The following is a 48,226-nucleotide window of genomic DNA, read 5'->3' on the forward strand; positions in this document are numbered from 1 at the left end:
TATGTGGAGCCCTTTGTCGAGGCCCTGCGGCGTGTCGGCCGCGACTTGACCCGCGAAAAAGTGATCGCGGAAATGGAAAAACTCGAAAACTTCCAGGGCATCATGGGACACGTCACCTACAAGCCGTTCAAGGCCGACGACCCGCTGACACGCATCGGGCAGCAGGAAATCTTTCTGAATCAATGCATGCCGGATGGAACCGCCAAGATCCTGACCAACTGGATCAAGACGACGTACATTCCCATGCAGCACTGATCGTTTGAAGCTCGAAGGGGTGAAGGGATCGATCCTTCACCCCTTTCACTCTTGCGAACCGCGAATCTCCCCAAAGGTAACACGCATGGCATTATTCGAAATCAAAGACCTGGCGATCCAGTTCGGCGGGCTCAAGGCTCTGGACGGCATATCGTTTGCCGTCGAAAAGGGCGAGGTGTACGCGATCATCGGTCCCAACGGCGCCGGCAAAACCACCCTCTTCAACTGCATCAACGGCATTTACCAGCCCAGCGCCGGCAGCATCACCTTCAAGGGGAAAAACATCCGGGGCAAGAAACCGGACCAGGTGGCCAAGGCCGGTATCGCGCGCACCTTTCAGAACATCGAGCTGTTCAACAACATGAACACCATGGAAAACATCATGCTGGGCAGGCACCTCTATATGAAGACCGGCCTGTTCCACGGCGCCTTTTTGTGGGGCAAAAACTCCTTTGCCGGCAAGGAGGAAGTGGTCCACCGCAGGAAGGTGGAGGAGATTATCGACTTTCTGGATCTGCAGGCGGCCCGGGACAAGCTCGTGGGCGGGCTGCCCTACGGCACGCAGAAGCAGATCGAACTCGCCCGGGCGCTGGCACTGGAGCCGGAGCTGTTGCTTCTGGACGAACCCTGCGCCGGCATGAACTCGGAAGAAAAGCAGGACATGATCTTCTGGGTCAAGGACATCCAGGACGAGCTGGGCATCACTATCCTGCTGATCGAGCACGACATGAACATGGTCATGGACATCTCCGACCGCATCCTGGCCCTGAACTTCGGGCGCCCCATCACCGAAGGCAAGCCTGAAGATGTCCAGAAACACCCGGAAGTACTAAAAGCCTACTTAGGAGAAGACGAAGGTGAGTGCGCTGCTTGAGATAAAAAACATCGAAACCTATTACGACCTGATTTATGCCATCCGGGGGGCGTCCCTCACCGTCGAAGAAGGCAGCATCACCGCCATTCTGGGTAACAACGGCGCCGGCAAATCCACGATCCTGAAAACGGTCATGGGCCTCATCGAAGACCAGCCCGACAAAGGCACCATCGAGTTCGACGGCAGGCGCATCGACGGCCTGGACACCGACAAAATCGTACGGATGGGCATCACGCTGGTCCCGGAGGGACGCGAGGTGTTCGAAGAGCTCACTGTCAGGGAAAACCTGATGATGGGGGCCTACATCCGCAACGACAAACAGGGCGTCGATGCCGATTTCGACCGTGTTTTCAACTATTTTCCCATTTTGAAACAGCGCATCAACCAGTGGGCCGGGACCCTGTCCGGCGGCGAGCAGCAGATGCTGGCCATCGGCCGGGCCCTGATGAGCCGTCCCAAATTGCTGTTTCTGGACGAGCCTTCCCTGGGGCTGTCGCCGATTTTGGTAAAAGAGATATTCGAAATTATCAAGACCATCAACGGCGAGGGGGTCACCATCCTGCTGGTGGAGCAGAACGCCAGGATGGCTCTGGGAGTCTCCCAGACCGGCCTGATCCTGGAAAACGGACGCTTCGTCATGAAGGGAAAATCGTGCGATCTGATGGAGGACAAGGACGTCAAGGAGTTCTACATGGGCGTCAAGTCGGAAGCCTCCGCCAAGGGCTACCAGCGCTGGAAGCGGAAGAAGGCCTGGCGCTAAAAGCGCGTGCCACGCTTTTAGTGACCGTGGCTGCGCCACTATATTAATGATTGGATATTGGAAATTCAGTTTTAGGGCAAAATAATATGACTGACAGTGACAATTACTCGGTTCCGGCCAAGTTCAAGGAAGCGGTTGCCCGCTGGGGCGATCGGGTGGCCATGCGCAAAAAGGAATTCGGCCTGTGGCACGACATCACCTGGAACGATTACGACCACCGGGTGTCCTGCGTGGCCTACGGCTTGATGGCCCTGGGTCTTGCGAAAGGCGACTGTGCCTCGATTATCGGCGACAACTGTCCGGAATGGGTCTACGCCGACCTGGGGATCCAGTGCTGCGGCGCGGCCACGGTGGGCGTGTATGCCACCAATGCCTGGCAGCAGGTGGCGTATGTGGTCTCCAATTCCAATTCCAGGGTGCTTTTCGTGGAAAACGAGGAACAACTGGACAAGTGGCTGCATTTCAAGGACGAGGCGACAACCCTTGAAAAGGTCGTTGTCTGGGACACCGAAGGGCTGCGGGGATTTGAAGACCCCAAGGTCATGACCTTCGACGATCTGCTGGAATTGGGCGAAAAGGAGATGCAGGCCCACCCGGGACGGCTGGACAAACGCATCCGGGAAATCGGGCCGGAAGACCTTTCCGTGCTCATCTACACCTCGGGCACCACCGGCCCCCCCAAAGGCGCCATGCTCACCCATAAAAACTGCGTCTGGATGGGAACGGCCATCACGTCCAACAACCCCATGTTCGACAACGATGAAATCATGTCCTTTTTGCCGCTCTGCCACATCTTCGAACAGCTCTTCACCGTGCTGGCGCACATGGACGTGGGGCACATCGTCAACTTCATCGAAAGCCTGGAAACGGTGACCGACAACATGGTGGAAATTTCCCCCACGGTCGGTCATGCCGTGCCGCGCATCTGGGAAAAGTACTATTCCGCTATCATGATCCGCATGGCGGACGCCACCTGGTTCAAACGCCAGGTATTCAATTACGCCCTGAACGTAGGAAAAAAACGCGCCAGCCTGATCATGGACTTCAAACCCGTGCCGGCCATGCTGGCGCTGCAGTACAAACTGGCCCACTTTGTCGTCTTCCGCAAGCTCAAGGAACGCCTGGGCTTCGATCGCTTCCGCGTGGCCTATTCCGGCGCCGCCCCCATCGCACCGGAAATCCTGCACTTCTTTCACTCCATCGGCGTCAATCTGGTCGAGGGGTACGGTCAGACCGAGGGCACAGGCGTCACCACCACCTCTAAAATCGGCGAAGTCAAGTTCGGCACCGTGGGCACCCCCTTGGAAGGGGTCCAGATAAAGATCGCCGAAGACGGCGAGATTCTGGTCAAGTCGCCGGGTGTCTTCAAGGGGTACTACAACAACCCCGAGGCGACCGCCGAAACCATCGTGGACGGGTGGCTGCACTCGGGCGACGTGGGCAGCATCGACGAAAACGGCTACCTGACCATCACCGACCGCAAGAAAGACATCATCGTCACCGCCGGCGGCAAGAACATCACCCCGCAGTACATCGAAAACAAGATGAAGGCCAGCCTCTACATCAACGACGCCGTGGTCATCGGCGACAAGCGCAAGTTTCTGAGCTGTCTGATCATCATCGACGAAGACAACGTGGTCAAGTTCGCCCAGGACAACAAGGTCCAGTTTTCCACCTACGGGGATCTGACGGCAAGCGAGGAGGTCCGGAACCTCATCGAAGGGGAGATCAAGGCGGTCAATGCGTCCCTGTCCCGTGTTGAGCAGATCAAGAAGTTTACCATTCTGCCCAAGAAGCTCTACGAGGAAGACGGGGAGGTGACCCCCACCATGAAGGTGAAACGCAAGTTCATCAACGAGGCCTTCGGCGACCTGATCGAGGCCATGTACTGACAACAAATCGGCCGGACCTGCGAATGGCCCGGCTGATTTGTTGTCGATATTAGGCGGACGCCCTTTATATCTTCATATTCGAGACAAACCCATACAAATATAAACATATAAAGAGCGTCGACAAATTATCCACTTCGCGGTAATTTCTTAATACCCCAAAGCGCATCCATCCTTGCGGGGGTCCGACCCGCCTATCAGAACGCCCCTTTCCCAGTCGATCCAGATGGCCTGTCCGCCGCCGATGGGTTCTTCGGGTCTGACCAGACGATGCCCCCGTCCTGTCAAGTCGCTTCTCACAGCGTCGGGGACGCCGTCCTCCACCTCCACATCACCTTCGAAAAGGGGAAACACGCGAGCCAGGTCGATGGCCGCCTGGACGTCCAGGCCGTAGTCGATCATGTTGCTCAACACGTGCACCTGCCCGGCGGGTTGGTACTGCCCGCCCATGACGCCGAAAGGCATGACGACACGGTCCTCTTTTTTCAGCATGCCCGGAATGATCGTGTGCATGGGGCGCTTTCCCGGCGCGATGCAGTTGGCGTGCGACGGGTCGAGGCAGAACGAAACGCCGCGGTTTTGCAGCAGCACGCCCGACTCGGGACCTGTCAGGCCGCTGCCGAAAGATTGAAAAATGGAATTGATCATGCTGACGGCGTTGTGGTGCCTGTCTACTACGCAGAGATACACCGTGTCGCCGTGGGACGGGAGACCGGACTCGGGAAGGTCGACAGCGGGCAGGCGCTGCATGGCTTTCTCCCGGTTGTAAAACCCACCCAGATGCCGGGCGTGTTCCCTCGAAAGCAGGGCGGACACGGGCACCGTCTCCTTGGCCGGGTCCGTCACATAGCGGTTTCTCTCCTGGTAGGCCAGCCTGGCGACCTCGATCTCCAGGTGCAATCGCTCCGCCGAAAGCGGATCACCGCTTTGTGCCCGTCCGAGTTGTGACAACAGGTTGAGCATGATCAGCGCCGTGATCCCCTGGCCATTGGGCGGGCACTCGAAGAGTTCATACCCGCCGTAACGCGTGGAAATCGGCACCACATACTCACCGGCGGCCTTTTCAAAATCCTCCAGAGTGTGCAGCCCGCCCATGCGCCTCAGGTAGGTCACCAGGTCCCTGGCCACCGATCCCCTGTAAAACCCGTCTTTCCCCTCGGCGGCGATTTTTTCCAGGGTTCGGGCCAGCAGCGGCTGGCGGTGCGTGTCGCCGGGTCTGGGGGAAGCGCCGCCTTTTAAATAAACGGCTGCCGTGGTCCTGTCGTGGGACAGCGTGTCCACCGCCTGCCCCCAGTCAAAGGCCACCCGTGGATGGACCGGGTAGCCATCCCTTGCAAACCGGATGGCCGGTTGCAGGAGTCGGTCCAGTCCCATGGTTCCGTGGTCCGCTGCAAGGCGCACCCAGGCGTCCACGGCCCCCGGAATCGTTACGGCATGGGGAGAGTGTTCCCCGATGCTTTCGATGCCCTGTTCCCGAAAGCATGCCACGCTCGCCGCCAAGGGGGCCCGGCCCGACCCGTTGTACGCGACGACAGGCCCCTTGCCGCCGGGGGCATAGAGGACAAAACAGTCTCCACCGATGCCTGTGGACTGCGGCTCCACCACGCCCTGCACGGCGCAGGCCGCCAGGCCGGCGTCCATGGCGTTGCCGCCTTTCATCAATATCTGCAGCGCCGTCATCGTGGCCAAGGGGTGGGAGGTTGCCGCCATGCCGTTGGCCGCATACACCGGTGATCGTCCGGGCAGCTGAAAATTTCTCACGTTCTCACCTTCTTACCTTCTGTTTCTGAATACGGACAACCGAATACCGAGTGGTGCCCTTTTGCACCTACTCGCTATCAGTCCTTTCTGCAAGCACACGCGACTCTTTGAGCATGGATGAAAGAACGATGTTCAGTACCCACAACCCGATCATGACCAGTAGAAACGGCGTTATGGGTACCTCCTTTATCTGAACGGAGCAGCTTCGATACTCCGTTTTCTCTCACGAATTGCTATCGGATGAAAGCAAAAACTGTCGATTTTATGCAAAATCGTCGCCGGAGCATCCATATCAATTAAATGTGGCATCCCGTGAAAAAAAGGTTTATAATCGCACCTCGCCGTTAACGCATCAAAGGAGGTCTCCCATGACAGTTGCCTACACCAGCTACTTCAAGATTAAAAAACACGCAGGGGCCCATCGCACGGCACTCCTGAAGGGTTTCGACGAACCGATCCATTTCGGAATTCATGGCGGAATCAAAGATTTCTACCAGGACAAATACGGCCGGAAGCTGGAGGGGCCGGATTATCCGGCAACGCTCGATTACATTGTTGCCGGCGTTGCCGGCTGACTGACCGGAACCCTCGCCGGCGCGCTGGATGCGCGCGGTATAAAAGCGGCTGAAAATCTGACGGCCGATGTGGAAGGTGATGTGGAAGCCGTGAACGGTGTACTCAAAATAACGAGGATTCGCCTAAAATATTCCTTCGAAGCACCCGAATCCCTGATCGAAAAAGCGAGGCGTGTCCTGGATGTCTATGCGGACCTCTGCCCGGCTTATCAGACGGTTAAGGACTGCGTGGACTGTACGTGGGAGGCGGATATAGAGAAGATCTAACGGCAGCCCCGATCGAAAAGATCACCACCCGTGGCGCTCTTCTTGTCACCGTTTGTTCTTCACGGCAATCAGCGATCTGCGTTAGAACCGAACCTATGAGAAAGGCCCCTCGAAGGGGCCTGGACTGCCTCCGCCGATTTGTTTCAATTCTCACCGGTTGAGTCGGCGGCTTATGAAGGAAGTTACAGGAAACAGCCTGGCCCGGCCGTTCCCCGTGGGGTGCCGGCCGTCACGTGGCTTTGCCCATGCTATGACTTGCATGGCGGTGGTTGTCTCCCCTGCCTCAGGCGGCGGAATACCTGTGAACGGAAAAGGCGCCCACGGGAGAAAAGCCCGTTCAGGCCGATGCAGGCATCATTTCAGACGGGTTGGGCCAAAGGGCTGGATCAGTTGATTCTGTCACGCAGCTTGCCCGAGCATTTGAACGTGACTACCCGCCTGGGCGCCAGCATCAGGTCCTCCCCGGTCGCGGGATTTCGACCGCGCCTTTCTCCCTTCTCCATGACGCAGAACTTTCCGAAACCACTGATGAGAACGTCTTCGCCGTTTTCCAATTTGCTTTTGATCAGTTCGATCAGCCCTTCGATTATCTCGGTGCTCTGGTGTTTGGTGAAGCCCGCATCCGTCTGGACCGCATTGATGATGTCCGCCTTTGTTAGTGCCATAGTGCGATAATCTCCTATAATTTATGTTCAGGTATTTATTTTTCTATTACAAATGGCAGTTTTAAATAATTATGTCAAGGGATTATATCGTTACTCGGTGATATTTTCCTGTCGTCCCCCTATGGGTGGGCTTCCTCTGGAAATCTTCACCAACATTTTGACAAAAACGGCGAATCATGTTCAACTATAGCGTTTGATGAAATTATATTCCGATCAGGAGGGCATACCATGGGACGGGAACGCCGCCGGGAAAACCGGCATGCCTGTGTCAAGCAGGTCGGATATGCTATTCAGGGATTGAACTACATCGATTATATTCAGGACATCAATTCCTGGGGCGTTTTTATCCAGTCGGACCGGAAAGTGCCTGTGGGTGAAAGCATTCTCGTGTCCATACCGCTTTTCGGAGATGAAACCACCATCAAGATTGTGGGAGAGGTTGTCTGGTCCGGCCCCGAAGGCATGGGCATCCGCTTCAGCATGGGCATCGGAGAAAGCACCCTGCAGTCGATTCTCGGCGATGAAGGCGCCTAGAACGTAAAACCGAGTTCGAACGCCAACACCCCGCCACCGAAATCGTACGTTTTATCGCGGTTTTCATCGATATCGAGGTTCCACCGATTCGAAAAAAACTTGACACTCATCCCGCTGAAAAACCGATCGGTAACAAAAACGCGCACGCCGGCTTTCAAGACGCCCCCGAAACCGGCGCCGGATTCTTCGACGTCGTCATGATCGGTGTCGTCTTCATATGCGATGAAATTGAAGTAAAGGGCAGGGCCGAGGCCGATATAGGGCTGTATCCGCCAGTGATTCGGCTGTGCAAAAAGCATCATCTCAATGCCCATAGCGCTAAAGTCGCCGTCGCCGATGTCGGCCGTCTTTTTCTTGCTCTGCGATACGTAAGTGTGCGTGCCGCATCCGAATCCGAACCAGTCGTGGAATGCACGCATGTAGGTGGCTGCAAAATTCCCGCCCGATTTGTAACCCTCGCCTTCCAGGTCCGCATGGGGCCAGTATCCCCCGATGGAAAAGGTAAAGGAGTTGAACTTGCCGCCGTAAGGTTCGGCGGCCTGAACCGCCGAAGACAGGCATAAAGCCACGATGATGCATGTCAGTGCGTATTTCATGATTTCCGCCCCCCTTTAATGCCCCACACAGGGAATGAGAGTGTTCAAGTGATACAGTGTCAGGTGTTAAGTGATTGCGTGTTAAGAGGCATTTAGCGCCCTATGTCCTTTGCCCTGAACCGTAAATCGTGAAACGTAAGATGCGGTTCAATCGCCCTTGACCTCCGACCTCTGACCCCTGACCTCGGATTTACCACGACCGGTGCAAAAGCTCAACCATCTCCGTGCAACGACTCCTTATCAACCAACGCCACTGCTGCAACGTTGAGGTTGACATGCCTGCTGCCAGGATCTATAGCGGGACTAAGCATCTCGACCCTGCAAAGGAGATACCCGGACCCGTAGGCCCCGGCTCTGGTTTCACCCTGTCAGGGTGTTGGACACTTGATTATCGGTTATTTAAAAAGAAAAAACGAATGTCCAATATCCACGTTGATGCCATGCTGTTGGGTTTTCGTGCTTGGAATTTTGCTGTCGATATTGCCGGCATATCCAGATATCTCCATATGGCCCAGAGGACCGGGTCTTCTATGCTGGAATAAAGGAGGTTGTCAATTGTCTGAAAAGAATCGTGCCACCCCCGGAAAAAAATACATGCTGGCGGCTATCCTGCGCAAGTACCTGGACCGCATCCCCACCACCCTTCTCGTCGGTCCCTACTGCGCCAAAATGGCGGGATATTCGATACGGGAGATTCTCATGAACGCCGGAAAAAGCGCCCGTTCCCATCTCGCCTTCTACAACCGGTTCCATCCGGACAGTCTCATCGTCTACAACGATATTTATCTGGAACTAGAAGCCCTGGGGTGTGAACTGGAATTCCCGGACGACGCCATTTCACATCCCAAAGGGCCCCTCCTGCATGAAAAAAAAGCGCTTGCCGGTCTCCGCGTTCCGAACCCGCGCAGGGATGCGCGCCTGCCCTATTTTCTGGAGCTTTGCGAAAGGATTGCCGGGGAAGTCAGGCATGAAGCTTCCGTCGGCCTTGGGCACTCCGGACCCTGGAATCTGGCCATGCATTTGAGGGGCGCGGAACAGTTCCTCATCGACAGTATCGAAGACCCCCCTTTCGTACACGATCTGATGTCTTTCACCACCGAAGTGGTAAAGCAGTTGGGGGACACACTGATCGACATGGGCTTCATGCCGTCCCTGGGAGAGGCTTCCGCCTCCTGCAGCCTGATCTCCCCCAAGATGTACAAAGACTTCATTTTCCCTTATCACGCGGACCTGTGTCGCCACTTCCGCTCTCGCAAGGCCATGATGAGCCTGCACATCTGCGGATTTATCGACCCCATCGTGGAGGAGGTGCTGGAATCCGGCATCGGCTTCCTGAGTCTGGACGCCCCCTCTTCTCTGGATAAGGCCGTGGCCGCTGCCGGTAATAAAGCGGTCGTCATGGGCAATGTCCCCACCCGTCTTTTTGCCGACGGAACACCGGAAGAAATGGAAGCGGCCATTGACGGATGCATACAGGCCGCGCCTGACAACGGTGGGTACATCCTGGCTTCGGGGTGTGAAATCCCGCTGAATTCAACCGAAGAGCGGATCGGCCATTTTTTTGAATACGGTCGTGCAGCCGGGAAAAAATGGCTGCAGGCCTGACTGCTTCAACCACGAAGGCACAAAGCGCATAGCTGATAGCTGATAGCGTGGCATGAGCTATGACCTGTCAGCTATGAGCTCGTCTACTTCGCCCTTGCCCTCAAAATACCGGATCATACGATTTGATACCGATTTTCTCCTTGAACATGTTCACACAGTTGATGTCCAGGTCCAGGAGCTTGGCGATCCTGAACTTGGCGTCGATGCCCTTTGCCACGCCCGGCGCTTCGCAAACCACACCGATATCGAGGTCCTCCCTCAGTTCGGCCATGGTCACGGAATCCGCAAGATCGGGCACGGACACCCCGAGCTTGTCGGCCACATAGCTTTTAGCCGCGTCAATTCGCATTCCCCGGTTCAGCTGCATGCGTGCCACCAGATCTCCGGCGGTCCGCATTCCGCCCATCCCCGAAACGATTGCATGCGCGGCATGCATCCCCATGGGGTCGCCGACGCCAACCTACAACCCGTCAAGCCGGCAGATTTCGACATGGGCCTTGGATGCGCGTGAAAGGGCGTCCAGCGGCGGATGCAATACCAGCGGGACGCCGCCCACCCCCATGCCCAGGTTTGCGTGCACCGGTATGCTCGATGCCTCCGAACAGGCCTTGGTGAAGGTGATGGAACGCGTCACGTTCCAGGGCAGCGACCGGTTGGTCACGATGTTGATGGCCGGCCCGAATATGGTGACGCCGGCTTTCTCGCACAGCTTCACCTGCTCGTGCGGGTAAAGGCCTGCCAGGCGGACACCGTCGTACTCGATCTCGGCGTGCATCCCCAGGATGAACTCCCCCGACATGCCCATTTCGATGCCCATCTCCGGGTATTTTCCGTGCAGAATCTCGGCCGCCTTCAAGGCTGCGTAGAATTCGGCGTCGCCGGACGCGGCGGTGGTATCGAAATTGATGCCGTCGCACCCGCCGAATTCATACAGCTGGCTGCCCACGTAAACCATGTCCGCGATCGCATATTCGACCATCCGCTCATAAGACTCGCGGGCCTCGTCGATGCGGTCTGTGGGAATCAGGTCCATGGGATTGGCCACCGGTCCGTCTGGCACGCTGTAAAGGCCCAGGTTGGGCATGGCCCCGTAGAAAATCGGTGCGATGGTGGAAAGCACCGCCTGCTCCATGTTGGGCTTGTCGTAGATGACCACGTGCTTGACCTGCTTGAAGCTGTAGTCGATGTGGGTCAATTCGAGCGTGTCGGCTCCCAGGCAGCGCTCGAAAAGCATCAGCTGCTGTAATTTGCTGACAGGAATGTGGGCGCGTTCGATTTTGGAGGTCTGATTGTCATAGGACAGGCAGCAGGCCCGGCTGTCCTCGACGCCCACAACCCGGTCCTTCCGCCGGTACAACGCCATCAGGTAAGCGATCTCATCGCTGCCGAGCGGTGGTATCCTGGCGCGCTCCGCCGCATCCCGGGATCCGTCTTCCAGGTCCTGCTGGACCTCTGCCTCGGTCATTTCAACCCGCTCGCCATCGCCCATTCTGGTAATTATTTTACTCATTTCCCCCCCCCGTAAAAGTAGATATCCGGGTTCCTGGGACCCGGCACTGGTCTCATCCTGGAAAGGCTCTGTTCATTGCGTTGGTTGTGCTTGTTGAGTTTGTTTGCCAACCCCCTAATGCAACGAAGCCAATGAACGTGCTAACTCAATGTTGGTGACCGTTTTTCTCTCAACAGGCATTCAGATCGGATTACATCCTCGTGCGCCGATTGTCGGGATCGTAGGGGGATTTCAAATGCACCGTCGCGGGCACCATCTTTCCCTCGACCATGATCTCGTACGATCCCGCCGAGACCCACTCATTGGTGACTCCGTCCGCATGCTTGACATACCCCATGCCCACGGCGCATCCCAGTTTGTGTCCGTATGCGCCGGAGGAAATTTCACCCACGTGTTCGCCATCCCTGAAAACGGGTTCGTTGACATACAAAAGGGGCTCGGGGTCGTTCAGGGTGAACATGACCAATTTCTGTTTCAGGGGCACGTTCCGGGCCTTTTCAAGAGCCTCGCGGCCGATGAAATCGCCCTTATCCAGTTTGACTCCGAATCCCAGCCCCGCTTCATAGGGGGTTTCATCGGGGGTGATGTCCGATTCCCAGTGCCGGTATCCGGTTTCCAGGCGCAGTGAATTTACCGCCTGCATTCCCACCAGCCTGAGGCCGAATTCTTTCCCGGCCTCCATGATGGCATCGAATACGCCCTGCACGAAGTTGGTGGGGATGTAAAGTTCCCAGCCCAGTTCACCCACATAGGACATGCGCATGGCCAGCGGCCTGGCATAAGCGATGTCGATTTCCCTTGCCGTGGCATAGGGGAATCCTTCGTTGGAGAGGTCGTCGCCGGTCAGACGGGACAGCAGGTCCCTGGCCTTGGGTCCCATGACTCCCAACATGGCGTAACCGTGGGTGACATCCGTTATGGTGGCGACGGCATCTTCGGGAATCAGACGCCGTATATAATCGAAATCGTGGACGGTCGTCGCCGCCGCGGTGACAATAAAAAACGCGTGCTCGCCGATCCTCGTCACGGTCACGTCGGTTTCGAAACCGCCCCTCGCGTTCAGAATCGGCGTGTAGACCACTTTCCCCACGGGAACCGCCACATCGTTGGAACAGATCCGCTGCAGCACGGTCTCTGCATCGCGCCCCTGAACCAGGAGCTTGCCCATGGACGAAAGGTCGTACAGGCCGACACCGTTCCGCACGGCCATGTGCTCTTCCGCCTGGAACGGGAACCAGTTCTGACGGTGCCAGCTGTAGGCATGCTTTGCTTCCACGCCCTCGGGCGCGAACCAGTCGGCCCGCTCCCAACCGGCAACCATGCTGAAGCAGGCGCCCCTCTCCTTGAGCCGGTCGTGGATGGGGGTACAGATCACCGGCCTGGCCGTGTCTTTCTGGCGGTTTGGATAGTGGTGGTGGTAAAGCACGCCCACCGACTCCTTGATCCTGTCGTACAGGTATTTCCGGTTGCGCTGCCAGGGGAACCACCGTTTGACGTCCAGCGGCCAGAGTTCACTTTCCGGATATCCCTGGTCCATCCACTGGGCGAGGGCGAAACCGGCGCCGGCGGCACTGGCGATGCCCACGGAATTCATGCCGCAGCCCACGAAGAAATTCTTGACGCCCGGCACCTCGCCGATATTGAAGGCCGTGTCCGGCGTAAAACTTTCCGGCACGACCGCCAGGTGACGCACTTCCGCGTCCTGAATGTCCGGGAACCGTTTAAAGGCGCAATCCAAGCAGAGCTCGAACTGGTCCCAGTCCTCCTGGAGTTCGGTGAACTTGAAATTTTCGGGAATGCCCTGCATGCCCCAGGGTTTGGCCACCGGCTCGAAAAGCCCGAACAGGATCCCGCCCATTTCGGACTTGAAGTAGGAATAACCGTCGAAATCGCGTACACTCGGGAACACATCGGGGAAGCCGTCGATCGGCAGCGTCACCGCATGCATGTGTTCGGCCGCGTGCAAGGGGATGCTCACGTTGACCAACCCGCCGACGTCGCGGCCCCACATGCCGGCACAGTTGACCACGTACTCGCAGGTGATGTCCCCTTTCTCCGTGTTGACGCCGGTCACCGCTCCGTTCTTTACCTGGATGCCGGTCACCCTGGTATTCTGAAAAATACGGCACCCGTTGTTGCGCGCTCCCTTGGCCAGGGCCTGGGTGGTGTCCTCGGGATTGGTTTGGCCGTCCTCGGGGATGTAAAATGCCGTTACCAGGTCGTCCACATACAGGCCGGAGAGCATTTTCTTGGCTTCGGCAGGGCTGATTTCGTGAACCTCGATGTCGAAAGCCCTGGCCGTTGCCTGGGCTCTTTTCCACTCCGCCTGTCTTTCCGCATCGCGGACGACGGTAATCGAGCCGGTCTTGACATAGCCTGTCGCTACGCCGGTTTCCGCCTCCAGGCTGGGGTAAAGCTGGGTGGCGTATTTCGCCAGGTCGGAAAGCTGCCGGTTCTGGCGCAGCTGTGTAACCAGGCCCGCCGCTGCCCACGTGGTTCCGGATGCCAGCTCCTTGCGCTCCAGCAGGACCACATCTTTCCACCCGATTTTGGTTAGATGGTAGGCGGTGCTGCAGCCGACGATGCCCCCGCCGATAATGACGACCTGTGCGTGCTTGGGTAGTTGTTCTGTCATAACGCCCTCTCTCTGGATACCGTTAAAAAAAATTGTTACCAAAAATCTGTCAATAGCTCGAAAATGACCCATGCATTCCGAAATAATTCTTTCGGAACACGGGTGAAAGAGCCCTATCCCTGCTCCTGAAGCACTTCGGTCAATGCCGGTACCACCTCGAAAAGATCGCCCAGAATGCCGTAGTCGCACTTGGTGAAGATGGGGGCATCCTTGTCGGTGTTGATGGCCACGATGATCTTGGCGGTCTTCATTCCGGCAAAATGCTGCACGGACCCTGAAAGGCCGCACCCGATATAGAGCTTCGGACTGACGGTTTTACCGGTCTGGCCCACCTGCATGGAATGGGGGGCGTAGCCGGCATCCACGGCGGCCCTGGAGGCCCCCACAGCCGCGCCGAGCTGCTCGGCACAGGATCTCAATATTCCGAAATTCTCCGCCGACCCCATGGGGCGGCCGCCGGTGATGATGATGTTGGCCTCGGTCAGTTCCACTGCGCCCGAAGCGGCCCCCCTGGTTTCGACAATCCTCAATCTGCCGCTGTCGTCTGCCGAAGCGTTGTAGGTCTCCGTTTCAGCCGTCACCGCCGACGGTTCGGCCTCGATGACATTGGGGCGCAGACCGCAGAGAAACATATCACCGGACAGCTTGATTTTTGCAACGGTCTTGCCCGAAAAATGCGACTTGCTGACGACCTGTTCCCGGACATCCACCCCGATGCAGTCCAGGACCAGCGGTGCGTCGACGGCCGCCGCCACCCTGGCCATCAGGTCGCGTCCACCGGTACTGCTCAAGCCCAGCAGGGCGGAGATGTCATAGTGCCGCATGGCCTCGACCAGGGCGTTGGCCCGCAGCTCCGGGCGCATCTCCAGATCCGCCGCGGACGCAATCTCGACGACCCGCCCCACACCGTATGCCTGGACCGCTTTTCTGCAAGCCTCCGCCGGGGCGCCGATCACAAACCCGATGATTTCACCGTCACCCGTTGCCCGCGCAGCCGTGATGACGCCGAAGTTCGACGCCTTGACCTCTCCGTTATCCGTTTCAAGCAAAATGCCTGTTTTTCCCATGTCAATCTCCCTGTTCGAAAGGTAGTTAAATAACCTTTTCCCCCTTCAAAATGGACACCAGTTTTTCGGATGCCTCGCGGGGCCCGCCTTCCAGCATGGTCGCACCGCTCCGCTCCGGCACCTGGGCAAGTTCGAGGATCTCGGTTTTCCCGGAAGCGTCGGCAATTCCCAAATCGGCCAGCTCGAACTGTTTGACCTCTTTTTTTTTGGCCTTGAGAATGTCGGGCAGCTTGGGGTAGCGGGGCTCGTTCAACCCCTTGGTGGCGCCGAGCACACAGGGCGTGCGCACCTCGACGACTTCCCTGATTCCCCCGCCGGCTTCGCTTTCCACCAGGGCTCTGCCGTCTCCCAATTCGACGTTTACGACCTCGGTTACCACCGGCATGTCGAAAGCGGCGGCCAGCCGGTAGGGTGTCTGCATGCCTTCGCTGTCCACCGACTGCTTGCCCGAAAAAATCAAGTCAGGCTCTCCGTCCTGCCGGATAGCCGCCTGCAGCGCACGGGCTGTGACGGCCGCGTCTAGAAACTGCTTGTCGGTCTTGACTAGAATGCCCCTTGTGGCACCCATTGCCAGGGCCGTGCGGATCGTGCCCAGGGCGCTTTCCTTTCCCACCGTCACCACGACCACCTCGCCGCCTCCGCTCCCGGCCACAATCCGAAGGGCCTCTTCCAGCCCGTATTCGTCGTACGGGTTGACCACGAACTTGACCGTTTCATCGAATCCGGCCGGTTCCGTAACCTTGATATTGGCCGCCGTGTCGGGAACATGCTTCACACAAACGTAAATCTGCATAAACTCCCTCTTTTCCTTTATTATCTATTAGTTATATTTAATATTCTCAAGTATCGATTTAATGAAATATTGAAATCCTGATCCTTTGGTTCGAGTCAGAGATAGTGGGATTTAGGATTTACCTATTCCAGCGTATCCAACCAACACCCTTCCAGGATGAAACCAGTGCCGGGTTCTACGGACCCGGGCCATTCAGGAAATTACCCCACGCCCTGCTCTTTTTCGGCCTCTTTGACGATCTCTCTGATGTCGGTCAGCACGCTTCCCGAAAGCGCCGGAGGCTCATAGCTTTCCAGAAGAGCGGTCATCTTGTCGTGCGCCCTTTTGTAGATGTCTGCGCTTCCGTCGGCTTCCCAGTCTTCCCGCATGCGCCTGTCCATCAATTCGGCGCGGGACTGGGTCGCCATATTCCGGTAAGTGGTTTCGTGGCTGAGGTAGTCCTTGCCGATGCCCATTTCGGTGATGACATCCACTGCCAGGGTCTCGTCGTTGACGGGTATACCCTTGACGGCATATTTGATCATCTCGGCAATCTCATTGTCGATGACTAGTTGTGTCAGGTCGAAGGTGATCCCCATTTCGAGCATTCCCAGGCCGTAGATGACGTTGGCCCCTGCCAACGCCGGCAACATGCCTGTAATGGTCTTCTCGTGTCCCGACTGGGCATCGACCACCTTGCTGTCGCCCTATCCGCCGGCAACGAAGCACGGCAGACTGTAGTAGCGTGCCAGCCGGGCCACCGCGGCGCTGATCATGCCGGTTTCCGGCGACCCCACAGTCGCCGTCGCCCGCCGCAGATCCAGCGGACAGGTGGAACTGCCGTACACGAAGGGCGAACCCTTTTCACACAGTTGACTCAATACCAGGCTGGCGAGCACCTCGCAGTTCTGCACCACCAGGGTCCCGGCCAGATGCACCGGGCTTGAGCCGCCGGACATCGCCATCCCGATGACGAGAGCCCCCATACCGTGCTTGGCCGCTCCCATGAGAATCTCACAGTGGTGATCCGTCAGCTTGAGCGGGCTGATGGGGCAGGTTGCGAACGAAAGCAGGGGGCGCTCCCTCAGCTTCTCACGGGAACCGGCAATGGCCGTGCACATGTCAACGATCTTTTCCAGCTGGAATCCGTTGACCGGCCCCAGCCAATGGTGCTTGGTCGTGTTGGTCAGGGACGCCTCGGCATTGTGGATCGCCTGCACTTCCGGCGGTTTGTCATGAGAGCACATGGCGCGTTCGTAGGTTTCCACGTTTTCCAGGCAGTCGATGAGCCGCGCCGCCTGCTCGATGTCCTTCTTGGTGGTGTCCCGATGGTCGCCCGTCTCCGGATCGACGAACATGATGCCCTCGCCGAAATTGGTGAACGTCACGCGGTTGTCTTCAAGCACCACGTCGCTTTCAGGAATGCGGCCGTAGGCGATGAAGGTGGATGGCGCCGTGTGAATGGCGTCCTCCACGACAAACGGGGGGATCCTGACCGTCTTGCTTTTCGTGTCCACCCTGCACCCGGCGCCGTGGAATATCTCGAGCGCCCTTTCATTTTCGACGAACACACCCGTATTTTTCAGGACCTGCAGGGTGGCCAGATGTATCTCGTGGACTTCGTCGTCGGTCATCAGATTGAGACTGAACCCGCTGCTACGCTTTTTGCCGGCTTTCATGCTGCGCTGCATGGCACCTCCTTTCAACGTTTCCCGTCCATTGACAACTCCTCTTCGTAGGCGTCCACAATCTCCTGCATGGTCTCGGATGCGCCCTCTGGAAGGGGATGGGGTTCATGGTTTTCAAGAATGTCGACGGCCCGTTCATAGGCGCGCTCGATAATGCTTTTTCCCTGGGTGATCTCCAACCAGTCGGCCCGCGAACGGCGGTCGAACAATCTGGAGCGTGATTGGCTGCGCATCGATCTCAGGCTGTGCTCGTGTGTGATGTAGGCTCCGCCCGGGCCGACCTCATGAATGACGTCCATGGAAAGGGTCACATCATTCACGGCCACGCCGCCTTGCGCGATTTGGATCATCCCCAGCATCTCGGCGTCCAGGAGCAGTTTGGCATAGTCCATGGTCATCCCCTGCTCCAGAACGCCGGAACCGAAAACGATGTTCGCCCCGGAGAGTGCGCTCAAGGTGGCGCTGAGGCAGAATTCGTATCCCGATTGGATATCCGGTTCCTTACTGTCGGAAGCGCCTCCTCCGACCCAGGAGGGAAGACGGTAGTACTGGGCCACCTTTGCCAGGGAAGCGTTGATCATGCCGTATTCCGGTGATCCGATGGCCGATGTGCCGAACCGCAGATCCAAAATTGCGCTGGTGCTGCCGTAAGTACAGGTCAGGCCCCGGTTAACCAATTGGGCCAAAACGATGGTGCCCAGCACCTCCGCGTTGTGGGTTACCAGGGTTCCGGCCAGTGAAGCCGACGAGGTACCGCCGGACAGGGCCATGGGCAAAACCACCATGCCGATGCCGAGTCGTGCGCATGCCAGAATGACCTCGCAGGCACTTTTACCCAGGGTGAGCGGGCTGATGGGGCAGACACTGGCGCTGAATATCGGCCGTTTATCGAAAAGGTCCCGGCCCCCGACAGCGGCCGAGGCCAGCTCGACCATCACCTCCAGGGACCGGGCCGAATCGACGCCGAGAAATAAATGCTTCCCCGTGTTTCTGACCATCGCGTCCAGATTGTGAACCGACTGTGCCCGCTCCATGACGTCGGTGGCGTTCAGGGAGCGTGTGGCCACGCTGATCTCTTCCAGGGCGTCGCACACCTTGATCAGTTCACCGCAGTCTTTTTTGGTGGCCCTGCGGATCGCACGCGTATAAGGGTCCACGATGTTGATGCACCCCCCGAAGGTGGCGAACCCGACGCGGTTGGGCTCAACCACGAAGTCGTCATCGGGGTTCCGGCCTTCATACACCATCGTGTGCGGCGCAAAAAAAGCGGAGTCCTCCACCAGATAGGGGGGAATTTTAACGATGCCGAAACCGTCGTGCCGTTCGACACGCGCCCCACCGCCATGGAACACCTCCAGGGCTTCCTCACCCATGACTTTGATGCCGGTGTCCTGAAGAATCTGCAGCGTTGCGTAGTGAATCGAATCGAGCTCGTCCCTGGAAAAAGAACTCAGGCCGAGTCCCGAGGATGCGCTGATGCCGCTTCTTAACCGTCGACGCATATCGCCTCCTTAACTTTAGACGTTGATGCCGACATAATTAGCAAAAAGCATGCCTACAGGCATAGACGGAGGCATATGCTTATTTTTCAGTGGGTTATATTTATACGGCCGCACCCGGACGGGCGGTTTGATTCATAAATGGTTCAGAAAACCGAACAAAGCGCCTTAGAAGAAAAAAAACTAATTATATAAATTATTTTATGTAGTTATACCATATAACCTGTGTTATTCCACCGAACATACCACAGCGTTGATTCAATAGCAAATCACGCGCTTCATTGCTTGCAAACGAAGCCGCCTGTATGCTAAATATAGGAAAAAGGGAGGTCAAGAAATGCAAAGCTTCGATCCTGAACAAATGCTGGTAAACGACAGGAGGGAATTCGGGGAACACGGCGGCGTGACGCCGTCCATCTCCCGTTCCTCCACCTTCACCGTCATGGATGCCGAAACCATGCCGGAGATATTCAAGGGAGTGCGCACACCTGAAAAAGGCGGTTGTTTTCTGTACAGCCGACATTTCAATCCCACCGTCGACGTTCTTTCGCGCTACCTCGCTTCCATGGAGGGCAGCAAATCCGCCATCTGCACGGCCAGCGGCATGGCGGCAATCTCCTGCACGATCATGCAGCTTTGCCGGAGCGGCGACCACATCGTCGCCAGCGACACCATTTACGGCGGCAGCCACGCCTTGCTCGCCGACCTACTGCCGCAGCTGAACATCCGCACCACCTTCGTCGACATCACCGACCACGGAGCCGTCGAAGCCGCTTTCACGAAAAACACCAAAGTCCTTTACACGGAAGCCGTCGGCAATCCGACCTTGAAAGTAGCCGATATTCCCTTTTTATCCACCCTGGCCCACCGCAACGATGCTTCCCTGGTGGTGGACAACACGTTTTCACCGATGATCATTTCTCCGCTCATGCTGGGAGCGGATGTGGTGGTCTACTCGCTGACAAAGTTCATCAACGGAGCCAGCGACGTGATTGCAGGCGCCGTGTGCGCCAGCCGGGAATTCGTGCTCGAGCTCATGGACCTGCACACGGGACGCCTGATGCTGCTGGGGCCGACCATGGATCCCAGGGTGGCTTTCGATGTCATTCAGCGCCTGCCCCACCTCCCGGTGCGCATGCGCGAGCACAGCCGCCGGGCCATGGCCATGGCGGAGTGCCTGCACGAAAAAGGAAAGACTGTAACCTATCCCGGCCTGCCGTCTTTTGCCCAGCACGATCTCGCCGAACAGCTTTTTAACGAAGGCTACGGATTCGGCGGCATGCTCACCCTGGACTGCACCACCAGGAAAAAGGCGGACCGGTTGATGGATATTTTGCAGAATGAAGAAAAGTTCGGCTATATCGCCGTTTCCCTGGGCTACTTCGACACGCTCATGAGCTGTTCCAGTGCCACGACATCCTCCGAAATATCCGCAGAGGAGCAAGCCAGGATGGGGCTGTCGCAGGGGCTGCTGCGGATCTCCGCGGGCATCACCGGCAGCCTGGAAGACCGTCTGGATCAGCTGAAACGGGGGGTCGACAAGGCGGGGATATAATGGGTTCGAGGCTCTGAGGGGCCAAGTGGGAAAAAAGCGCATAGCTGATAGCGTGCCATGAGCTATGACCTGTCAGCTATGAGCTCAATTCTATTTCACTTGAACCGTTAGGGCCCAATCTTAATGCGCAGCATGCAAGCCATCGGTCGTTCGGTTTCAATTGCTTCCATACCCCCTCGATCTCCGAGGACTGTCCGCCTCAAGCAAAACCCGCCCGTTTCATCCCGTCAAGAATACCTCGTAGGGTTTTCGGATCTTTATAGGGCAGCCGTTTCCCCCACATGGCCAGGCTGGCATTGGGGCTCTTGCGTTTGACCTCGGCGACTTCCCCCCTGATTGCCTCTTCCCTCCCCAAGGCGACATAGCAGGCAATCAAGTAAAAGCGGGCAGGGAAAAATTCCGGATTGTGGACCAGGGTTTCCCTGAGGGAGGTGACGGCCTCCTCATACCTTCCGACCAGGTACTGGGCGTGGCCCAGATTGAATGCGTGGAAAACCGGCAACAGCGGATCCAGCCGCCGGGCTTTTTCAAGGAGCTCGATGGCCTTTTCGGGCAGGCCCGAAAAGTTGAGCACGGTGGCGAAATCGATCAGGGCCTCGGCCATGGGATAATCGAGGGCTTCGAACTCGTTATACAGTTCCAGGGCCTTGTCGTGCTGTTTATTCCACAGGTAGGCATGCCCCAGCAGGCAATAGCTGAACCCCACCGTGTCACCGAGGGCGATGGCCTTGATGGCCAGTTCTCTGGCCCTGCCCACGGCACGCTCGTCGTTTGACCAACCCATCATCCATTCCGTCAGGTAGGTCCAGCCGTATTTGGCATAGGCCGAAGCGTACCCGTTGTCCAAGTCGATGGCCTTTGCAAACAGGGCACGCGCTTCGAGGTTGTTTTCCCTGGAAAAACGGTTGTAGTATTCCAGGCCCCGCAGGAAATAATCGTAGGCCTCCACGTTGTCCGTGTCGCGTGCGTAGATGCGCTGTCTTTCACCGTCGCCGACTTTTACGGCCAGAACGGAAACGATTTTCCCGGTTACCTCATCCTGCAGGGCAAAAATATCGCCCAGGTTCCGGTCGTAACGATCGGCCCAGATGTGCCCGCCGGAGGAGGCGTCGATCAACTGGGCGGTGATGCGGACCCGTTCGCCCGCCCTGCGGACACTGCCCTCGAGCACGTACTTGACCCCCATTTCACGTCCTATTTCCTGTACGTTGACCGCTTTTCCCTTGTAGGTAAATGCGGAGTTCCTTGCAATGACGAACAGGTTGGAAATTTTGGAAAGATCGGTGATCAGGTCTTCGGTAAGCCCGTCGCTGAAGTATTCCTGATCCTTGTCGCCGCTCATGTTGATAAAAGGCAGCACGATAATCGAAGCGGTATCGTTGCCAGCCGCTTCGCTTTTCACCGCTGTCTTGATGGTGCCCGGACCCATGACAAGATTGTAAATGCGCACCGGATCGGGGATGTTCTTGACCTTGTGCTCGCCGGTGTACTCGAACTGAAAGTCCAGTTTGTTGCGGACCTGATCGTAAACGCTCCGTGCGATACTGACGCCCCCGGGCTCGCTGCGGCTCTCGATCCTGGCGGCTATGTTGATGCCGTCGCCGTAAATGCGTTCATCCTCCATGATGACTTCCCCGAGGTTGATACCCACACGAAATTGCATTTTACGCGCCTCCGGCAGACCGGCGTTTTCATTCCCGATGCGCGCTTGAATGCTGACGGCGCATTCCACGGCATCCACCGTGCTGGCAAACTCCGCCAGCAGGTTGTCGCCGGGCGAGTCAACCACCCTGCCGTTGAATGCCGATATGGTCTCGGACATGATTTTTCGGTAGCGGGTCAGCGTATCGACCGTAGCAACGTCATTATCCGCCATGAGCCGGCTGTAGCCGGCTGCATCGGCGCTGAGAATGGCACTGAGTCTTCTTCTGGTGCGTTCCATTTTCCCCTGTGATGCATCAAGATGGCTTTTTTACCCCCCGATTGGGGCCCGGATATGGTAACTTATCAAGTATACAGGAATATGTAATTATTATTTTAGCTTTTTCAATGCGTTATGCTGCTTTATACGTGACACGCTTCGGCAGCGTCAAGATAAACCTTGAAACTTTCCGTTTAAACTTCAAAAGAAAGTGTTATCTTTAGTAAAAAATGCTGGCCCGGAGGACCAGGTTTTAAATGCTGGAATAAAATCAACCCCGCAGTTGCAACGCTGAAGTCAATGCAACGCGAAACGTCCGAATCAGATATTGTCGGAGGAAAATCACGGATGCTCAGCGGAAAACTGTTCAAATACTGGACCTATCAGCTTTTCGCGCCCGGTACGGTGCTTAAGGAAAAATACGCCGCTTTCAAATCGCTGCTGGCCCACGACAAAAAGGCCCACGATCTCATGGCCGGGCTCGAGGAAATTTACTACGGCCACGTAAAAAAGGACTTTTCCGCTGTCGAACGCCTCTGCGATGCCCTCTCCCGGGAGGTGGCCGGTATCGTTCGGGAAATGTCACACATATCCCCGGCCGCCTACCCCGACCTCCTGGCATTCTTCAAAAAAATCGAGGCCTACGTGCGCTTCATGTCCGATCGGGGGTCACCCGACCCCGGAACGCCTTTCACCCTGGGCCTGTCCGCCACAGGTCCGGGAGATCTGGAACTGACCGGCGGGAAAGCGCTGAATCTGAGTCTGGTAAAAAACGGGTTGCGACTCCCGGTCCCCGACGGCTTCACCATTACGACCAACGCCTATCACCGCTTCATTGCTTGCAATGCCCTCCGGGAACCGATCGATGACCGCTTGGCCGCTCTTGACATCGACGATACCGCCATGCTGGAGGCCACGTCCGGGGATATCGTTCGGATGATCATGGAGGCCGACATCCCGCCTGAGGTGCAAAAGGCGGTTCTCGACAGCTGGCACACCCTTGCGGATTCCGATACAGGCGGATGCGGCGTCGCCATGCGCAGCAGCGCCGTCGGGGAGGACTCCACGGCTTCTTTTGCCGGCCAGTACAAGACCCTTCTCAATGTAGCCAGGGCGAACCTGTTCGACGCCTACAAACGCATCATCGCCGGCAAATATGCCCCGGAAGCGCTCCACTATCGCATCAGCTACGGATTTTCAGACCTTGAAACGGCAATGGCCGTGCTCGTTCTGCCCATGGTCGACGCTGCTGCCAGCGGTATCATGTACACCACCGATATCGACAACCCCGCCGCCCGCAACCTGCGGATCCATGCCATCTGGGGGCTTGGCGAGCGTTTGGTCGGCGGCGAGTCGCCTGCCGACATCTTCACCCTCTCCAAGCAGAACCCTCCCCGCATGGTGGCAAGCCTGACCGCCGAGAAAAAGCGACAGACGGTCTGCGCAGCGAAAGGCCGACTGCAGTCCCTGACCCTCGACGATGTCAAACAGAACGCCCCCTCCCTGGACGCTGCCGCGGCCGTACGGCTTGCCGGGTGGGGGATGGCGCTGGAAAATCATTTCCAAAAGCCCCAGGACATCGAGTGGGCTCTGGACGCCCGGGGAGACCTCTGGATTCTGCAGACAAGGCCCCTTGGCAGGGGAACCGGCCCGGAGAACGTCCCGACCTGCGATTTTTCAGCGTTCGAAGACACGCTTTTGTTAAGAGGCGGGGAACGGGCGGCATCGGGCATTGGCGGGGGAACGGTTTTTAACCTTGCCGTCGACGGAGATCTGGCGAAGGTGCCTGACCAAGCCGTTCTCGTGGCGCAAAACGCTTCTCCCGCGTACGTAAAAGTGATCAGCCGATTGAGCGCCATTGTCACCGACACGGGTAGCGCCGCCGGCCACCTGGCCTCTGTCGCCCGGGAGTTCGGAACACCGGCTCTGGTGAACACCGGCAGCGCCGGCAGGCGGCTCGAGCACGGGCATCCGGTCACCGTGCATGCCGACGCCCTATCGGTCTATGCCGGTATTCACGACCGGATGCTCGAGAGCGCCTGTGCCCGAAGCGACCTGATGGCGGACAGCCCCTTTCTGCGCAAGATGCGCTACCTGTTGAAATTCGTTTCCACCCTGGAACTGGTCGATCCGGAAGCCGTCACCTTTGCCCCGCAGTACTGCCGATCCTACCACGACATCATCCGGTATTCCCATGAAACCGCGGTCCGTGAAATGTTTCAGATATCCGAAAACCGCATCAGAAAAATCGGTTTTGCCAGAAAACTGGACACCCGCATCCCCATGCAGTTTCTCGTTTTGGACGTGGGGGGAGGCCTCGAGGACGGCGAGTCGGGCAAAAAGACCGTGACGATCGAAAATGTGCGCAACAAGGCCATGCGTGCTGTTTTCGAGGGTATGACCCATCCGGACATACCGTGGGAACACCGGCATTTCGACTGGGAAGCCCACGACCGGATCGTCATGTCCGGCGGCATCGCCAGCCCGGATGCGACCATGTTCGCCAGCCACGCCGTCGTCTCGGAGAGCTACATGAACCTGAATCTAAGGTTCGGCTACCACTTCGTCATCGTGGATGCTCTCAGCGGGCGGGAGGCGGAAGACAACCTCGTCCAGTTCCGCTTTTCGGGCGGGGGCACCGACATGTCGCAGCGGATGCTGCGGGCCGATTTCTTAAAAAAGGTATTGCAACGGATCGGTTTCGAAGTGAGCGTCAAGAGCGATCTGGTGGATGCCCGCCTGCAGGGGGCGGCACCGGATGACTGTCTAACGGCGCTGGACATGGTGGGGCGCCTCTTGGGAGCCTCGCCCCTACTGGACATGGTTATCAAGGATCGAAGCATGGTGGACGGATTTGTTGACGCCTTCATGCACGGGCGCTATCATTTCGGCTCCTCGGACCTAAAATGAGATCGGAATTAAACGGAGGTTGAAACGCCGGACATGAGCGGCTACCAGCTAAAATGGATCACGGAAAACATCGCCGTGGGATACGCTCCCATGGTCCAGACCGATCTGGATGCGCTGAAACGGCAAGGCATCGATGCCATCGTCAATCTTTGCGGCGAATTCTGCGACCTGCACGAAATCCAGATGGATGCCGGCTTCGACGTGTACTACTTCCCGGTTCCCGACGAATGCGCTCCGGACATGGACGCCATGGAAGCCGCCTTCGATTGGATGGACAGCGCCCTCTCCCGGGGGTCCAGGCTGCTCATCCACTGCCGTTTCGGCGTCGGCAGGACCGGCACCTTCGCCACCGCCTACCTCATGCGCAAAGGCCTGGACATGAAAGCAGCCACCAAGGCCTTGAAGCACACCCGGGCCAATCCCACCCACTATTGCCAATGGAAAATGTTGCGAAAATACAAAAAAAAATTGAAAGCCTCGACCTGATTTGTTGCAGGTATAGCGGTTGCCAGAAAAACATAGGGAACGCAGAGAATGATTATTAACCGCAGGCAATCACAGACTTCGGTTTACGGTGTACGATACACGGTTTAATGAACCAGGGGCCAAGGATCCGAGGGTCAATTGATCCCGTGTCAGGTGATTACGTGTCAAGTGATTACGTGTTAAGTGGCTTCCGGAATAAGGCGATTTGTTTTTTTCAGGGCTGAAGCCCCGGTCTACATAGCACAAATAATCAAGCGCCCAACCCCCTTCCAGGGTGAAACCAGTGCCGGGTCCTATGGGCCCGGGTATCTACCGAGAACGGGGTTTGACGGGGGTTACAAAACTGCACGGCAGCATGGCGGCACACTTCCCGCAGACGTCCGTGGTGCCGGGCAGATCCGCCAGGTATTCCAGGTCCCTGTAGTTTTCGTTCAACCGCTCCCAGCATTTCCGCCTGTCGAAGGCTCCCTCTTCCAGTGCGCCCACCGGGCACATCTGGATGCATTTGCCGCATTTCTTCCCGGCTTTCAACAGGCAGGCCTCCGCGGTTGTCACCAGCGGGTGGTCGCCCAGTTCGGCATTGGTCGCCAAGCTGCCGAAACGCCCGCAGCACCCCTCGGGGGTGATCAGCATGCAATGCGTCCCGAAGCGACCCAGGCCGACCAGATGCCCCAGATGTTTGTGGGACCAGCGGGCCATCAGCTTTTCTTCGTCGAAGTTGTGGGTGGCCGGCGTCAAAGCCACGCGGAACCCTTCCTTTTCCAAAAGGCCGCCCAAGGCCTTGCTGGCTCTTTCGATAAGTTCATTGGTTTTGACGTATGCCAGTCCCCAGTTTCTGCAGGGCCGTTCCCCGCCCCGGTTTTCCCGGACGAGCCACTTTTGAAAGGGAATGAAGAACACGAGTACGGACTTGGCTGTCGGCAGCAGGTCCCGGGGCAGCAGGTGCTCGTCCATGGCAATCTCCGGCAGGATATCGAAGCGTTCGTCTGCCGGAGCGCTGGCCAGTATGGGCGGCCGCCAGAAATCCGGCATCTCCCGCCTCCGCCCCTCGGCCGCCACAAAATCTTCTAAAAATTCCTGCAGTGTTTCCAAACGGATGGTTTTCATACCCTTTCCTTAATCTCAATTCACGACTCAGATGCCCTGTCGCCCGGCAGCCATGCGCACAAAAGCAGGCAGCCGAGGGACGCCAGAAAGACGACCCAGAAAACGACGGACACCCCCTGAGCGACGGTCTTTTGAAAAGCCATGCGCGCCGTTTCCGACAGCCGTTCCTGGAATTCCGGCTGCAGCAGCGTTTCGAGGCTCTTTCCCGCCACGGCCGGCCCCGTCCCCTCCCCGGTGGGAATCACCCCCCCCTGCACCAGCTTTTCCATGCCCCGCCATAAAGCCGTGTTCATGAATCCGCCGCATATGCCCACACCCACGGTCCCGCCGAGGGTTCTGGCGAACTGGTTGGATGAGGTGGCCACGCCAAGATCGGCCGGATCCACGGAATTCTGAACGATCACCAGGGTGGCGAGCGTCGTGAACCCCATGCCCAGGCCGATCAGAAAAAACACCCAGAAACAGACAGTCATGGTTGTATGCACGGTAAACGTCAAGGTCAATGCACACCCGGCGATCAACATCACCGCCCCTGCCAGAGCCGCCCTTTTGTTGTCCAGGCGGTTCGAAATCTGCCCCAGAATCACGGAACCGGCCGACCACCCCATACTGAGCGAAAGCATGGCGAGCCCGACGCGCATGGGGCTCCTCCCCTGCGCGCCCTGGATGAAGACCGGTGCAAATGCAAACAGGGAAAAGATGGAAAAACTACTCATGAACACGGCCAGGTTTCCGGTGCTGAAGCTCCTTTTCTTGAAAAAATCCAGGGGAAGGATCGGCTCCTTTGCCCGCCGCTCGGCAAGGTAGAATCCCACGGCCGAAAAAAGCGTCAGCCCCCAGAGAAGCGCCATCTGGGGTGAAACCCATGCGTACGACCTGCCGCCTGTCAGGAACACGGATAGAATGCCCAGGATGGCGGTTGAAAGGGTGACGGCGCCGCCGATATCGATATGCACGGCCTTTTTCTTTTCGCGCATTTCCACCAGGAAAAAGAAAAGCCCTGCCATGGACAGCAAACCGAGGGGCACGTTGATGAAAAAGATCCAGCGCCACGACAGGAAGGTCACGATAAACCCGCCCAGGGTGGGCCCCAAAACACTGGCCACGCCCCAGATGGAGCTTGCAAAGGACATGGTCCTGGCACGCTCCCCCACCGGTGAAACGTCCGCCAGGACGATGTAGACCAGCGCAAAGTTCCCTCCGGCGCCGATCCCCTGGAAGACCCTGGCACCGATTAGAAAGCTCATGTTGTCGGACAAACCGGCAGCCACCGAGGAGATCACGAACAGGCCGATGGAGATCAGAAAGATGGTCTTGTTGGCGTACAGGTCGGCCAGTTTGCCAAACACGGGCAGGGAAACCGCCCTGGAAAGGAAATAGGCCGAGTAAACCCAGGCATAGAGGTGCATCCCGCCCAGTTCCGCCACGATCGTGGGCATGGCCGTCGACATGATCAGCGAGTCCATGGCGCCCAGAAACAGGGCTACCAGTGCCGCGGCGATGACCCATGCACGTGTTCTTCGGTCCGGTCCTTTCTCGAGCGTAGGTGGTTTCACGATGATCCTAAAAGAAATTGGTCTCAATCTGGCTCGAGCAGTCTTTACCATTTTTTTTCGTGCTTTCATAGTTTCGTAATTTCATGGTATTGTATACCGGTTTTCAGTTCACCCGGCGGGGCTTATACCGATTGACATATGTCTGTTCCGGTTATAACTCGCTATAGAGGCCGCCCCTGATATTTTGGATACAGCGGAAGAAAATCATGTCCTCAGATAATCCATCGGCAAAAGAAAACGGCTTGAGCGACATCGTCGAGACAGCCAGGCGTCTCAGCGATGAACGCAAAAAGGGTTACCGCGAAAAAGCCCTTAAAATGTATCCCTGGGTCTGCGGACGGTGCGGACGCGAGTTCTCTGGTAAAAACCTGCGCATGCTCACCGTGCACCACAGAGACCACAACCACGACAACAACCCGCCGGACGGGAGCAACTGGGAACTTCTGTGTCTCTATTGCCACGACAACGAACATTCGCGCTATATAGAAGAAGCTGCCCACGGTGCCGGGACCGCTTACAGAGACGAAGATCCGGGAGACACCCACCAGCCGTTTGCAAACCTGGCGGAACTGTTGAAGAAAAAACAGGAGAACCGATAGGACCGGGCACAGCGCACCAGGCCCCCTTGTCCTTGTGAGAAAGCCGATCTACCCGAAGACAGCCGATGGAACCGTCAGAAAAAAGCCGCACCCAGAAAAAAAATGAAGCCCGTGCCCTCCAGAAAATGGGAGAGCAGCTGCTGGGACTGACACCGGAACAGCTCGAACAAATCGACCTGCCCAAAGAACTGATGGAAGCCCTGAAAGAGGCTCGGGGCATGACCAGCCACGGGGCGCGGCGCAGACAGGTAAAATACATCGGCGCCCTCGTCCGTGAAACCGATCCTCTGCCGATCAGGGAGGCGCTTGAAAATATTCGACGGGGTGACCACGAAAAAGCGGCCGTCTTCAAACAGGTCGAAAGGTGGCGGGATGCGCTCAAAGCCGGAGACACGGCCCTTATCGAAGAAATTCTCGCAAGCTGCCCCGGGGCACAGCGGCAGCGGCTGACGCAGCTCACCCGCAGCGCCCAGGCCGAATTCGGCAGCCAATCCGGCGCCAAGGCCTCCAGGGCCCTTTTTCGATACCTGAAAGACGTTTACGAGCCCTGAAATTTGAAACACTCGGTCTACGTTCTGATTTGAGAGAATAACCTGGACGGTTCGATTTCGCGGAAGCTGCGATATGTCGCTTTTACCTCATGGTTGCACGATGAGGGTTACTGCAAGGCCGTATCGGCTTTTTGCGTGGCATAAACGATGGCGACGATAATCACCACACCGCCCAGCACCTCCCTCCTCGACGGTATTTCCTGCAAAACAGCCAGGGCGATCAGGATGCCGTATACCGGCTCCAGGCAGGCGATGACGCCCGCCAGCTGTGCTTTTATCCCCCGCATCCCCCGAATGAAAAGCCAGTGCGCCAAAGCGGTAAAAACCACTCCCAGAAGAATCAATCCACTCCACTCTAAGGAGGGCAGCCTCAACATCGCTTTGCCGACAAAGGGCAACAGCAACAGGCTGGCGAACGCATCCTGGTAAAGAGCCACGGTAAGCGCCGAATAGGAGGCGACGAATTTTCGGTTGAGAAGGGAAAGCGCCGCAAACGTAAATCCGGAAAAGGTTCCCCAGACGACGCCCAGGGTGACATCGTTGGCCAGGCTGAACTCCGGGACGATCAGCACCAGTCCCAGGAAAACGACCAATGCAATCAGGATATCCACAATGCGCAGCCTCTCGTTGAAGACGATCGGCTCCATGAAGGTGACAAAAACAGGAAAAGAAGAATAAGACAAAAGAGCAATGGCCACGGTGGAAACCTGGACCGCGTAGAAAAAGGAGCTCCAATGCACCGCCAGAATGCCCCCCATGCAAACAAACCCGAAAAAATGCCTGCCATTGCGAACCCGCAGGTCGGTTTTCAGCAGCAGCGACACGATCACCAGGGCGATACCGGCAAACAGCGTCCGGCCCAGCGTAATCATTGCCGGCGCCAGATGCAGAAATTTACCGAACAATCCGGCGCCGCCGAAAAGAAACACCGCGACGTGGATGGAGATTAACCCCTGGCTCCTGGCGTCGATTTTCTTAACCTCCGATCGAAATTATAACCAGATTCAAACAGCAAATGAGTTTGTTGTGTTTATTGAGTTCGTTGTGTTAGCCCCGCCAACTCAATAGCCAGCTAACTCAAGTAGCCCAATAAACCCGCTAACCCACGTAACCCAATTACCGGCACCGCCGGATATCGGGGAGTTATCCCTGCCCAAGCGAGTTGCGGGACATCGTTTCCACCCCTGCCGAGCCGTCCCCCGCCAGCCTCGCCTCGTTTTCGAAAAAGCGGTTTACCCGGTCCAGGTACTGTTCCGGCCGGGTTGCTTTCTTTATCTTCTTCATGGTCTGCGGGAACGGTTCGAACGAAAGGGCAAGGTAACGCCACAGACCCTTCATCTTTTTCAACAGGTGGGAAGGTCCTTTCAACACCGCCGCGTAAGCCCCGAAAAGCCCGCCGTGAAACCGCTTCAGGCGCTGAATCTTTTCGGTAGATCCGTCCCGGCCGGCCCTGATGGCATCCGGCAGAAAAGGGTCCGCCAGAAATCCCCGCCCGATCATCCAGGTGTCGACGTCCCTGAAACGTCCGGACAGGTCCTGGAAATCGTCGAGCGTGCGGATATCTCCATTGTAGACGACGGGGTGGTCGATTAACGTCAGGCATTGCCGGAAGGCGTCGAGGTCGACCGTTCCGCCGAAGGCCTGCATCCCCGTCCGGGGATGGATGATGACCTCTTTCAAGGGATACCGGTTCAACACGGGCAGCAGCCTGAGCAGCTCCGCGCTGCTGCTCCACCCGAGCCGTATCTTGATCGAAAGGTGCCCCTTCATCACGCTGAGCGCGTCTTCCAGAAAAGCGTCGATGCGCTCCGTGTAGGGCAGCAGTCCGGAGCCCCGCTTCTTGGAAGCCACCATGGGCGAGGGGCAGCCGAGATTCCAGTTGACGGTCTCGTAACCCATGTCGTAAAGATAGTCGGCAAGCGCCGTGAAATCAGCGGCCACCTTGCTGAGTATCTGCGGCACGACAGGCAGCCCGGCGTTGTTCTCGGGCCACACGTCCCGAACGTGCCGCCGCCGGACCGGACAGTCCCGCTTGCTGGCTATAAACGGGGAAACCGCCAGATCGAACCCGTGAAAATGTTCGGCGAACGTATTTCTGTAAACCCAGTCCGTAAACCCCTTCATGGGAGCCATGTAGAGTCGAAGTGAAGCGTTATCAGGCATAATGAAATTTCTTCTCATAGAACCGTACTTCCAGGGATCGCATCGACTTTTTGCCGAGGGGCTCGCCGCTTGCTCCTCCCATGAAATCACGATTTTGTCAATGCCCGGCGAAAATTGGCGCTGGCGCATGCTGGGTGCCGCCCTGAACATGGCCGACAGGATGCCCTCCCTGAACCGGTATGACGGCCTCATTGTCAGCGACCTGTTCAATCTGGCCGACTTCAAGGCGCTTGTCAACCGGCCCCGCCCGCCGGGGGTGGTTTATTTTCACGAGAACCGGATCACCTACCCCCAGCCGCCGGGGGGACAAGGCCGCTTTTCAACTGAGCAAAGGAGAAAACCATGCTGAAACCGATGCATTACGACCTGCGAATAGAACCCGATCTCGAATCTTTCACCTTTCAGGGACGGGTGACCATTCACCTTCGGGCAAGCGAACCGGCCGACCACATTCTTCTGGACTGCATCGGACTGACCGTGCGTGAATGCACCCTCCGGGAAGGCGAAAAACGACGCCCGTGCGATTTCCACCTCGAACCTGAACAGGAGAATCTGCGCATTGTCCCGCCCACGCCGGTATCGGGCCGGATCGAATTGAAAATCCGTTACACAGGCCCGATCGGCGACAACATGGCCGGATTCTACCGCAGCGCCTACACCGCGGCGGACGGCCGGAAACGTCACATAGCCGTCACCCAGTTCGAGGAGAGCGACGCACGCCGCGCACTGCCGTGTATGGACCACCCCATGCACAAGGCCTCTTTCGATGTGGAAATGATTGTCCCTTCCGACCTCACGGCCATCTCCAACGGAGCGGTAAAAGCGGAAAAACCCATGGACAGCGGGAAAAAAAGCGTGCGTTTCGAATGCACGCCGCCCATGTCCTCCTACCTCCTGTTTTTCGGCGTCGGGGCATTCGAAATCCTCAGGGACCAAAAAGACCCGCGGGTCGCCGGAATTGCACTGCCCGGCATGGCGCAACGCCTCGATTTCGGCGTGACGTTTGGCCGCAAAGCCCTCGGGTTCTGCGAATCATATTACGGCATCCCCTACCCTTTGACAAAAATAGACCTGATCGCCATCCCGGATTTCGCGTTCGGCGCCATGGAAAACTGGGGGGCGATCACGTTTCGCGAGAACCTGCTGCTCAACGACCCCGGCGGCACCTCGGCTTTGGGAAAGCAGCGCATCTGTGAGGTCATCGCCCATGAAATCGCGCACCAGTGGTTCGGCAACCTGGTCACTCCCTCGGACTGGAAATACCTGTGGCTCAACGAAAGCTTCGCCACCTATTTCGGCTTCGGCGTCGTCGCCCATTATTATCCTGAATGGAGTACCTGGGACCAGTTTTTACAGGATCAAACCGATGCGGCCATGGCCCGTGACGCTCTCAGGGATACCGTCCCCGTCGAAATTCCCGGCGGCGAACACGTGGTCATCAACACAAGCACGGCACCGATCATCTACAGCAAGGGCGGCAGTCTTCTGCGGCAGATCGAAGGCTTTATCGGCCCGGAAAATTTCAAGCAGGGGCTGCGCCGCTATTTGAGGACACACCAGTATGCCTGCGCCTCCAGCCATCATCTGTGGGAATCCTTCGAAGCCGTTTCCGACCGTCCGGTCAAGGAGATGGTCGAACAGTGGGTCCGGCAGCCGGGCTTTCCCGTGGTGGATGCGCGCCGGGAGAACGGCCGCCTGATCTTGGAACAGAAGCGTTTTACGTACCTGCCGGCAGCGACGGACGCGATCTGGCCCATCCCGGTGGTTATGGATCTCTATACCGCCGACGGCAATATACAGCGAAAGACAATCCTGATGGACCGGAGGCGGCAGGCTTTCGACCTGCATGACGACGCGGCCGCCTGCAAGCTCAACGCCGGTCAAACGGGATTTTACCGGGTGCACTATGACCCCGCCGACCTGCAGGCTCTGGGCGGCCTCGTACGGCAAAAAAGACTGCAACCCGAAGATCGCTGGGGCCTTCAAAACGACCTGTTTGCCATGGTTCGGGCCGGCAAAGAGACCCTCGGGAACTACTTCGCCTTTCTCGGCTACTACGAGGAAGAGTCGGCCGACCTGCCCCTGACCGGAATCGATGCCAATCTGTTTGCCGCAGGCCTGGTGCTCGACAAAGACATGTGGCCGTCGCTTGCCGCGAGGGGTCGCACCTTCAGCGCCGGGATTCTGGAACGTATCGGATTCGAGCCTGCAGCCCGGGAGTCCCGGGCAACGGCCATGCTCAGGGAGCGGGTTCTGTGGCATGCCGTCCTCTACGGGGAGGAAGGTGCTCTCCGCTTTACCTCGGACCAGTTTGCCGCGTTGACCGGCGGCGCCGCCGTCCACCCCGACCTGGCTCGCAGTGTCATGCAGGCGGGGGCGCTGCAGGGGGGCGAAGAGGCCTTCCGGTTCCTGTGCCGACGACTCGAATCGACGGACAGCGAGCATGAACGCATGCACATTCTCTTGGCCCTGGGAGGTCAGCAGGACCCCGGGCTTGTCCGGGAAACCTGCCGCTATACCCTTGACAGGGTGCCTGATCGCAACCGGTTTATCCCCCTGGTGGCCCTGGCCCTCAACCCCCACGCCATACCGCTCATGTGGGATTGGTTCACGGCCCATGTCGGGGAGTTGGAAGCCCTGCACCCCCTGCTGTATGAAAGGGTCATCGCCGGCATCGTTCCTCTGGCCGGCATGCAAAAGGCTGAAGCGGTACGACACTTTTTAACCGGCTACATGTCAGAGCACCCGCAGACCGCGGATGTGATTACCCTGTCCCTGGAAAAACTCGAGATCAATCTGGCCATGCGTCGTGCGGCCGACAACCTTAAACCGGAAGGCAAAAAAAGCGGACAACGGAGGTGAAACAATGTTACAGATAGGCATCTTTTTTGGCGGGTTAGGCATTTTTTTGACCGCTTGCGGTTTTCTCTGGTGGTGTTCCATCTATCAAAAGATAAACCTGCGCGAATAACCGACGCTACTTGGGGAAGGAAGGCTTCATGACGGAAAAGAATTATAAACGCAAGCTGAGTGCCATACTCAGTGCGGACGCGGCAGAATACAGCCGGCTGATGGAGGACGACGAAGAGGCTACCGTCCGGACCCTGACAACCTACCGTGAAGTCATGCGCGTTCTCATCCGCCAGCACAACGGCAACGTCATCGACACAACCGGCGACAACCTTTTGGCCGAATTTGCCAGTGTCGTCGAGGCGGTCCAATGCGCCGTGGCCATCCAGAGGGAAATCAAGTCCCGCAACGCCAATCTGCTTGAAAAAAGAAGGATGCCGTTCAGAATGGGCATCAACCTCGGCGATGTCATTCAGGAACAGGAGCACATTTACGGTGACGGCGTCAACATCGCCGCCCGGTTGGAGGGGTTGTCCGATCCGGGGGGTATCTGCATCTCAAAAACCGCTTTCGATCACATCGAAAGCAAGCTGCCTTACGGCTATGAGTTCATGGGCAATCAGACGGTGAAAAACATCGCCCGGCCCGTAGGCGCCTACCGGGTGCTGTTGGAGCCGCAGCCGGCTGAAAAAGGCGCGCCTCGACCTGGCGTGCCCGCCGGCGGGCAGGGAGCCGCTTCCCCAACAAAGCGCCGTCCCGTTCCCGGGAAAACGTTGGGGAACGCCGGCGACTATTACGCCGGAGGCGTCGTGTGCATCGCCTGCGCCCTGGGGCTGCCCGTTTTCGGCTTCTTTATCGAAAAGGTCGGCCCGGGAACCTTTTATCCCATGGTCGGGGCCGGTGCGCTGGTGGGAATCATCGGTCTCGGTTTGATCGTTTGGGGAAAAATGATCGACACCCGCTGATTGGAGGCTCAGGCTCGCGCCAATTTGCGCCCCAGTTGCTCGGCCTGCTGCATCAGGTTTTCATCGGCCGATATCTCTCCGGGTTGCTCGGCGCTGCCGTAAACCATGCCGACGATCTTCGCCCCCACGTAGTTGAAGGCATCCTGAAAACTGCGCAGGGCATTCACACAGCCCGATTTGAACGCATCGCTGTCGCCGTAGCTCATGGCAACGGCGATCCTTTTCTTGTCCAGGGGATTGTCGGTAAAATCCGCGTTGAACAATCCGAAGCAGCGGTCCATGAATATTTTGGTTTGGGCCGTCATGTTAAACCAGTATACCGGCGTGGCGATAACCAGTGCATCCGACCCTACTATTTTCGGATACAGGGACTGCATGTCGTCATCCACGACGCAGCCTTTGCTGTCTTTCCTTTTACAGCCGTAGCATCCCTGGCAGGGTTTTATGTTCAGGCCGTTCAGGTAGACGCTTTCTGTCTCGGCGCCTGCAGATTCGGCGCCCGCGATAATCTGTTTGGCCAGGGTGGTGCTGTTGCCTTTTTTTCGGGGGCTCCCCAAAAGAACCAGAATTTTCTTCGTATCGTTTTCCATGTGACCTCCGCAGGCTGGTGCAAGTCTCCGCCGCCCATGGACGGGGCTTATTCACAATTCCGCAACATGTCAAAACCTGTTTAGAAACTTTAAGGTTTATATTTTAACTATTTATTTTTTCAATACTTTTAATTTTTTAATATCCAAAACGAAGCATTTCAAATATTGGGGACCGGCTATTTTATAACCCGAATGTCCCGATGTCCCGCCGCGTGTTGCAGATAGTCCGCGGCGGGCTTGAGAAACGGACGCAGCGTCTCGCGGTCCAGCTTTTTTTTCACCACCGCCGGGCAGCCGGCCACCATTTCATAAGGGCCTACCACCTGCCCCTGCCTGACCACCGAGCCGGCCGCCACCACACAGCCTTTTTTCACGTGTGCGCCGTTGAGCAAAACAGCGCCGATACCGATCAGGCAGTCCTCTTCCACGGTGCAGCCGTGCACCACCGCATTGTGCCCCACGCTGACATTTCTGCCGATCACCAATGGAAATCCAGTGTCCGTGTGGAGGGTGCAGTTGTCCTGAATATTGGTTCCCTCGCCGATGGTGATGGGCTCGATATCTCCCCTGACGACGGTTCCGTACCACACGCTGGCCTGTTCGCAGACCGCCACACGGCCGATCACAACCGCCGTGGCCGCGATGAAGGCGCTTTCATGAATGACAGGCGCATCTCCCTTGTAATCTGTAATCATCTTAATAAATTTCATTGATATTTATAATTAAAGCCTCCCCGCAGCAAGCTGCGGGGAATCTTCACCGTAAGGAATTCTGCCTATTATGATTCGCTCGCTATCTCGTTTCAAAATGTTGTTTGTCGAAATCTCATCTGATTGTCTGTAGAGTCACGATGGTCGGGCGAAAATTTATTGTCGGGTCAGCCTGCGGTACCTGATTCTCCTGGGAATATCCGCATCCGCTCCCAGGCGCTTCTTCCGGTCGGCCTCGTATTCGCTCCAACTGCCGTTAAAGAAAACAACCTGGCTGTCCCCTTCAAAGGCCAGGATATGCGTCACGATGCGGTCCAGAAACCAGCGGTCATGGCTGACCACAAGGACACAGCCGCCAAAATTCTCCAACGCCTCCTCCAGGGCCCGCAGCGTATTGACATCCAGGTCGTTGGTCGGTTCGTCCAGCAGAAGGACGTTGGCCCCCTCTTTCAGCATCTTGGCCAGGTGAACGCGGTTACGCTGCCCACCGGACAACTCGCCCACCTTGCGCTGCTGTTCGCCTCCCGAAAAGTTGAACCGGGCCACGTAGGCCCGCGAGTTGACCAGACGGTCGCCCAGGGGCATCTGTTCCTGCCCCCCGCTGATCTCTTCCCAAATGCTTTTCTGGGGATCCAAAGCCCTTCCCTGGTCCACATAGGCCAGCTGCACCGTGTCGCCGATACGCAGGACCCCGCTGTCAGGAACTTCCTGTCCGGTTATCATCCTGAACAGGGTGGTTTTTCCGGCACCGTTGGGGCCGACAATGCCCACAATGGCACCGGGTGTCAGTTGAAACGTCAACCCGTCCAACAACAAACGGTCGCCAAACCCCTTGGTGACGCCGTCGGCCGCAATCACTACCTCACCCAGACGCTGTCCCGGAGGAATGTAGAGCTCCAGTTCCCTTTCTTTGGACCGAACCTCCTGGGACATCAATTTTTCATAGGCATTCACCCTGGCCTGACGCTTTGTATGGCGTCCTTTGGGCGCCATACGGATCCACTCCAGCTCCCGTTCCAGGGTTTTTCGGCGGGCGCTTTCGGCTTTTTCTTCTCGGCGCAGCCGTTCTGTCTTCTGGTCGAGCCAGGAAGAATAGTTTCCCTTCCACGGGATGCCGCATCCCCGGTCCAGTTCGAGTATCCAACCGGCCACATTGTCCAGAAAATAGCGGTCATGGGTCACGGCGATGACGGTTCCCTCATACTGCTGCAGGTGGTGCTCCAGCCAGGCCACACTTTCCGCATCCAGGTGGTTGGTGGGTTCGTCCAGCAACAATATGTCCGGTTTCTGCAGCAGCAACCGACACAGGGCCACCCGTCGCCTTTCGCCCCCTGACAGAACCCCGACTCGGGTTGCACCCGGCGCACAGCGCAGGGCTTCCATGGCCATCTCCAGACGGGCATCGAGATCCCAGCCGTCCAGGCTGTCCAGCTTTTCCTGAACATCGGCCTGCTGCTGGATGAGCCTGTCCATGGCATCGTCATCCATGGGTTCGGCAAAGCGGTTGTTGATCGCTTCGAATTCCCTGAGCAGGTCAACGATTTCCTGGACGCCTTCCTCCACCACCTCCCGAACCGTTTTGTCCTCATCCACCAGGGGTTCCTGCTCGAGATAGCCGACACGATACCCCTTGGATAGGATGGCCTCGCCGTTGTAATTTTTCTCCACACCGGCCATGATGCGCAAAAGGGTCGATTTCCCGGCGCCGTTCAACCCCAAAACACCGATTTTCGCTCCATAGAAATAGGACAGGGAGATGTCTTTCAGGACGGCTTTTTTATCATAATACTTGCTGACCCTGATCATCGAGTAGATGACTTTATCCGGTGCGTCCGACATGCTTATAGTCCTCCGGCAGAGTGATAAAGACCCCACCCTCAACGATCAAGCTAATTCTCCTGAAAATAATCCAGCAAAGCGGACATGGCTTCGGTCTCATCCAGATGTGCCAGGCCCCGGCGTATCTTAATGACTTCCGCATAATGTTCCCCATCCATCAGCAACTCCTCTTTACGTGTGCCGGATGCGTTGATGTCGATGGCGGGCCATATTCTCTTTTCCGCGCATTTGCGGCTGAGCACCAAATCCGTGTTCCCGGTGCCCTTGAACTCCTGGTAGATGATGTCGTCCATACGGCTGCCGGTCTCCACCAGGATGGTGGCGAAAATGCTCAGCGACCCCCCGTCTTCGACATTGCGGGCCGCCCCGAAAATTTTCCGGGGAAATTGGAGGGCATTGGCGCCCAGGCCCCCGGTCATGGTCCTGCCGTGGCTGTCGGTCTTCGTGTTGAAAGCCCGGGACATGCGGGTCAGCGAATCGATGAAAACCACCGCGTCGCGGCCGGCCTCCGCACATAGAATCGCGGTGTGCATGGCCAGGCGCGTCATCCGCATGTGCTGTTCGATGCTCTGATCAGCCGAGGAAAAGAGCACATGTGCGTCTTTTAGACCCCGTTTGAAGTCCGTCACCTCTTCCGGCCTTTCATCCACCAGCAAAACGAAAATGTCAACCTCCGGGTGGTTCGTGGAGATGGAATTGGCCATGTGCCGCAGGATGGTGGTTTTGCCTGTTTTGGGCGGGGCGATGATCAAGCCGCGCTGCCCCTTGCCCACCGGTGCAATCATGTCTATGGCCCTGCCCGTCAGGTCGTCGGCCCCCTGGGTGATCACCAGGTTTTCCGTGGGGTTGATGCTGATCCGATCCTGCAGGCGGTCGAAGGAGATGAACGTTTCCCAGTGAACATCGTTGATGGTCTCGACCGATTGCAATTTCAGGTTTCCGCTTTTTGAATCGCCCGGCACGGCTTCCCCCTGAATCAACCCGCCTTCGGGCAGGTTGTAGTCCCTGATCAGCCCCGGCGGAACGAAAACGTCCCCGGGGTCGGGCAGATAATTCTGTTCGATCGCCCTCAAGAACCCGAATCCCCTGTCCGTAATCTCCAGATGTCCTTTAACCGTTTCCAAAATCCTCCTCCCCGTGATTCTTCGTGCTTTACCGCGCCGGCAAACCTACCACAAAAGCGGCCTGCAAGCAAACGGCCCGACCCGCAAACCCTCAGCCCCTCTTGGGGTCCCGCCTGGATGAAGCGATACAACCATAAGATAATATTCTATTTTCATAATTTCAATCCTACAAATGACATGTTGACAATCAACGATCAGCACCTATTTTATCGATAAAATATATTTTCGCGCATGCGGACAGAGCGCACGCGGACACGTTTGGCGGAGGCGTCTGCTCCCACCCTGCTGCGCGTCACCAATCATGGAATTTATCTGCAAGGAGGAAACGAAGATTATGGGTAAAGGCAAACAGACCTATCAATTTAAAACCGAAGTCCAGCAGCTGCTCAAACTGATCATCAATTCGCTCTATTCCAATCAGGACATCTTTCTGAGAGAGCTGATATCGAACGCGTCCGATGCCATCGACCGTCTCAGGTTCAAGGCCCAGACAGATCCGGATATTCTGGAGGGGGACGGCGATTTCAAAATCAAGATAACGGCGGACAGCGCGAACCGGACCCTGGAGGTCGCCGACAACGGCATCGGCATGACCCGGGAAGAGATCATGGAGAACATCGGCACCATCGCCAAAAGCGGGACCGCCGCCTTTTTGGACGCCCTCGAAAAGTCAAAGCAGGAAAACACCCTGGCACCCGAGTTTATCGGCCAGTTCGGGGTCGGGTTTTACAGCGCCTTCATCGTAGCCGATGAGGTCACCCTGATTTCCAGGGCGGCCGGCGCCGAGACCGCCGTCCGGTGGTGGTCGAAGGGGGATGGCGAATATGCCATCGAAGAAGCCGAAAAAGGGACGCGGGGGACCAGGGTCATCCTCAAACTGCGCGACAAAGAGGACGGTGAAAGGGATTTCACCGAGGAGTGGGCCATCCGCGACGTCGTCAAACGGCACTCCGATTTTATCGCCTATCCCATTGTTATGGATGTGGAACGGGAAGAGCCGGTGCTCGATGCCGAAGGCAAGCCGGTGAAAGAGGACCAGATCCTGGACTCAAACGGCAAACCCGTCGGGCCGGAAAAGGATAAAACCGTCAAGGTCACCAAGGAAGAAACCCTCAACTCGATGAAGGCCATCTGGGCCAGGGACAAAAAAGAGGTCACCGACGAGGAATACAACGAATTTTACAAGCACATCAGCCACGACTGGGAAGACCCCATGGAACGGCTGCACTTCAAGATGGAGGGAACCACGGAATACAGCGCCCTCTTGTACATTCCTTCCCATGCGCCGTTCGACCTGTTCAACATCGACCGCAAACACGGCGTGAATCTCTACTGCAAACGCGTTTTCATCATGGAAGACTGCAAGGAACTCATTCCGGAATACATGCGCTTCGTCAAGGGGGTGGTCGATGCGGCCGACCTCAACCTCAATGTGAGCCGGGAAATCCTCCAGCAGGACCGCCTGGTGCGCAACATTCGCAAGAATATGCTCAAGAAGCTGTTCGACCTGCTGTCCGGCATGGAAGAAGAAGCCTACGACAAATTCTACGGTGAATTCGGACAGGTGCTCAAGGAAGGCATTCACACCGATTTCGACAATCGTGAAAAATTGTCCCACCTCATCCGCTACAAGACCACCCGTTCTGAGGACAAATGGGTCTCCCTGAAAACCTATGTCGAAAACATGAAGCCGGACCAGAAAGAGATCTACTACATCACCGGAGACAATCTCGCCGCGCTGATGAACAGCCCCCACCTGGAACAGTTGAAAGAAAAGGAGTACGAGGTGCTGTTGATGACCGACCCGGTGGATGAATGGGTCACCCAGTCCCTGACCGAATACGAGGGCAAAGCGTTCAAGAGCGCCGAAAAGGGAGACCTGGACCTGGATGACGTCGATGAAAACAAGAAAAAGGAATTCGACTCGCTTTTCGAATTCATGAAAAAGGAACTGGAGGACAAGGTCAAGGAGGTCAAACCCTCCACCCACCTGAAGGCGTCCATGTCCTGCCTCTCCGGAAACGCTTACGACATGAGCGCCTACATGGAAAAAATCCTGAAATCGTCCGGCCAAAGCCCGGAGCCGGCCAAGCGCATCCTGGAGTTGAACATGGACCACCCGGCGCTTGTCGGTTTCAAGGCCCTGTTCGATGCGGACGGGCATGACCCCAAACTGAAGGAGTACAGCAGGCTCATCTTCGACATGGCCGTCATCGGCGAGGGCGGAAAAATAGACGATCCCGCCGATTTCAGCAAGCGCATCGGCGACCTGATGGCCCATGCCATGACCGCTACGGTGGAATAGCCGCCAAAAATAGAGGGTCCAAGAGGTCAAGGATTCAGGGTCCGAGGGTAAGACCTTAGAGAGGCCACAGCCAAATACCTCTTTATACACCCTGCCGATTGACAGACCCCCACCGAAGTCTTATTTTTGTACATATGCCACTTTGTGGTGTTTTAACTCCGCGGCTTCCCGACCGCCATTGTGGAGCGGAAGGGAAGCGGGTGCCTTTGGCGCCCCTGATAAAAGGAGGTGATGTCAATGGCTGAGGATACAGACATCAAAAAAGACGGGCAAGACGAGAGCAGTGATGACGGGTCTTCTTCTGACACGCGCTGCTGCTACGTAGTCGACCCCTGTGGATGCTATGTGGATCCCTGCGGGTGCTATACCAGCTGCTGTTGCTGAGACCCGCATATATTACCGTTACCAAAGGGCCGGTCCAAACGTTGGATCGGCCTCTTTTTTTCGTCCTGTAGCGGCGACCGCACCTGTTCCGATTGAAACGCTCAACTCAGGCTGGTATAAGGAGCTATGCCTTTATGCACAGCCAGCCCATACCGTAAACGAAAAAGGATCCTTTATCGAACCGCCGCATTGCTTGTGATGCTGACGCTTCACTGCGGCTGCACCCTCATCCCGTTGAAACCCGGAGCCCCGCACGTACCGGGTTCTCTCGGCGGGGACGTTGACCGGATCAAGGCCGCCTTGTACGCCCAGTATGATGACTGGCAAAGCGTGGGCTACCGGCACGGGGGCGTTTCAAAAAATGGGGTCGACTGCTCGGGATTCGTCTACCTCACCTTCCGGGACAAATTCGGCGTCCAGCTGCCCAGAAGCACCAAGAACCAGGCCAGGGAAGGCGTGCAGATCCTGGTGCGAGACCTCGTCGCCGGCGACCTGGTTTTTTTCAAAACCGGAACCTTCACCCGACACGTGGGCATCTACCTGGAAGACGGAAAATTTCTGCACGCCTCCACTAGCGAAGGGGTCACCATCTCCAGCATGCAGACCAGGTACTGGAAAAGGTGCTTCTGGCAGGCACGGCGCATGTAACATATCCTACAGCGGCTGATACCAGTGTGCGAACCGTTCGTCTTCAAAAGCCAGCACCTTTTCCATGACCTCCATCAGCCTGGCGGTCACCGGGCCGGGCGCATCCAGGATGCGGTCCTCGAAGCGCCCCACCGGAGAGACCTTTATCCCGGTGTGGGCCGTGAAAATCTCGTCGGCGTCCAGCAGGGCGTTCGGCAGAACGGCCTCTTCGCGCAGGGGGATGCCGAGCACGGGCGCCATCTCCTGGACGCACTTGCGGCTGATGCTGTTGAGCACCCTTCCCAGGGGTGGCACCTTGACAACACCGTCCTTGACCAGAAACACCGATTCGGTCGACGCCTCGGCCAGAAAACCGTCCGTGCCGGCCATCACGCCGATGTCGAACCCGCGGTTGAGGGCATCCTTGCGGGCCAGGTAGGCATTCAGGTAATTGGAGCAGGCCTTGGCCTCCACCGGCACGGTTTCCGGGTGAATCTTGCGCCACTTGGAAAGGCAGGCGGAAATCGGCTCGGTGCTGTCCAGGTGAAGATCCGGCGTTGCCGGCACCGGAAAAATAGCCAGATCCAGCTTGCTGTCCAGAATCAGTTTGATCACCGCCTCCTCCCCCCAGAAGGCCATCACCTTGATCACCCCCCGCCCCAGACCGTTGGTGCGTACGGTCTCGGCCACGGCAGCGGCAATATCCTCCATGGTGTAGGGCAGCTCCATCTCCAAAAGTTCGATGCTTCGCATCAACCGTTTGAGATGTTCATCCATGCGAAAGGCCGCGGGGCCTTCCGGACCGACGTGGATCCCGAATATTTCGAATACGGCCGAACCCCTTGAAAAACCGTGGGACAACACCGGAATCGTTACCGATTTCCACGGAACGAGTTTGCCGTTAAACCAGACCTGCAAATTTTCGAACATCACTTTTTCCTTTCCAGATAGTTAACAATCGCAGTTAGTTGAGCCATCGGGGTATTTTTTCCGTCATCCCCGACTACGCGGGAATGACAAGGGTTTTGAGCCAAAACTCCCCGACTTCTGAGTTAGTTAAAAATTAAAAACGTAAAACACTCTGTGTTCTCCGTGTGCTCAAGCGCAAGCGGGCGGGAGGAAGCTGTCTTATCCCAACCGCTCTTCAACAATCTCGTTGAACACCCGCCCGCGCTCGAATTCGTTGTCAAACTTCTCGAAACTCTTGGCGCCGGGTGAAAACACGATGGTGGCCCCTCGATAATTTCCCGCTCGCTCCAGGGCGGCGTCGAAACAGGCCGCCAGCGTCGGATGGATGTTCGGCCGTTCTGCACTTCCGGCCAGGGCGCTAAGCATTTTCTCGGTGGCGCTGCCTTCCAGAAAGATAAGATTCCGACGGGAAATCAGCCGGTTCACCGTATCGGCCCACCCCGTGTAGTCGAGTTCCCGATCCGTCCCGCCGGCAATCAGAATGCATCGACCTCCGCCGAAACGGTTGACCGCCGCCATGCAACCGTCCGGCGACGTGGCCGCGTTGTCGTTGATGACGGTAAGCCGGTCGTCTTTGAAAACAACTTCCTGTCTGAAGGCAATCTCGGGAACGGTTTCCAGGGCGGACTGGATCCCGCTCCAGCAAGCGCCGGCCCGATAGGCGGTCAGAGCGCTCGCCAGCAGATTTTCGAGGTTGTGCGCGCCGCGCTTTTTTGCAAAACCGCCTGTTTCCAGGACGGCCGCATCTGAAGAGGAACCGGGTGCACGATAACGGGCGCGTCCCTTCTCGTGATAAAGGCCGGCTGCCGCGGCAGGCAGCGGCGAGGTCGAAAAAAACAGTTGCCGCTGCCGCGACACCCGTTGACCGAGAAACGCCGACCAGGCGCTTTCCCGGTTCAATATCAGGGTCTGTTCCTCCGTCTGTTGCCGGAAGATGTTGGCCTTGGTGTCCGCATATTCCTCCATGGAGGTGTGGCGGTTCAGATGGTCGCGGTAGATATTGGTTACCAGCGCTATGTCGGGGCCGCGGTTTCCGGGGCCGAAATACTCCAGGTGATAGGAAGGCAGTTCGTTGACGACGATGCGCGTTCTATCGTCACCACCGGAAGGTTTCACATCTGAATCCTCCTCCAGCAGCTGCAGCGTGTGCATAAAGGGATTGGTCGGAGAGTTGCCGGCCGGTATGGGAATAGAACAGGCCTTCAGAAAATGTTCGATCCAGGCGCACGTGGTCGTCTTGCCGCGCGTGCCGGTAACGGCGACGATGGGGAGTCGGCACAGCCGGTAAAACAGGGTGGCTTCGTTCTCCACACGTTTACCAAGCCCTCTTGCGAGCACAACGAAGCGGCTGCCCGCCGGGATATCCGGGTTGAACAGGACCAGGTCGCATTTTTTGACATCCGTTTCGTCGTGACCGCCCAGCTTCAGGCGCACCGGTTTCTCCAGCCGGCCCAGGGACACGGCCAGTTCGGCTTCGGTTTTCAGATCGGTAACGGTTACCCGGGCGCCGTGCCGGAGCAGCCAGTTGGCCGCAGCAACCCCCCCGCCGAGGATTCCCAGCCCGAAGACCAGCACCTTCATTCCGTCAAAGGCCCTTATCGCCTCTTTGTCGACCGCTTCCGCCGGAGAGGTTAACGGCCTGCGGCTTTCTGTCCCGCCTTTCACCTTTCAGCCGCCTCCTTGCGTCGAATGCCACATTCGTCACGGTTCCCATGCCGCACCCGGCCTTCCCTCTGTGCCTGAATAGCCGTAATGGCCACGGTGTTGACGATGTCCGCCACGGTACATCCCCGGCTCAAGTCATTGACCGGTTTGTTCAATCCCTGAAGCACGGGGCCGATGGCCACGGCTCCGGCCGAACGCTGGACCGCCTTGTACAGATTGTTGCCGGTGTTCAGGTCCGGAAAGATAAAAACCGTTGCCCGGCCGGCAACCTCGCTGTGGGGGAGTTTCGTGTGAGCGACCCCGGCATCGATGGCGGCATCGTATTGAATAGGCCCTTCGACTTTCAGCTCCGGACGCCGGCGTCTCACGATGCGGGTCGCTTCCCGGACCTTGTCCACATCTTTTCCACGCCCCGATTCAGCCGTGGCATAGGAACACATGGCCACGCGCGGTTCGATGCCGTAGATGGCGGCCGTGCATGCCGAACTGATGGCAATGTCGGCCAGTTGGTCGGCATCGGGGTCGGGGTTCACGGCGCAGTCCCCGTAAACCAGAACACGGTCCGCAAGGCACATGAAGAAAACGCTCGAGACGACCGAAACGCCGGGCCGTGCTCTGATGATCTGCAGGGCGGGCCGTATGGTTTCGCCGGTGGGGTGGACGGCGCCGGAAACCATGCCGCAGGCATCTCCGGCATGGACCATCATGGTGCCGAAAAAGCTCACATCCGTGACGGCATCGAAGGCCATGGCTTCGGTGAGGCCCTTGTGGCGCCTCAGGTCAAACAACAAACGGGCATAGTCCTCGAGGCGTTCGGACGCCAACGGGTCGATGATACGCACGCCGCCCAGGTCCAGGCTCAACGCTTTGATTTTTTGTCTTATCCGGTCCACGTTTCCCAGCAGGGTGATGTCGACCACATTGCGCCGTATCAGGATTTCCACGGCTCGCAGGATACGGTCGTCCTCCCCTTCGGGCAGCACGATGTGCCGGCGGTCCGCCTTGGCCCGTTCGATGAGTTCATATTCAAACATCAGCGGGGTCATCCGTTTCGACCGAATGACATCGATGCGATTTTCCAGCTCTTCGATCTTCACATGTGCTTCGAATATGCCCAGCGCAGCAGCGATCTTGCGGTGGTTGTCGGCGCTGAGCGCCGGTCTGACAGCCCCGGCCTCCATGGCAGTCGCGTAGGTGTCCTTCCCGGAGCTGATCACCGGCAGGGCATACTGTTGTTCAAACCCCTCCAGCAGGTGGAGGACGTGCGCGTCCGGCGTCAGCCCCCCGGTCAAAAGCAGACCGGCCAGTGTCGGGTAGGTATGCGACAAAGTGGCGGTCAGGCTGCCCAGGATCATGTCCGCCCTGTCCCCCGGTGTGATGATCAGATCGCCTTCTTCAATGCGTTCCAGGAAGTGAGGCAGGTTCATGGCGGCTATCTTGAATCCCGAAATCTCGCGCGTCAGGCTGCCTTCCCGGGCATTCAGGATCTTAGCCCCGAGCGCCCGTGCGATGTCGCCGACGGTCGGCTTGCCGAGCACCGGTTCTTCCGGCAGGATCCACAGGGGGCTGTCGGGCCGTACCTCCCTTTTCAGGTAGCGCTGCACCCTGCGCCGTTCAGGCGGATGCACCCGGTTGACGATGGTGGCCAGGATGGTGCAGCCTTTTCCCTCGAAGGATTCGCGGGCCACCGCCACCGCCTCACCGACGGCTGATGGGGTTTTGCCGCGTCCGTTGACCAGCACCAGCACCGGACTCCCCAGGTTGTTGGCCACATCGGCGTTGAAGTCGAACTCGAACGCCGATGACACCCCCGTAAAATCCGTTCCCTCGCAGAGAATGAAGCTGCACTTTCTTTCCAGCTTTTTATATTTCGACAGGATTTGGTTGAACAGCGGCCCGCTCTGGCCGCGGGTGATCAATTGATGGGCCGCGTTGTTGGTGCTGCCGTACATCTCTTCGTACGCCAATCCGGTGTCGTAGCGGGTTCTTATCAACTGAATGTTGTTGTCCGGCCGGTTTCCGGATGGAATCACCGGCCTGAAGTAGCCGGCCCGGCTAATCCGCCGGGAGAGCATTTCCATGATACCCAGCGAAATGACGGATTTTCCGCTGCGCGGTTCGATGCCGGCGATGTAAAGACTCTTGGTCATCTGTCTGCGTTGCAAAGTAAAGGGTGAAAAGGAAACAAAGCCCGGTTCGGTCGGTCGGGGTTACTTATCACGAAATGAAGAAAAATGAAAAAGAGGAAATCAATCGGACGCTTCCCAACCCGGATACACCGGAAAAGATAAAAATCACCGGACCTATAACCAATAACAAGGTAAAAGCCTGCCGGTCGAGGGGTGATGCCGCCCCGGCCGTGAAACGGCTTGAAGTTTTTGGCGTCCGTTATGCCGAA

38 protein-coding genes and 2 pseudogenes are annotated in these 48,226 nt (G+C 57.4%); 19 read left to right on the top strand and 21 right to left on the bottom strand.

Annotated elements, in window-relative coordinates:
- The 4 genes from LJE94_05040 to LJE94_05055 all read left to right on the top strand — a co-directional run.
- Window positions 1-255: ABC transporter substrate-binding protein (locus LJE94_05040; protein MCG6909474.1), on the top strand; the 255-nt coding region annotated here is incomplete at its 5' end.
- Between the two features lie 85 nt (window positions 256-340).
- The gene (locus tag LJE94_05045) at window positions 341-1,129 is read left to right on the top strand and encodes an ABC transporter ATP-binding protein (GenBank protein MCG6909475.1); all 789 of its coding nucleotides are present in this window, start codon (window positions 341-343) and stop codon (window positions 1,127-1,129) included.
- Entirely contained in the window at window positions 1,113-1,889 is a 777-nt protein-coding gene (locus tag LJE94_05050) for an ABC transporter ATP-binding protein (protein MCG6909476.1), read from the top strand. The genes LJE94_05045 and LJE94_05050 overlap by 17 nt, the downstream gene beginning before the upstream one ends.
- A gap of 86 nt (window positions 1,890-1,975) precedes the next feature.
- Window positions 1,976-3,781, top strand: a complete 1,806-nt coding sequence (locus tag LJE94_05055) for an AMP-binding protein (GenBank protein MCG6909477.1) — start codon at window positions 1,976-1,978, stop codon at window positions 3,779-3,781.
- 147 nt (window positions 3,782-3,928) lie between these two features.
- Here LJE94_05055 and ggt read toward each other — a convergent pair whose 3' ends face one another.
- Window positions 3,929-5,539, bottom strand: a complete 1,611-nt coding sequence (gene ggt / locus LJE94_05060; protein MCG6909478.1) for a gamma-glutamyltransferase — start codon at window positions 5,537-5,539, stop codon at window positions 3,929-3,931.
- A gap of 368 nt (window positions 5,540-5,907) precedes the next feature.
- Here ggt and LJE94_05065 point away from each other — a divergent pair, with 368 nt between their 5' ends.
- Window positions 5,908-6,114 (top strand): hypothetical protein, encoded by a 207-nt coding sequence (locus LJE94_05065; GenBank protein ID MCG6909479.1) that lies wholly within the window; start codon window positions 5,908-5,910, stop codon window positions 6,112-6,114.
- 24 nt (window positions 6,115-6,138) lie between these two features.
- On the top strand, window positions 6,139-6,381 hold the full coding sequence (locus LJE94_05070) for an OsmC family protein (protein MCG6909480.1): 243 nt from the start codon (window positions 6,139-6,141) through the stop codon (window positions 6,379-6,381).
- 386 nt (window positions 6,382-6,767) lie between these two features.
- On the opposite strand, the gene LJE94_05075 is transcribed toward LJE94_05070, so the two are convergent.
- Entirely contained in the window at window positions 6,768-7,046 is a 279-nt protein-coding gene (locus LJE94_05075; protein MCG6909481.1) for an integration host factor subunit alpha, read from the bottom strand.
- A gap of 228 nt (window positions 7,047-7,274) precedes the next feature.
- Between LJE94_05075 and LJE94_05080 the strand changes: the two genes are divergently transcribed.
- The gene (locus tag LJE94_05080; GenBank protein ID MCG6909482.1) at window positions 7,275-7,580 is read left to right on the top strand and encodes a PilZ domain-containing protein; all 306 of its coding nucleotides are present in this window, start codon (window positions 7,275-7,277) and stop codon (window positions 7,578-7,580) included.
- Here the strand turns inward: LJE94_05080 and LJE94_05085 are convergent.
- The gene (locus tag LJE94_05085) at window positions 7,577-8,176 is read right to left on the bottom strand and encodes an outer membrane beta-barrel protein (GenBank protein MCG6909483.1); all 600 of its coding nucleotides are present in this window, start codon (window positions 8,174-8,176) and stop codon (window positions 7,577-7,579) included. The two genes, LJE94_05080 and LJE94_05085, sit on opposite strands and share 4 nt — an antisense overlap.
- Before the next feature lie 555 nt (window positions 8,177-8,731).
- Between LJE94_05085 and LJE94_05090 the strand changes: the two genes are divergently transcribed.
- The gene (locus LJE94_05090; protein MCG6909484.1) at window positions 8,732-9,781 is read left to right on the top strand and encodes a uroporphyrinogen decarboxylase family protein; all 1,050 of its coding nucleotides are present in this window, start codon (window positions 8,732-8,734) and stop codon (window positions 9,779-9,781) included.
- Window positions 9,782-9,881: 100 nt separating this feature from the next.
- Here the strand turns inward: LJE94_05090 and mtbB are convergent.
- The 6 genes and pseudogenes from mtbB to LJE94_05120 all read right to left on the bottom strand — a co-directional run bounded on the left by mtbB (window position 9,882) and on the right by LJE94_05120 (window position 18,955).
- Window positions 9,882-11,291 (bottom strand): annotated as a pseudogene (gene mtbB / locus LJE94_05095) ([dimethylamine--corrinoid protein] Co-methyltransferase).
- A gap of 190 nt (window positions 11,292-11,481) precedes the next feature.
- On the bottom strand, window positions 11,482-13,926 hold the full coding sequence (locus LJE94_05100) for an FAD-dependent oxidoreductase (GenBank protein ID MCG6909485.1): 2,445 nt from the start codon (window positions 13,924-13,926) through the stop codon (window positions 11,482-11,484).
- A gap of 113 nt (window positions 13,927-14,039) precedes the next feature.
- On the bottom strand, window positions 14,040-14,993 hold the full coding sequence (locus tag LJE94_05105; protein ID MCG6909486.1) for an electron transfer flavoprotein subunit alpha/FixB family protein: 954 nt from the start codon (window positions 14,991-14,993) through the stop codon (window positions 14,040-14,042).
- Between the two features lie 25 nt (window positions 14,994-15,018).
- Window positions 15,019-15,786, bottom strand: coding sequence for an electron transfer flavoprotein subunit beta/FixA family protein (locus LJE94_05110; protein MCG6909487.1), 768 nt, complete (start codon window positions 15,784-15,786; stop codon window positions 15,019-15,021).
- A 200-nt stretch (window positions 15,787-15,986) separates the two neighbouring features.
- Window positions 15,987-17,444 (bottom strand): annotated as a pseudogene (locus LJE94_05115) (trimethylamine methyltransferase family protein).
- Between the two features lie 23 nt (window positions 17,445-17,467).
- Window positions 17,468-18,955, bottom strand: coding sequence for a trimethylamine methyltransferase family protein (locus tag LJE94_05120; GenBank protein MCG6909488.1), 1,488 nt, complete (start codon window positions 18,953-18,955; stop codon window positions 17,468-17,470).
- A gap of 334 nt (window positions 18,956-19,289) precedes the next feature.
- On the opposite strand from LJE94_05120, the gene LJE94_05125 reads away from it, so the two are divergent.
- On the top strand, window positions 19,290-20,507 hold the full coding sequence (locus LJE94_05125) for an aminotransferase class I/II-fold pyridoxal phosphate-dependent enzyme (GenBank protein ID MCG6909489.1): 1,218 nt from the start codon (window positions 19,290-19,292) through the stop codon (window positions 20,505-20,507).
- Between the two features lie 199 nt (window positions 20,508-20,706).
- On the opposite strand, the gene LJE94_05130 is transcribed toward LJE94_05125, so the two are convergent.
- Window positions 20,707-22,449: an adenylate/guanylate cyclase domain-containing protein gene (locus LJE94_05130; GenBank protein ID MCG6909490.1), complete on the bottom strand. Its 1,743-nt coding sequence runs from the start codon at window positions 22,447-22,449 to the stop codon at window positions 20,707-20,709.
- Window positions 22,450-22,776: 327 nt separating this feature from the next.
- Here LJE94_05130 and LJE94_05135 point away from each other — a divergent pair, with 327 nt between their 5' ends.
- Window positions 22,777-25,338 (top strand): hypothetical protein, encoded by a 2,562-nt coding sequence (locus tag LJE94_05135; protein ID MCG6909491.1) that lies wholly within the window; start codon window positions 22,777-22,779, stop codon window positions 25,336-25,338.
- Between the two features lie 33 nt (window positions 25,339-25,371).
- Window positions 25,372-25,824: a dual specificity protein phosphatase family protein gene (locus LJE94_05140; protein MCG6909492.1), complete on the top strand. Its 453-nt coding sequence runs from the start codon at window positions 25,372-25,374 to the stop codon at window positions 25,822-25,824.
- 309 nt (window positions 25,825-26,133) lie between these two features.
- On the opposite strand, the gene LJE94_05145 is transcribed toward LJE94_05140, so the two are convergent.
- A complete protein-coding gene (locus LJE94_05145; protein ID MCG6909493.1) occupies window positions 26,134-26,931 on the bottom strand; it encodes an epoxyqueuosine reductase in 798 nt (265 codons plus the stop codon).
- Window positions 26,932-26,951: 20 nt separating this feature from the next.
- A complete protein-coding gene (locus LJE94_05150; protein ID MCG6909494.1) occupies window positions 26,952-28,487 on the bottom strand; it encodes an MFS transporter in 1,536 nt (511 codons plus the stop codon).
- 206 nt (window positions 28,488-28,693) lie between these two features.
- Here LJE94_05150 and LJE94_05155 point away from each other — a divergent pair, with 206 nt between their 5' ends.
- Both LJE94_05155 and LJE94_05160 read left to right on the top strand, forming a co-directional pair.
- The gene (locus LJE94_05155; GenBank protein MCG6909495.1) at window positions 28,694-29,086 is read left to right on the top strand and encodes a YajD family HNH nuclease; all 393 of its coding nucleotides are present in this window, start codon (window positions 28,694-28,696) and stop codon (window positions 29,084-29,086) included.
- Window positions 29,087-29,151: 65 nt separating this feature from the next.
- Window positions 29,152-29,637: a DUF615 domain-containing protein gene (locus LJE94_05160; protein ID MCG6909496.1), complete on the top strand. Its 486-nt coding sequence runs from the start codon at window positions 29,152-29,154 to the stop codon at window positions 29,635-29,637.
- Window positions 29,638-29,744: 107 nt separating this feature from the next.
- Here LJE94_05160 and LJE94_05165 read toward each other — a convergent pair whose 3' ends face one another.
- Window positions 29,745-30,608, bottom strand: a complete 864-nt coding sequence (locus tag LJE94_05165) for a DMT family transporter (protein MCG6909497.1) — start codon at window positions 30,606-30,608, stop codon at window positions 29,745-29,747.
- 172 nt (window positions 30,609-30,780) lie between these two features.
- The gene (locus LJE94_05170; protein MCG6909498.1) at window positions 30,781-31,800 is read right to left on the bottom strand and encodes a tRNA-dihydrouridine synthase family protein; all 1,020 of its coding nucleotides are present in this window, start codon (window positions 31,798-31,800) and stop codon (window positions 30,781-30,783) included.
- A 1-nt stretch (window position 31,801) separates the two neighbouring features.
- On the opposite strand from LJE94_05170, the gene LJE94_05175 reads away from it, so the two are divergent.
- From LJE94_05175 to LJE94_05185, 3 genes are all read left to right on the top strand, one after another.
- Entirely contained in the window at window positions 31,802-32,149 is a 348-nt protein-coding gene (locus tag LJE94_05175; protein ID MCG6909499.1) for a DUF3524 domain-containing protein, read from the top strand.
- On the top strand, window positions 32,143-34,662 hold the full coding sequence (locus LJE94_05180; GenBank protein ID MCG6909500.1) for a M1 family metallopeptidase: 2,520 nt from the start codon (window positions 32,143-32,145) through the stop codon (window positions 34,660-34,662). Before LJE94_05175 ends, LJE94_05180 begins: the two co-directional genes overlap by 7 nt.
- Window positions 34,663-34,799: 137 nt before the next feature.
- Window positions 34,800-35,615: an adenylate/guanylate cyclase domain-containing protein gene (locus LJE94_05185; protein MCG6909501.1), complete on the top strand. Its 816-nt coding sequence runs from the start codon at window positions 34,800-34,802 to the stop codon at window positions 35,613-35,615.
- A gap of 8 nt (window positions 35,616-35,623) precedes the next feature.
- On the opposite strand, the gene LJE94_05190 is transcribed toward LJE94_05185, so the two are convergent.
- The 4 genes from LJE94_05190 to rho all read right to left on the bottom strand — a co-directional run bounded on the left by LJE94_05190 (window position 35,624) and on the right by rho (window position 39,878).
- Window positions 35,624-36,205: a flavodoxin family protein gene (locus LJE94_05190; GenBank protein MCG6909502.1), complete on the bottom strand. Its 582-nt coding sequence runs from the start codon at window positions 36,203-36,205 to the stop codon at window positions 35,624-35,626.
- Window positions 36,206-36,381: 176 nt separating this feature from the next.
- A complete protein-coding gene (locus tag LJE94_05195) occupies window positions 36,382-36,900 on the bottom strand; it encodes a gamma carbonic anhydrase family protein (protein MCG6909503.1) in 519 nt (172 codons plus the stop codon).
- A gap of 171 nt (window positions 36,901-37,071) precedes the next feature.
- Window positions 37,072-38,754 (bottom strand): energy-dependent translational throttle protein EttA, encoded by a 1,683-nt coding sequence (ettA, locus tag LJE94_05200; protein MCG6909504.1) that lies wholly within the window; start codon window positions 38,752-38,754, stop codon window positions 37,072-37,074.
- 50 nt (window positions 38,755-38,804) lie between these two features.
- Window positions 38,805-39,878 carry a transcription termination factor Rho gene (gene rho / locus LJE94_05205; protein MCG6909505.1) on the bottom strand — a complete coding sequence of 358 codons (1,074 nt, stop codon included), beginning with the start codon at window positions 39,876-39,878 and terminating at the stop codon, window positions 38,805-38,807.
- 334 nt (window positions 39,879-40,212) lie between these two features.
- Between rho and htpG the strand changes: the two genes are divergently transcribed.
- From htpG to LJE94_05220, 3 genes are all read left to right on the top strand, one after another.
- Window positions 40,213-42,183 (top strand): molecular chaperone HtpG, encoded by a 1,971-nt coding sequence (gene htpG, locus LJE94_05210; GenBank protein ID MCG6909506.1) that lies wholly within the window; start codon window positions 40,213-40,215, stop codon window positions 42,181-42,183.
- A 237-nt stretch (window positions 42,184-42,420) separates the two neighbouring features.
- Window positions 42,421-42,567, top strand: coding sequence for a hypothetical protein (locus LJE94_05215; GenBank protein MCG6909507.1), 147 nt, complete (start codon window positions 42,421-42,423; stop codon window positions 42,565-42,567).
- A 126-nt stretch (window positions 42,568-42,693) separates the two neighbouring features.
- On the top strand, window positions 42,694-43,215 hold the full coding sequence (locus LJE94_05220; protein ID MCG6909508.1) for an NlpC/P60 family protein: 522 nt from the start codon (window positions 42,694-42,696) through the stop codon (window positions 43,213-43,215).
- A gap of 6 nt (window positions 43,216-43,221) precedes the next feature.
- On the opposite strand, the gene LJE94_05225 is transcribed toward LJE94_05220, so the two are convergent.
- The 3 genes from LJE94_05225 to pta all read right to left on the bottom strand — a co-directional run bounded on the left by LJE94_05225 (window position 43,222) and on the right by pta (window position 47,978).
- Window positions 43,222-44,124 (bottom strand): aminotransferase class IV, encoded by a 903-nt coding sequence (locus LJE94_05225; GenBank protein ID MCG6909509.1) that lies wholly within the window; start codon window positions 44,122-44,124, stop codon window positions 43,222-43,224.
- Between the two features lie 198 nt (window positions 44,125-44,322).
- On the bottom strand, window positions 44,323-45,828 hold the full coding sequence (gene murD / locus LJE94_05230; GenBank protein ID MCG6909510.1) for a UDP-N-acetylmuramoyl-L-alanine--D-glutamate ligase: 1,506 nt from the start codon (window positions 45,826-45,828) through the stop codon (window positions 44,323-44,325).
- Entirely contained in the window at window positions 45,825-47,978 is a 2,154-nt protein-coding gene (pta, locus tag LJE94_05235) for a phosphate acetyltransferase (protein ID MCG6909511.1), read from the bottom strand. Before pta ends, murD begins: the two co-directional genes overlap by 4 nt.
- Window positions 47,979-48,226 lie beyond the last annotated feature (248 nt).

The sequence above is a fragment of the Deltaproteobacteria bacterium genome (genome assembly GCA_022340465.1).
Taxonomy (GTDB): Bacteria; Desulfobacterota; Desulfobacteria; order Desulfobacterales; family B30-G6; genus JAJDNW01.

Bases quoted from the DNA above. Each gene is read 5' to 3' on its own strand.
- LJE94_05045 (MCG6909475.1), top strand. From the start codon at position 341: ATGGCATTATTCGAAATCAAAGACCTGGCGATCCAGTTCGGCGGGCTC.
- LJE94_05055 (MCG6909477.1), top strand. From the start codon at position 1,976: ATGACTGACAGTGACAATTACTCGGTTCCGGCCAAGTTCAAGGAAGCG.
- LJE94_05065 (MCG6909479.1), top strand. From the start codon at position 5,908: ATGACAGTTGCCTACACCAGCTACTTCAAGATTAAAAAACACGCAGGG.
- LJE94_05075 (MCG6909481.1), bottom strand. From the start codon at position 7,046: ATGGCACTAACAAAGGCGGACATCATCAATGCGGTCCAGACGGATGCG.
- LJE94_05080 (MCG6909482.1), top strand. From the start codon at position 7,275: ATGGGACGGGAACGCCGCCGGGAAAACCGGCATGCCTGTGTCAAGCAG.
- LJE94_05085 (MCG6909483.1), bottom strand. From the start codon at position 8,176: ATGAAATACGCACTGACATGCATCATCGTGGCTTTATGCCTGTCTTCG.
- LJE94_05100 (MCG6909485.1), bottom strand. From the start codon at position 13,926: ATGACAGAACAACTACCCAAGCACGCACAGGTCGTCATTATCGGCGGG.
- LJE94_05105 (MCG6909486.1), bottom strand. From the start codon at position 14,993: ATGGGAAAAACAGGCATTTTGCTTGAAACGGATAACGGAGAGGTCAAG.
- LJE94_05110 (MCG6909487.1), bottom strand. From the start codon at position 15,786: ATGCAGATTTACGTTTGTGTGAAGCATGTTCCCGACACGGCGGCCAAT.
- LJE94_05120 (MCG6909488.1), bottom strand. From the start codon at position 18,955: ATGCGTCGACGGTTAAGAAGCGGCATCAGCGCATCCTCGGGACTCGGC.
- LJE94_05125 (MCG6909489.1), top strand. From the start codon at position 19,290: ATGCAAAGCTTCGATCCTGAACAAATGCTGGTAAACGACAGGAGGGAA.
- LJE94_05130 (MCG6909490.1), bottom strand. From the start codon at position 22,449: ATGGAACGCACCAGAAGAAGACTCAGTGCCATTCTCAGCGCCGATGCA.
- LJE94_05135 (MCG6909491.1), top strand. From the start codon at position 22,777: ATGCTCAGCGGAAAACTGTTCAAATACTGGACCTATCAGCTTTTCGCG.
- LJE94_05140 (MCG6909492.1), top strand. From the start codon at position 25,372: ATGAGCGGCTACCAGCTAAAATGGATCACGGAAAACATCGCCGTGGGA.
- LJE94_05145 (MCG6909493.1), bottom strand. From the start codon at position 26,931: ATGAAAACCATCCGTTTGGAAACACTGCAGGAATTTTTAGAAGATTTT.
- LJE94_05155 (MCG6909495.1), top strand. From the start codon at position 28,694: ATGTCCTCAGATAATCCATCGGCAAAAGAAAACGGCTTGAGCGACATC.
- LJE94_05160 (MCG6909496.1), top strand. From the start codon at position 29,152: ATGGAACCGTCAGAAAAAAGCCGCACCCAGAAAAAAAATGAAGCCCGT.
- LJE94_05170 (MCG6909498.1), bottom strand. From the start codon at position 31,800: ATGCCTGATAACGCTTCACTTCGACTCTACATGGCTCCCATGAAGGGG.
- LJE94_05175 (MCG6909499.1), top strand. From the start codon at position 31,802: ATGAAATTTCTTCTCATAGAACCGTACTTCCAGGGATCGCATCGACTT.
- LJE94_05180 (MCG6909500.1), top strand. From the start codon at position 32,143: ATGCTGAAACCGATGCATTACGACCTGCGAATAGAACCCGATCTCGAA.
- LJE94_05185 (MCG6909501.1), top strand. From the start codon at position 34,800: ATGACGGAAAAGAATTATAAACGCAAGCTGAGTGCCATACTCAGTGCG.
- LJE94_05190 (MCG6909502.1), bottom strand. From the start codon at position 36,205: ATGGAAAACGATACGAAGAAAATTCTGGTTCTTTTGGGGAGCCCCCGA.
- LJE94_05195 (MCG6909503.1), bottom strand. From the start codon at position 36,900: ATGATTACAGATTACAAGGGAGATGCGCCTGTCATTCATGAAAGCGCC.
- ettA (MCG6909504.1), bottom strand. From the start codon at position 38,754: ATGTCGGACGCACCGGATAAAGTCATCTACTCGATGATCAGGGTCAGC.
- htpG (MCG6909506.1), top strand. From the start codon at position 40,213: ATGGGTAAAGGCAAACAGACCTATCAATTTAAAACCGAAGTCCAGCAG.
- LJE94_05215 (MCG6909507.1), top strand. From the start codon at position 42,421: ATGGCTGAGGATACAGACATCAAAAAAGACGGGCAAGACGAGAGCAGT.
- LJE94_05220 (MCG6909508.1), top strand. From the start codon at position 42,694: ATGCCTTTATGCACAGCCAGCCCATACCGTAAACGAAAAAGGATCCTT.
- LJE94_05225 (MCG6909509.1), bottom strand. From the start codon at position 44,124: ATGTTCGAAAATTTGCAGGTCTGGTTTAACGGCAAACTCGTTCCGTGG.
- pta (MCG6909511.1), bottom strand. From the start codon at position 47,978: ATGACCAAGAGTCTTTACATCGCCGGCATCGAACCGCGCAGCGGAAAA.